This is a genomic window from Alteromonas salexigens (assembly GCF_025628895.1).
GTDB classification, from domain to species: Bacteria; Pseudomonadota; Gammaproteobacteria; order Enterobacterales; family Alteromonadaceae; genus Alteromonas; species Alteromonas salexigens.
Map to the genome: position 1 here is coordinate 115,344 of NZ_JAOTJC010000011.1, position 57,671 is coordinate 173,014.

Consider the following 57,671-nt stretch of genomic DNA (forward strand, 5'->3'; position numbering starts at 1 on the left):
CTCATAACCCGTTAGCCCATGAGCTGATGAATGCCTCAGAGCAAAGTTCAGACCGCGCGTGGCGTCTGCCAGTGTGGGATGAATATCAGGAACAACTGGAAAGCCCGTTTGCCGACATGACCAACCTGGGCGGCCGCCCGGCAGGAAGTATCACCGCCGCGTGCTTCCTGTCACGGTTTACCAAGAAGTACAACTGGGCGCATATGGATATTGCCGGTACCGCATGGCGCAGTGGCAAAAACAAAGGTGCCACCGGTCGTCCTGTACCTATGCTGTCACAGTTCCTGATGAACCGGGCCGGCACTAAACAAGAGGACTAGGCACGCATGCCTCAGGTCATGTTTTATCAGCTTTCTGCCGGCGCTCACAGCGCCGCGCAGCGGGCCTGTGAGCTGGTCGCCGATGCCTATGCAAGAAAGCAAAAGGTCACGGTTATGTGCGAGTCACAGACGCTGGCAGAAGATGTTGATGAGTTGCTCTGGCAGCTGCCTGCGGCGCGCTTTGTGCCTCATAACCTGCACGGTGAAGGGCCGCCAGCTGGTACGCCAGTAGAAATTTGCTGGCAGGTGTCACAGTTGTCGCGCCGACCGCTGATCGTCAATTTAGGCGATACTATGCTGCCGAATCCGCAGCAATACCAACGCATCATCGACTTTGTACCTGCCGACGACGCTGAGAAGCAAGCGGCACGGGTACGGTATAAGAAGTACCAACAAGCGGGCTGTAATATGCAATTTACCGCCGCTGAGAATTGAGAGAACGTATGGAAAAGACTTTTGAACCGCAATCCATTGAGAAGCAGTGTTACCAGCAATGGGAAGATGCGGGTCTGTTTAAAGCCTCCGGTGAAGGGCAGCCTTATAGTATTTTGCTGCCGCCTCCTAACGTCACCGGTAGCCTGCACATGGGGCATGGCTTTCAGCAAACCATTATGGATGCGCTGACGCGCTATCATCGCATGAAAGGTGACGATACGTTGTGGCAGGTGGGTACCGACCACGCCGGTATCGCTACCCAGATGGTGGTAGAGCGAAAACTGAATGCGGAAGGTAAAACCCGTCATGATCTTGGTCGTGAGACCTTTATCGACAAGATCTGGGAATGGAAAGAACAAAGTGGTGGCACCATCACCAGTCAGATGCGCCGGTTAGGCACCTCACCAGACTGGGATCGCGAAGTGTTCACCATGGACGACAACCTGTCCAATGCGGTCACCGAGGTCTTCGTAAAGTTACACGAAGATGGATTGATTTATCGTGGTAAGCGGTTGGTGAACTGGGATCCGGTACTGCATACGGCAGTATCTGACCTGGAAGTGCTGAACGAAGAAGAAGACGGCCACATGTGGCATATGCGCTATCCGCTGGCCGATGGTTCCGGCGAGTTGGTGGTGGCCACCACTCGCCCGGAGACCATGCTGGGCGATACTGCCGTGGCGGTCCATCCCGAAGATGAGCGTTATCAGCATGTAATCGGCAAAGAGATAAAACTGCCGGTTACCGGTCGTCTTATCCCTGTGATAGCCGATGACTATGTCGACCCTGAGTTTGGCACTGGCTGTGTAAAAATCACGCCGGCCCACGACTTCAATGACTACGAGATGGGCAAGCGTCATAACCTGCCGATGATTAACGTCTTGACGGCCGACGCCAGGCTGAATGACGAAGTGCCGGAGCAATATCGCGGCATGGACAGATTCGATGCCCGCAAACAAATTGTCGGCGACCTGGACGCCAGCGGCCACCTGGTTAAAGTGGATAAGCACAAGCTTAACGTGCCCCGTGGAGATCGCACCGGTGCCGTTATCGAACCTTATCTTACCGACCAGTGGTATGTCGCCGTAGAGTCACTGGCCAAGCCAGCGATTGAAGCAGTCGAAAGTGGTGAGATCCGTTTCATTCCTGAAAACTGGAATAAAACCTACTACCAGTGGATGCACAATATTCAGGACTGGTGCATCTCACGTCAGCTATGGTGGGGGCACCGCATCCCTGCATGGTACGACAACGACAATAATGTGTATGTTGGCCGTACGGAAGAGGAAGTGCGCAGTAAGCACGGGCTTGATGCGAGTGTTGCGCTGCGTCAGGACGAAGACGTACTGGATACGTGGTTCTCATCCGCGCTGTGGCCGTTTGCCACGATGGGCTGGCCTGAGCAAACCCCGGAACTGGATAAATTTGTACCCTCATCGGTATTGGTAACCGGTTTTGACATCATTTTCTTCTGGGTCGCCAGAATGATCATGATGACGAAAAAATTCACCGGAAAAATTCCTTTCAAAGACATTTACATCACCGGCCTTATTCGTGATGAGAGCGGCGATAAGATGTCGAAGTCGAAGGGTAACGTGCTTGACCCCATCGATTTGATCGACGGGATTGAGTTGGATGCGCTGGTTGCCAAGCGTACGTCAGGCATGATGCAGCCACAACTGGCAGAGAAAATCGCCAAGCGTACCCGTAAGCAATTCCCTGACGGTATTCAGGCTTACGGTACTGACGCATTACGTTTCACGTTTGTGTCGATGGCCTCGACCAGTCGCGATATCAACTTTGATATGGGGCGGGTAGAAGGTTACCGGAACTTCTGTAATAAGATTTGGAATGCATCACGCTTCGTGCTGATGAATACCGAAGAGCATGACACCGGACGGGACGGCGGTGAAATGACCCTGAGCCTGGCTGATCGCTGGATTTGGGCGAAGTTCCAGCAAACGCTGAAAGACTTTGAAAAAGCCTTAGGCGACTATCGCTTCGATCTTGCCGCGCAAACGGTGTATGAATTTACCTGGAATCAGCTGTGTGACTGGTATCTGGAGCTGACTAAGCCCGTACTGAATAATGACGCCAGCAGTGACGCTGAGAAGCGCGGAACCCGCCACACGCTCATCAATGTGCTTGAACACACATTGCGTCTGCTGCACCCGTTTATGCCGTTTATTACGGAAGAAATCTGGCAGCGCGTTATGCCATTGTCGGCAGTAAAAACCGACGCCAGCAGCATCATGGTGCAGCCATTCCCGCAACAGGATGCTGCCTTGCTGGACGAGAAGGTGCTGAATGACATTGAGTGGGTGAAAAAATTCATCGTTGGCATTCGTAACATCCGCGGTGAAATGGACATCTCGCCAAACAAGCCGCTGAATGCCCTGTTGAAAAATGTCAGTGACGAGGACAGCCACCGGCTGGATGCAGCCAAAGGTTTCCTCGATAAACTCTCGAAACTGGAGTCGGTGACAGTTCTCCAGGCCGACGAGAAGGCACCGCCCAGTGCTACCGCGCTGGTAGGGGAGATGGAAATTCTCATTCCTATGGCTGGTCTGATTGATAAAGATGCGGAACTGGCGCGTCTGACCAAGGCCATCGACAAGGTGCAGAAAGATCTGAGTCGTACTGAGGGTAAGCTGGCGAACGAGAAGTTTGTGAGCAATGCGCCTGACGCAGTCATTGAAAAAGAGCGGGCCAAACTGGAAGACGGCAGAAAGCAAATGGAAAAACTCAACGAACAGGTTGAAACTATCCGTTCGCTGTAACCCGGCGTCGTTAAACAGACTTAAAAACGGCCGCATTCGCGGCTGTTTTTTTATCCCTGTTATTTTATCCCTGCGCTGCCTACCCCTATTGCGGCGGTTAAAGACAGGCGGTACAGTTAGCTTACACTCTCACTATATTAGCACTTTGTGAATAAACCCGACCCACAACCGAACGAACCAACTTCCTCGGCCGAGCGCCGCTTTGAGTCTTTTCTATGGGGCTCACGTTACCTGGTACTGTTGGCCGTGGTGCCCAGTATCCTGGGGGCGCTGGTATTATTTGTCATGGGCACTGCAGATATTCTGGCGGTGATGCGCTCGACCCTGAATTACTACTGGCTGGGAGGCTCCCAGGAACTGTACGACGCTACCATCCCGAAAATCATCAAAGCCATTGATATCTACCTTATTGCTATCGTGTTACTGATATTTGCTGCGGGTGTTTACCGATTGTTTTTCTCAATTATTGAGCCTGCGGAAAACAGCCAGATAAGACACCCGTTTAATATCAATTCATTCGATCAATTAAAAGATAAAATAGCCCGCGTCGTGGTACTGGCGGTCATTATCGAGTTTTTCCGAGCGGTGGTAGACATTCAGTTTGTTACGCCCCTGGATGCTATTTATCTGGCTCTGTCGATCCTCGCACTGGCTGGCGGCTTATTTCTGATGAGCAAGGCGCAGCCAGACGATCACAAATAGAACCCCGCGCCTGTCGTCTCGCTTAATCCTGGTGCCGGCGCCGGGTTATTTCCCTGGCAGGTACTTTCGCAATATTTCTATAACATTGGCCCGTTTTACCGGCTTGGTAAGATAATCGTTCATCCCGGCCTCGTGCGCAGTTTGCCGGTCTTCCTTCATCGCATTGGCGGATAACCCGATAATAGGCAGCGCATTGTGGCCCTTGCGGCGGAGTGCGCGGGTACATTCATAACCGTCCATTTCAGGCATCTGCACATCCATCAGGATGAGATCATAGTGGGGGGAGTTTTCAATTTTACGCAGCGCCTGCACGCCATCTTCTGCCACGTCGTAAGAAAGTTCCAGATCCCTGAGCAATTCGCCGGTAACAATCTGATTGATGGTATTGTCCTCTACCAACAACACGTGCCCCTCCAGCTCTACAATATCGCTTTGGTGATCATACACCACGGGTTCTGAAGTGATCTGCTGTAGCTCTTTAACAAAGCGTTCAAATTGCAGCGGCGTGAAGGGGTGCACCAATATAGGCCCGGTCCAGTCAGAAAGCAGTTTGCCCTGAATTGAGCCAATCTGTGTATTCACCACTAACCCGACTTTACAGGAGGCGACTTGCAACCGCCTGAGTGAATTAGCATGCGCCCTTAATGTGCCCGGGTTGTCTATATCAACAAGCATGCATGGCGGAATAGTGTTAATGGTAGTGAGGTAGCTCAATGGCAGTGGCTCTCCCGTAAGTCCAGCCACGTCACGATAGGCTGCGCTGAGCAATGGTTGGTCGCTCACATACACGCTGTGCTCAGGTAAGGGCGGTACACCAGTCAGGATACCCTGCTGACCTTTGAATGCCCGCAGGGGAAGAGTTACCCTGAACAGGCTGCCTTTACCGGGTGCCGACTCCGCTTCCAGTTTGCCTTTCATCAATTCGGTGAGTTGTTTAACAATAGTTAGGCCGAGGCCGGTACCACCAAAGCGGCGGTTGGTTGAGCCATCCGCCTGCGTGAAAGGCTGGAAGATACGGGCCAGTTGGTGGTCAGACATGCCGATACCGGTGTCTTTCACCTCAATGACCAGTGATAATTCATTACCCTTATCGTTCAGGGTGCCAAAAAAGCTAATATTAATTTCGCCCTGCTCGGTAAACTTCACAGCGTTGGTTCCCAAATTCATGAGCACCTGAGCAATTCGTAGTGGGTCGCCCACTACCTGGGGCGGCAAATTCGGATCCACGGTTAGTATCACTGACAGGTTTTTCTCCTGAGCGCGCAGGGCAATAACAGCCACCAGGTTGTCAAAGATGGAGTGCAGGGAAAAGCTCACGTTTTCAATTTCAAGCTTTCCGGCTTCAATCTTAGAAAAGTCCAGAATGTCATTAATTACACTCATCAGGATCTGACTGGAGTAGGCCGCTTTGTCCAGGTAGCTTTTCATCGTTGGCGACATAGGTTGTTGCTGAGCAAGTTCAATCAACCCAATAACCCCATTCATCGGCGTACGAATTTCATGGCTCATGTTCGCTAAAAACAGGCTTTTAGACGCTGTCGCCTGCTCGGCACGTTGTTTTTGTGCAGCGAGTTCTTTATTGAGCGACTCCATCTGTGCGTTGGCTTCGCGGGCGGCTTTCAACAGCTGCTCAGTCTGACGGTTTTTGTCACTGAACACATGGGCCGCAGTGGCCAGCGCGCCAATTTCATCATTGCGTTTGATACCCGGAATGGTGGCCACATTTTCGCCCCCGGAGAGCCGTGTGAAAACCTCAGTGATGGACCGGATAGGCCCCAGAATGCGCAACCAGGTAAACACTGCTGCACTGAGCGCCAACAGGATGGCAAACAGCGAAAACAACTCGCCATTGATTTGCGCCCGGGCTGCCTGGCGCTGAGATTGCTGACGGACCTTATCTGTATAGCGGGTAACCTGTTCAGCCAGTTCACCACTTAGGAACAGAAACTCGTTAGCCGATCCCGCCATCACCACATTCACCAAAAACAAATTACCCTGAGTGATCTGAGTAAGCAGAAAGAACTCATCTTCAGCGCGTTTTATTAACGGCAGGAGGGAGCCAAAACGCGGTTCTGGCATGCTTGCCACTTGTTCGCGCATGGTTTGCAGGGCGGTATTAAAGGTTTCAATGCGTTGTATGCTGGGGGTGAGCAGATAATGTAACGATGCGTTTTCCGCGCTGTCCAGGGTCAGGTTTAATTCATTGAGAAACACCGAGGAGATGCCGGGCTCCTGTGAAAGCTCCTGCAACGCTTTGCGTAGTGCAATAATGTCGCGCACTGAACCCGCCGTCACCAGCTCATCCCGACGGGCCCGTGACTCCACTACCGCGGTGAAATTTTCCTGATAATCTTCCAGGTGTGAGCGCATCCGTTCCAGCACATTTTCGCTGGTTAACGCATTTTGTAACGAGACGGGAGATGCCTGCAGCTTATCCAGCTTGCGGGTGATGGCCTGCATCAGCCGTTCAAAGCGATTCACCGTTGACTCACTGGCGGTCTCTTTGAAAATGAGCACGTTCCGCTGCAAGTCCAGTACATCCCGCTCCAGCTCTTTCACCAGACTGAGATCGTCCATGGCCTGGCGTGTGGTGGCCAGCCCTTCGTTTAATACCTGTTGATTCTGCCGGGCCAGGATCCCCTGAATAAGCAATAGCGACACCAGCGCAATTAACACAACAATCAGCTGGGTTCGAATAGACGACATATCCACATCCCTGTTAGGAAGTTATAAATTCATACCACTTTTGCAAGCTGTATTCGTAGGTGGGCATAACGGTGTTCCACACCGCCACGTTACTGAAGCGGTCCTCGTAACTGCCGCCGCTGCGCTGCTCTCCCGGCTGCACCGAAACCTTACCGTCGGTGCCGGTTAATGGCTCACTGGCGGGCAATCCCTGATACCAATAGTCCCACTCGGCCTGGGTTAAGTACTGCGCAGACCGCTGAGGGTTAGAAATATAGTAGCCCTGGCGGGCAATAAACGCGCCCGGCCAGCCGGACAACCACCAGTTCATATACTCGTAGGCGGCGTCTTTATTGCGTCCCTGGGTTGCCGCCGACAAGCACATCACGCCATGCCAGCCGCGATAACCCTCTTTGGGGGCCGCGAATCGTACCGGAATATTTTGCCCGTTTAGTGCTGATACGGCAGGGGAGAACATACTTTCAATGGTCACCCGCTTACTGCGCATAAACTGCACAGACTCAGGCACGGAGGTCCAGAAACCACTGAAATGTTGCAACTGTTTAAGTTCAATTAATACCGTAAACAGGGCATCCAGTTCTTCACGGGTCATGGCGCCAATATCATTGAAAGACACAAAGCCTTTCGCCTGTGCCGCGAGCGCAAGGTCAAACAGACCAATGGTGGGATCGTTAACAATCCCTACCTGACCGGAGAAACGGCTGTCCAGCAGCCAGCCCCAGCTCTCGTCACCGGCTGTGAGGTCCTCAGCGACCCGGGAGGTATCGTAGCCGAAGGAGTCCACGTTATGCACATACGGCAAAAAGCTGATGGTATCGGTGTGGGTAGTCCCTAACGTTCCGTCATTCTGAATATGCAAAATTTTATGCGGGGCATCGCCGGCCCCCATATTTGCATTGGGGGTGACTTTTCCTGTTTTACTTAACGGATTAATTTCATCCCAGTATGTCAGCCGTTTCTTTTCAATAGGCTGAATGGCTTTTGAGCGCCACAGGATGTTGATGCTGTTGGACCACTGCTCATACAAGTCAAAACTGGCGGGGTTCATGGACGCCTTTTGCAGCACCGCGGCACTGCCTTTCGGCTCAAACCGTAAATCGATACCTAAATCTTCAATTGCCTGCTTGCGCAGTGATTCTTGCAGGGTGACATGGGTGCCCATTACCCGTATTAACGGTTTTGGTTTGCCAATAGCAAACGGTGTGACCCCGGCAGCGAGACAATATACACCGCCTTTTAGCAGAGTGCGGCGTGTCGGGTTTGGTGAAGAGTCTGACATTAAACGTAAACGACCAAAGCAAAAGACTTTTATCCATTTTGGCACCGTTTAAAGGTGCATGCCAAACAAAGTTAAAGAATATCGCTGTGTTAATAACACAGGGCCCGGATTCCACCTTGTAAAAATCAAAATATCAATTATATTGATATCATAATGATATCAAGGAATGAGTAAGATGAACGAAACCTCTGGTTTTTCAATCAACGGTTATGTAATGGCGTTACTGGTACTGCCCGCATTGCAGATTGCCACGGTGCTCTGGCTACTGACCTGGCAGGGCGGTTTAGTTGCGCTGGTGGCTATAATCCTGGTTGCTGTACTTTGGCCGGGGTTCTTTATGGTGCAACCTAATCAGGGGAAAGTGCTCACCCTGTTTGGCAGTTACGTGGGCACTGAGCGGCGCACCGGCTTGCGCTGGACTATACCACTATTTATGCGACGGACTATTTCACTACGTATCCGCAACTTTGAGAGCGCCAGGATCAAAGTGAATGACAATCAGGGAAACCCTATTGAAATTGCTGCGATCATTGTGTGGTCAGTGACAGACACAGCTGAAGCGGTGTTCGAAGTGGATAATTACGAAAGCTTTGTCACTATTCAGAGCGAGTCGGCAGTGCGTCATATGGCCAGCAGCTTTCCCTATGATCCCCGGGACGATGAACAATCTGAAGTCGCGCTTAGGAGTCATCCCGCTGAAATTTCTGCAAGCCTGCAAGAGGAAATTCAGGCGCGCCTGGCACGGGCAGGGATCACCGTGCATGAAGCCCGGATCAGCCACCTGGCCTACGCTCAGGAGATAGCCAGCGCCATGCTGCAACGTCAGCAGGCAGCAGCTATTATCGCGGCCAGGGCGCAGATTGTAGATGGTGCCGTGGGCATGGTTGAAATGGCCCTGCGGAAACTGGCCGACGACCAGATAGTGGAACTGGACGATGAGCGTAAGGCGCATATGGTTAGCAACTTGCTGGTGGTACTTTGCGGCGACAAAGCACCTCAGCCGGTGGTCAATTCAGGAAGTCTGTATTAAGTATTTCGGCTGAACAGGAGAATTATGGCAGACAAAAAAAAAGCCTATCCACTGCGCATTAACGAAAAGGTGCTGGCGGCTATGCAGCGTTGGGCAGATGATGAGTTGCGCAGTGTGAATGCACAGATTGAATACGTACTCAGAGATGCGCTGTTAAAAAACAAGCGCATCAAACTAACCGAAAAAGTCGTGACCGAAGTTGAGCTGCCGCCTGCAGACCCGCCGTCCCGTGAAGAATAACCCGGGGCGGCGAGACAAGGATGGAGCGGCTACGTTAATTTCTGCGGCGGTATACGGCGACACCTAATAGCGCCAGTAATGCAGGAATGAACAGCGCGCCGCCGTGTTCTTCCACTACCACGACGGTTTCTTCCACAACATCATAATTTTCACTTTCCAGACTGACATACGCTAAGTCTGCATCCCAGTAACCGTCACTGGCGGCCAGCAAAACATCACTGTGGGCATCATAAAGCTCAATTAAAATGTCGTACTCCCGGGGCGGGAAGCCTGATAGCAGGTCGCTTTCTACAATAAACGCATCATCGCTCGCTTCGCCATATACTGAGAATGTCGAGGTGACATGGATGGAGTCGTAAACATCATTGCGGCCCAAATAGATAACAGCATACACAGGCACTGACGCAAATACTGTGTCGGCATCAAACTCCACAGTAAGGGTGGTGTAATAGCCATCATAGTCGTAGTCATTTGCTACGCTCACCCAACTGTCATAAATCCAGAACTCGGTTTCATTCAGGCTCTGGGTAGACTCCCGGGACTTACTGGTAAGGGTTGCCAGCTTTTCCCGTTTGGCCGACTTAATCTTCTGAGATGCCTGCGACTCGGCGGTCACCGGCTTATCGAACTGAAACTCACGGGATTGGGTGGTGATCTGTTCGGCCTTTGAGTGTCCGGACTCAGCCTGCGCGTGCCCGGCCAGAGACAGCACCAGCATGGTTAATGTCAGCTGTAACAGAGTTGTCGTTTTCATGTCATGTTCCTTTCGCCAGTACACAGAATACTTAGTTGATAGGCTAAGTGTGGCCCTCTGAACATGAACGAAAACTGAAATGAAACTTAACTGGGTCTTAGGGAGTGTGTGAAAGAGGGGGAAACTATGCGGCTGCGTATTTAGTAGCCAGGCAGCGCAATCACTGCCTGGCTATATAGCTCACTCGAAGTCGTCATCGTCATCCATCGACTCATCACGAGGCATAAAGTATGTGCCCCAGCCGTCGTAATGGACGCCGTGCTTGTCGGCAATCTTCAATAAGGTATCGGTGTCGCTGTCCAGTTCTGGGCGGGATAGCTTACGTTCCACCACGGCATCGAAACAAAAGACGGTTCCGCCGTCATCCAGTACCAGCTCTTCGGCGTCGCTCACTTCAAAGCCGGCTTTAAAGGCATCAACGGCAGCTTTTTCAAGTACATCGAAATCATTGGAGGCCAGGTGATGCTCGATGGAATAATCGGCATCGGCCTGACTACCGTCTTCAAGCAGTGCTTCTATGGTTTCCTGATTAAAGGCGTACCATTCTTCTCGTTCGTCAAATTGGGTCATCATATTTTTCGTCAGCGAAATGTCTGCAGACAGTTTACCCGTTTTTTTCTATTTCAGCGACACGGGCATCCAGCTCAGTCTGACGCTGCTGCATGCGGGTATGAAAGAATTCCATCCATTCTTTAATCGACTTGTCATCCGTCATTGCTACCGGCTCATCAATGGCAATGAGCACAGTGCCATTGTTCCAGCGATTCCAATTGATTTTACCGTGCAGGTTACTGGCGGTCACCATAACCACACGCTCCTCGGTAGTTTTGGCCAGCCGGAAAGCCCCTTGTTTAAACGGCAGTAAGCCACGACCATTGCTGCGGGTACCTTCCGGGAACAGCCAGACGGAGGTGCGTTTCTGGCGGATTTTTCTGGCCGCAATATCCAGCGTGCTGCGGGCTTTTCCGGAGTTTTTGCGGTCGATCATAATATTGCCGGACAACCAGTAAATCTGGCCGAAGACCGGGATCCATTTCAGGCTTTTTTTACCAACCGTCACCACACCCGGTAACGCGGCCTTACTGATGGTGATGATGTCATAGCTATTCTGGTGATTAGCAATAAACACGTACGGCTCGTTATCCAGTACTTTGTCAGACTTTTCAATGACGACTTTAAGCCCCAGCACACGCGACATCTGCGCATAAGCCCGGCCAGCAAAGTTCACGTTGTTTTTGTGAAAGGGGCGGGCAATACACACAATCAACACCACCAGGTTGATTATCAGAAAAGCTACCAGCAAAACAGGAATACGAATTAGAGCGAGCACAGTGTCTCCTTTGATAAGTTTGCGGCGCAGTATAAGGTAAACGGCGCATTGCACATGTCCGATCAGTGACTATCTGATCACAAAAAAAGTTAAAGCCTGCATTCGCGGTTCCGATAGTTAAATGGTATAAATCGCAGCAGCGATCCTCTTTTATTACTTAGCGGCAACTATCCCATGCAGACATTTGTTCCGGACGAACTGGAAGACGATATCCTCACCGACCTGATGGAAGAAATTAATGAACTGTACGAGGCCAGTGAGCAAACCCTCATTGAGCTTGAGTTGCGGCCGGAGGACAACGAACTTCAACGCGCCTTGTTCCGGTCCATCCACACCATTAAAGGGGATCTGGGGCTGGTTAATTTTACGCCGCTGATTCCGCTGTTGCAGCATGTTGAAGATTTGCTCGACTTTCTGAGAAAAGGCCAGGTGGAATACACCAGTACCATGAGTGATCTGGTGCTGCTAACCATGGACAGAGTAAAAGCGTTTGTGGAAGCCATCATGGCGCAGGGCAAGGCCGATTATGATGCCCGCCTTCACGAGCAACTGGTGATGGCCATCGCCCGTATTAAGCCAGACAACCACAGTGAGCACGAAAGGCTGTTAACTGACGCAGTATTATTGCTGAACCCTGCGCTGGATGTCACCCACGGTGAAAACGGCGAGCCGGAGGTAATTAACCGCCCGCCCACACTGGCTACCACCGCACTACCTAAAGACATGAGCGCAGAAAAGAAGATGGATATTCTGTTCTTTCGCGATCTCATGCAAACCATCGAGCACCGCTCAAACTACTGGGCTGGCCGGGGCGACCGTATTGCCAAGCTGGCGCTGTATATTAACGAATTAGCGGGCCGGCCGGTGGAAGAGGACCAGTTGGCTGTGGCGTGCTATGTCCATGACTTTGGCATGGCGTTTATGCCACTGAAAATCTTGCACAAAGCCGAACCATATACAGACATCGAGTTTAACCTGATGCGCTCCCATGTGTATAAGAGCTCACGACTACTGGAGCACCTCGACCAATGGGATATGGCCCGTAAAATTGTCATGCAGCATCATGAGCGTATGGATGGTTCCGGCTATCCGCTGGGCATCAAGGAAGACGATATCTGTGACGGTGCCAAATTGCTGGCAATTCTGGATACCTATGATGCCATGACGCACTCCCGTGCTCACCACAAAGAAAACCACCTGTCTAAGAAGCAGGCGGTGATTAAAATAAATCGCTCAGCCAAAGGGCAGTTCAGCATGAAATGGGTACGGCATTTCAACCAGGCCATGACGGGCCTGCTGACCAAAGGGTGATTCGGGGGACAAGACACTGCAGGGACTGCTATAGCAGACTGTGCAGTGTGTTACTTAACGGGGTTGCTACTGGCTGTTGAAGTTCAGCTCTTTGAGTTTACGGGTTAAGGTGTTTCTGCCCCAGCCCAGCCGTTTAGCCGCGTCCTGTTTATGCCCATGGGTGAACTGCAATGCCCGCTCCAGCATCACTTTCTCAAACGTCACCATGGCGTCATTGAGCACGTTGAAATGCCCCTCCTGTAACTGCTTATCTGTCCATTTTGCCAATAGTTCCGGCCAGTCGGAGGCTTCCCCGTTGCCAGCTGGCGTATGCCCTTCGGCGTGAATTTCTGGCGGCAGATCGCTGGGCAAGACTTCCTGGCCACTGGCCATTACGGTCAGCCACCGGCACACGTTCTCAAGTTGCCGTACATTGCCCGGCCAGGGGAGCTGGGTCATCACTTTGTCGGCGGCTTTGCTCAGCGATTTGGTTTCCACATTAAGCTCTTTAGCAGCTCTGCGTAGAAAGTGACGGGCCAGCAGGGGAATGTCTTCCCGCCGTTCTGACAGTGACGGAATATGGATCCGAATGACATTTAAGCGGTGAAACAGGTCTTCCCGAAATTTGCCTTCGGCAACCCGTTGCTCAAGATTCTGGTGGGTAGCCGCGATAATACGCACATCCACAGACACTGACTGGTGCCCGCCCACCCGGTAAAACTGGCCATCGGCCAGCACCCGCAATAAACGGGTCTGAACGTCCAGCGGCATATCGCCAATTTCATCCAGAAATAAAGTGCCGCCGTTAGCCTGCTCGAACCGTCCCTGACGAGCCGCCTGTGCACCGGTAAAGGCCCCTTTTTCGTGACCAAATAATTCTGACTCGACCAGATCAGCCGGGATGGCCGCCATATTCAGAGCAATAAACGGGTTAGCGGCCCGGGGGCTGTGCCGGTGTAAAGCCTGTGCGACCAGCTCCTTGCCGGTCCCCGACTGACCATTAATGAGTACACTGATGGAGGAACGGGACAACCGCCCAATGGCTCTGAATACCTCCTGCATCGCCGGCGCCTCACCGATGATCTCGGTGACGATATCATCCTGGGGAGGCTGACTCTGACTCTGTTGCTCCCGGGCGTGGGCCAGAGCGCGCTGAGTTAATGTGACCGCTTCGTCGATATCAAACGGCTTGGGAAGATACTCAAACGCGCCGCTCTGGTAAGCGTTGACGGCACTGTCCAGGTCAGAGTGGGCCGTCATGATAATAACCGGGATTGCCGCGTGACTGGCGTGCACTTCCTGCAGTAAGGTCATCCCGTCCATTTGTGGCATGCGTATATCGGAGATAATCACCTCAGGGGCTTGTCCGCTCTGCAGCTGAAGTAACAAGTCCTGTGGGTTTTCAAAGCAATGACAGGCAATATCTGCACTTTGTAATGCCTTTTGGATCACCCAGCGGATAGAACTGTCGTCATCAACGATCCAAACGGCTTCATTCGTCATTAGCTGACTCCTTTCGGTTAATGGGGAGGTAAAGTACAAACTGGGTGTGGCCCGGGTAACTGTCGACATCAATTTTGCCGTCATGATAGTTGACCAGTGTCTGGGCTATGGAGAGACCCAGTCCGCTGCCGTGCGGTTTACTGCTGACCATGGGATAAAACAATGTATCGCGAATAGCCGGGGGGATGCCGGGCCCGTTATCAGTTATCTGGATTTTGGCGACTAACGGATGGCGTTTGCCGTGGATCGTCATCTGACGTTCAACGCGGGTCGTTACCGTGATTTGTGGATCCTCGGTTGCATGATCGCTTAACGCCTGAATACTGTTTCGCACAATGTTCAGTACCGCTTGCTGGATCATGTCCTGGTCCATATGCACGTCAGGAATACTGGGGTCGTAATCGCGTACAATGTCGATGGCGTGACCATCGTCTACCTGCATCAGGTTGCGCACTTTTTCCAGTGCTTCGTGCAGGTTACACCAGCTCATCTGGGGCAGGGCATTGGGGCCCAGTAAGCGATCGACTAAATTTCGTAACCGGTCAGACTGATCGATAATCATGGTGGTGAATTCACGATGCTCGGCGGTTAGCTCTTTCGCCAGCAACTGGGCCGCACCCCGTATGCCACCCAGCGGGTTTTTGATTTCATGGGCCAGTCCTCGCACCAGCTCGCGTGCGGCGTAATGTTGGGCATGCTGCATATTTTCCTGAGAAATGCGTTTCTGCTGGTCAATTTTCTTCACTTCAAACAGCAGACTGGATACGCCGTCATGGACAAGGTTGGTAACGGTCAGGTCCGCCAGTACAAAGCGGTTGTCCCGAAAGCATAATTTCACCTCGTTTTCGGTAAAATCTTCGCCATGACGAAAGGCCGCACGGAGTCTGGATGTGTCGATGCTCCCGGGCAGGAAAAACTCTGCCAGCGGGTGACCGTAGAGTTGCTTGTGGCCGGTCTCGAACAAGGCTTCGCCGGCGTGATTGACGTAAGTAATGTGCAGTTGCTTATCGACCATTACCAGCGCGGTATTCAGGCTGTTAAGCAAATGGGGGACCTCTAATCCGGTGGCCTGCATACTCAGCAAGACTCCTGTTGCACTATTGTGGTGCATTATAGCGCACTCCTCCTGTTTACGGGAAATTCGCAGGTAATCAGGAGATGCCTGTGGATCGCCGTGGTGCGGCGTGTGCGCTACAATAGACCGTTAGTTGTTATTGATTAACGCTGAAGCCTGATGCAGGTACAGCGTCTGTTCTTCTGTAGATGCAAGAGTCTTGCCCGTATTGTCGAGCCAGAGTACTGAGTAGGTGTGGGCGCCGCGGTTGACGCCGGTCAGGCGAAACATGCCGGTGGTATTTGACTGGACTATCTGGCCGTTAAACTTAAGCTGAAAGCGTCCTCCGGCACTGCCAGGCTGCGCCGCAGTGGTGATAGTGAGGTTGCCTTTGTTGTTGCGAATCGTCGCTTCGGGCGCAGGGGTGGCGATGGTAACCGTATAGTTGGTGCGTTTTTTTGAGGTGCCGGTAGAGAAGGGTTTGGGCTGGCCCATGGCGCCGGAAACATTGGCCGTGGATGCGGGCAGCGATACCGCTTCACCGCCTGCCACAGGTGCATCCGTATACAGTATGGTACCGTCTTCCTGCTCTACTTTGTAGACTTCCTGTGCCGTCAGAGCAGCAGGCAGAGTGAGCAGGATGGTAAACCAGAACGTCAGCGTTTTCATAAACCCTCGGTGTCAGGCGCCACATGCAAAATGCAGTTGGCCTATAAGTTTATAGTAGCCAAACCTAAGCCATAAAAAAAGCCCGCAGATGCGGGCTTTCGTATACTCAGGCGTTTGTGATTATACGCTGTAGTACATGTCGAATTCCACGGGATGCGTGGTCATCTGTAGTTTCGTCACTTCTTCCATTTTCAGCTCGATGTAAGCATCAATCATGTCGTCAGTGAATACGCCACCGGCTTTCAGGAAGTCGCGATCGTTATCGAGTGCTTCCAGCGCCATTTCCAGCGAGCTGGCTACGGTGGGAATTTCTGCAGCTTCTTCAGCTGGCAGGTCGTACAAGTCTTTATCCATGGCATCGCCAGGGTGGATCTTGTTCTTAATGCCGTCCAGGCCAGCCATCAGCATGGCCGAGAAGGCCAGATACGGGTTGGCTGTTGGGTCAGGGAAACGTACTTCAATACGACGGGCCTTATCACTGGTTACGTAGGGAATACGAATTGACGCTGACCGGTTACGGGCTGAGTAAGCCAGCATAACCGGGGCTTCGAAGCCAGGTACCAAACGCTTGTACGAGTTAGTTGATGCATTCGCGAAAGCATTGATAGCGCGAGCGTGTTTAATAATACCGCCAATATAGTACAGCGCCTCATCAGACATGCCTGCGTACTTATCACCGGCAAAGATGTTCTTACCTTCTTTTGAAATAGACTGGTGAACATGCATACCCGACCCGTTGTCACCTACCAGCGGCTTGGGCATGAAGGTCGCAGTATGGCCGTACGCATGGGCTACATTGTGCACGACATACTTGTAGATCTGGATCTCGTCGGCTTTTTTCGTCAGGGTATTAAATTCACATGCAATTTCATTCTGACCGGCGGTGGCCACTTCGTGGTGATGGGCTTCAATAACCAGCCCCATTTCTTCCATTACCATGCACATGGCTGAGCGAATGTCGTGAGAAGAGTCTACCGGAGGTACCGGAAAGTAACCGCCTTTTACACCGGGGCGGTGAGCCAGGTTGCCGCCTTCAAATTCAGCGCCGGAATTCCATTTTGCTTCAGAAGAGTCAATTTTATAGAAAGACCCGGCCATGTCAGTGTGGAATTTCACGTCATCAAACATGAAGAACTCTGGTTCCGGCCCAAAGTATGCGGTGTCACCGATGCCAGTAGATTTCAGGTATTCTTCTGCACGGCGCGCCACTGAGCGTGGGTCACGTTCGTAGCCTTCCATGGTGCTCGGCTCAAGAATGTCACATGTTACGTTAACCTGAACTTCTTCTGCGAATGGGTCTACCACTACCGAGTTGGCATCAGGCATCAGGATCATGTCTGACTCGTTAATGCCTTTCCATCCTGAAATAGAAGAGCCGTCAAACATCTTGCCTTCTTCAAAGAATTCTTCGTCTACTGCACTTGCTGGAATAGAAACGTGCTGCTCTTTTCCTTTAGTATCGGTAAAGCGCATATCCACAAATTTCGCTTCACTCTCTTTAATCAGCTCTAATGCCTTCTCTACTGACATGTGTCCTCCAGGTTTTATCGTAAAAATGTGACGTGTTACTTGCACGCATCATCAGTTGGTTAAAAGGAAGCGATTATCGTGCCATATGTCCCTGAACGGCGTAGCAAGGGATTGCTGGAAACCGGTTCGCTGTTTCACTTCAATATTGCACCAGTGTGGTGCAATAGCGCGCCAGGCTGGTGCGCTTAAGTGGTGCAACAGTACAGAGCACTCAAATGACTGTACGCCAAGTTCCGCAAATTTGCTAAATCGAACCAGTGAAAAAATTCTGCACACTGGCCCGTCAGCATCAGTAAATGGCATGAAGTAGTGAAAGCCTTGCAGTAACTATGAAAGGATTATGCAATGAGGAAGGTCATCGGGTTCTGCGCTCAACACCTTCACAGCGGTGCCTGCCGGTGTATTGGTAGTCGCTGCTCGATGTTTATAGTGTAAGGCATGGCGGACAGCCGCGGATTAAATTTGTACTTCAGCGCGATACTGCCTGTTATTTCCCCTCAATAGCCTATATAATCGCGCCCAATTTTTACCCCACCTATGCGGATCTTCGCAGCGCCTCGGAAGCCACTTCGGTCCCACAGGTCTTTGAAACGAGATTTTACATGACATCTAACCACAGCCTTAACGATATTACTAAGTTAAGGAACATCGCTATTATCGCTCACGTTGACCACGGTAAAACTACCCTGGTAGACAAGCTCCTGCAGCAATCCGGTACGCTGGAAAGCCGCGGTGAAGTTCAGGAGCGTGTCATGGACTCAAACGACATCGAAAAAGAGCGTGGCATTACGATCCTGGCGAAAAACACGGCCATTAACTGGAACGAGTACCGCATTAACATCGTAGACACCCCTGGACACGCCGATTTCGGTGGTGAAGTTGAGCGGGTTATGTCTATGGCCGACTCTGTACTGTTGCTGGTTGATGCGCAGGAAGGTCCCATGCCGCAAACCCGCTTTGTGACGCAGAAAGCATTTGCTCAGGGGCTCAAGCCCATTGTAGTGATCAACAAGATTGACAAGCCAGGTGCCCGTCCTGACTGGGTAATGGATCAGGTATTTGATCTGTTCGACAACCTGGGTGCGACTGACGAACAGCTGGACTTCCAGGTAGTTTATGCCTCGGCACTGAATGGCTGGGCGTCTAACGAATCAGACGTCACCGGCACAGACATGACGCCCTTGTTCAAGACTATCGTTGAGCAGGTCGATGCGCCTAACACCGACGTGAATGGTCCGTTCCAGATGCAAATATCGCAGCTGGATTACAACTCCTACGTTGGCGTAATTGGCGTTGGCCGCATCAAACGTGGCATGGTTAAAGTTAATCAGCAGGTTACTATTGCCACCGCAGACGGCAAAACCCGTAACGGTAAAGTTGGTCAGGTATTAGGTTACATGGGTCTGGATCGTCACGAAGTGGACGCAGCCAGCGCCGGCGACATTATTGCTGTGACCGGTCTGGGTGAGCTTAAGATCTCTGACACCATCTGTGACGTGAATGCCGTTGAGCCAATGCCGCCACTGACGGTAGATGAACCTACCGTTACCATGACATTCCAGGTGAATACGTCACCGTTCTCAGGGAAAGAAGGTAAGTACGTGACTTCGCGTAACATTCTGGACCGTTTGCATGACGAACTGATACACAACGTGGCATTACGCGTTGAAGAAATGCCAGATCCGGATAAGTTCCGGGTATCAGGCCGGGGTGAACTTCACTTAGGGATCCTGATTGAAAACATGCGTCGTGAAGGTTACGAGCTGGCAGTATCACGCCCTGAAGTAATCCTGAAAGAAGAAGACGGTCAGTTAATGGAACCGTTTGAAATGCTGACCATTGACTGTCAGGAAGAGCATCAGGGTTCTATCATGGAACAACTGGGTCTGCGTAAGGCGGAGCTGAAAGACATGTCTCCGGACGGCAAAGGCCGGGTGCGCATGGACTTTGAAATTCCAAGCCGTGGCCTGATTGGCTTCCAGACTGAGTTTTTAACCCTGACATCGGGTTCTGGTCTGCTGTATCACACGTTTGATCATTACGGTCCTCACAAAGGCGGTAAAATTGGTCAGCGTAAGAACGGCGTACTGATTGCCAATGCACCGGGTAAAGCGTTGACTAACGCACTGTTTAACCTGCAGGAGCGTGGTCGCCTGTTCATCGGTCATGGTGTGGAAGTTTACGAAGGTATGGTTATTGGTATTCACAGCCGTGACAATGACCTTACTGTGAACGCACTGAAAGGCAAGCAATTGACTAACGTGCGTGCCTCAGGCACCGATGAAGCGCAGAACCTGGTTCCGCCCATTGTTATGACACTGGAGCAGGCCCTGGAGTTTATCGATGATGACGAGCTGGTAGAGGTTACGCCGAAGAGCATTCGTATTCGTAAGAAGTTGTTGACCGAAAACGAGCGTAAACGCGCCTCGCGTGAAAAATCAAAAGAGTAAGTGTAACGGGTAGGTAACTACTCACAAGCTTACTTCTGAAAAGGGCGGTCAATAAGACTGCCCTTTTTTATTTCGGTTGGGCTGGAACCGGCTTAAAGATAGCGGGTAATACCCAATAGCGGGTGTTTATACTTGATAATTTTCCATATACAGATATTCTGAGGTTAGGAAGCCTATCAGGGGGTTGTATGACGCCGCTGTCCATAGTTGTTATTGAAGACGACGCCATTACACTCGAAATGATCACCGTTGCGCTTGAGTCGCGACTGGAAGCGAACGTGTTCCCTTTTTCGAAAAGCAAAACCGCCCGCGATTTTCTGTTAAAACAAACCAACAGTTCCATTGACCTGATAATCAGCGACCAGCAGATGCCCGATTACGAAGGACTCGAACTGTTGGAAGCCTGTAAATCCACCACGCTGGATGTTCCGTTTTTGTTGATAACTGCTGAAGCCAGCCGGGATATGGTGATATCGGCGAAGATGCTCGGCGTATCAGGGTTCCTTGCCAAACCCGTCGACATGGAAGAACTGGCTGATAAAGTGCTGCGAGTCACCGGCGCACAATCGGCGGTTTAACCCGCTGTACACACTGCACATTTCCCACACCTGCTAATGCCGTTTGGTACTAATACATAATAAACCCGGGTAAAAAACCACTTGGCGCCAGCTGTGTGCAACCTTTAGACTGAGTTCACTACAGACCAGACACAGGACGTATACGTGAGCCAGCTTTTTGACCATACGCCAGACCGAACCCAACAGCACTCGTTTAAGTGGGAGCGTTATAAGGGCAAAGATATTTTGCCCGCGTGGGTCGCCGACACCGAGTTTCGGTGTGCCCAGCCTATTCTTGATGCACTGCAGGCGAGGGTAGAGCACGGCAATATGGGCTATGTGCTGCCCGGCCAGTTCCAGCCCGGCATAGAAGCCATCCAGCGCTGGCTCAAAGACAAGCACGACTGGCAGGTAGAGAGCAACTGGATTGTGTGGATGCCAGGTGTGGTCCCGGCGTTTAATGCCGCGTGCAAAGCCTACAGTAAGCCTGGCGGTAAGGTCATGGTTCAGTCGCCTAACTATCCACCCTTGCTGGCGGCACCTGGGCTGAATGGACTGGAGCGGGTCGACATTGGCACCGTGACAGACAACGGGCGTCCCACTCTCGACTTTGAAGCCCTGGCGGAACATGCCAAAGATCCTGCATGCAGCTTGTTTATTCTCTGTAACCCCATGAACCCGGTTGGAAGCGTGTTAACGCAGACTGAGCTGGATCGGGTTGCGGACATTTGTGAACAAAATGACGTGACATTGTGTTCTGATGAAATTCACTGTGATCTGATACTGGAGCCGGGCTGCCGACATCTGCCAGCAGGGCGTGACAGCGCACTTAAAGATAGAAGTGTCACGCTGATGGCAGCCAGTAAAACCTTTAACATCGCTGGGCTGGGCGCGTCATTCGCAGTTATTCCTGATCCTAAACTGCGTCGTAAATTTACGCAGGCCGCAGCAGGCATTGTACCATGGGTAAACCTGCTGGGCCTGGTTGCCACACAGGCGGCATTCACCCAGTGTGACGACTGGCATCAGTCGCAACTGGCATACCTGAAGGAAAACCGTGACCTTGTGGTTTCCGCCATCAATGCCATAGACGGACTTTCCATGCACACCCCGGAAGCGACGTTTCTGGCCTGGGTGGATGCCAGCGGTCTGGGCGTCGACAATGTCCAGCGCTGGGCGGAAGAAAAGGGGGTGGGGCCGTCTCCCGGCGTAGATTTTAATGCCCCTCAGCATTTCCGGATCAATTTTGGGTGCAGTCGCGCGATGTTGCAGGATATTTTAGCCAGACTGGCTGCCTGATCGGCATAGAAATAAAAAGGGCGCCTGCTGGCGCCCCTGATGCGAATGAACCGCTTTAGCTCACCAGACTGGCAAGTTTATACATGCCCAGCCCGACTACCACACTGACTACCAGAATACCGGCAGCGTTACTCAGACGGGTATTTTTAAATTGTCCCAGCTCCTGGCTTCTGTTCATTACGACCAGCAAAAATATTGCGATAATGGGGAGCAACAAGCCGTTGGCAGCCTGTGCAAACAGAATGGCAGACAGGGGTTTAAGTCCCAGTCCCGCCACAATTACGCCACAGGCAATAACCAGCCCCCACACCAGACGGAATGCCCGACCCTGCATATTATCTGATAACGACAGTGCGCCGCAGACCGCATAAGCCGCTGCCAATGGCGCAGTGATGGCGCTGGTAAGGCCGGCAGAAAATAACCCTAACGCAAAGAAGCCCTGGGCCCAGTCGCCCAATACCGGTTGTAGCTGCTCACCAATATTACCCGCGTCCAGTGTGGCAGCCTGTTGGTAAAAGGCAGTCATTGCCGTGGCTACCACCACCAGGGTGATTAAACCGCCCATCGAAATGGCTTTGGCTGACTGTTTGCGACAGGCGTGTACGGCTTCTGCCTTACTCTGTCCGGCGGTGGAGCGGGCTACCAGACTGGCATGCAGAAACAGGTTATATGGCACAATGGTGGTGCCAATCAGTGCCAACACAGTGGTGATGGCGTCGATATTCAGGACCGGTTGAAACAGCTGGCTGGCCATGGCGCTCCAGTCTGGAGAGGCCACCAGTAACGTGATGAAAAATACGCTGGCCATAATAAATACCAGCGCCACCAATACTGACTCTATCCACTGGTGCTTGCCTGTCCATAGCAGCACTGCGGCCAGGAGCCCCAGGATCGCCGCCCAGCTGCCAGTACCAATGGCCAGAAATGCATCCAGACCAATCGCCGCACCGGTAAGGTTGCCTGACTCATAGGCGGCGTTGCCAACACCGATAGCGCTGACGATTAACGCAATACAGAGCCCCCGTAACACGGGCTGGGGGATCATATCTTTCATGCCGGCAGATAACCCTTTGCCGGTCGCTATGCCCAGTCGCGCCGCCATATCCTGCAAGACAATCGTGGCGAAAATAGAAAACAATAATGCCCACACCAAATGAAAGCCGAAATTGGCGCCCGCGAGGCTGGCGGTGGTTATGGTACCGGGGCCAATAAAGGCCGCAGCAATGACGAAGCCGGATTTATCTTTTGCCATAGAGAACTCGCAATGGTTGGTGAATTTCAGGTTGGCTTGCTACTATGCTTAACCCGCGCAGGATACCGGCTCGAAGGTAGGGTTCGCAAGTTACCTGTGCATTTGCTCCGGGTTGGTTAAGGATCCATGACTGTGGAAACATTACACACACTTTGCTCTCACCCCACCATTGGCCGCGTTTTGCCGCCGTTTCATCAGGCCGATGGCCTGATTTTCGCCGTGGCTGCCTCTCCGGATATTCCCATGCCGGAAATCTGGATGCCCTGGGTTATTTCACAGTCCGGCGACACCCTGGTCAGCGATGATGTAGACAGACTGGCGGATGCCTTGATGCACAGCTTACGTACTCACCTTGACGCCATGCGTCAGCAAGCTGCCTTGGTGCCTGATGCGTGCCAGTGGCAACAGGGTGCGGTCATCCCCACCGAACTGGAGTGCTGGCTAGGCGGCTTATTACAGGGGCATCAGTTACTTGAGCCCACCTGGCGGGCCGCGTGGGAACGCAAGGCGAAAACCGAGTCACTGGCCGCCGACGCAGAGGACCCGGCGGCGCGGCTCAGCCGTTGTCTCAAATTATTTTCTACCCTGGCCAATTCTGAACTGGCGTTGGCGCAGCGCTCACCGGCGAATGCAGAGGCGTTACGGCAGCACCTGCCTACGTTATGGCGACAATTGCCGGCAATGCTGCAGGAGTATGTCGATCTGGCTGGCGAGCTGGCGCAGGCATTGCCGAATCAGTTTGAAACCTTCCAGCAAGATCCGCAGACCTGATGAGCCCTGTTACACCTGCGGTTAACGGGTGGGGGAGCGCTGGTGCAGCACGCAGCGTATTTTTTTGACGTAGGCATTCAGCTCCGCCCGGGCATCTTCATAAGCTAAGGTCAGCTCAGCCGATTCAGGTTGCGCCCTGAGTGCGTTAAACGCCTCATCGGTCCGGCTAAGCAAGCGCTTCAGGTGCGCATTGGTCACATCCATGTTGTTGTCCTGTCAGAGCGACATACCACCTTGTATGCCGCGAAGTGGGTAAGAACTTAGGCCGGGCAAGACTTACCAGGGTTTCACTACGGCCAGCACGATAATAGCAAGTAACACCAGCACAGGGGCTTCGTTTAAAAAGCGATAGAAACGTGACGAGTGGCGATTCGCCCCGCTGGCAAACTGTTTGAGTAGTTTATACAGATAGAAGTGATACCCGTACATTGCAAGTATTAACAGCAATTTCGTATGCAGCCAGCCGGATGCCCGAAACCAGTCCATACCGTAAGCAGCTATTAACCACACGCCAAATACCAGTGTCAGCAGCGCAAAGGGCGTGACAAAAAACCACAACCGTCGCTCCATAATGACAAATTGTTCATGCACGGCCTGCGACTGACTGCTGGCGTGGTATACAAACAGCCGGGGTAAGTAGAAAATCCCGGCCATCCAGGCCACCATAAAGAATAAGTGCAGTGCTTTGATCCACAATACAGACATAACGTGTTCTCGCAGGTTGTAATGCGCCTGAGCGCTAATTTAGTACTGAGCTTTCTGCAAAAAGCTCTGCAGGGTGTTCCAGGTAATGACACCCACAATCTCAGTGGGCTCCGTATCATAAATAAAAACTGCACCACTACGGGCATTTTTCAGCTGTTCATACACTTCATGCAGGGTAGCCTGCCCGCTTAATCCTTCCATATGATGGTAGCTCAGTGCCTGGGCGTCGTGCTCAAGACTAACATTGTACTGAACCAGCTGATAATGCACGTCAATTTCAAAGCGGGATTGTTGTACCACTACCGCCCGCGGGTGGTCGCCCAGATAGTCGGCAATGGCTTTCTCCGGGGCATCAATAAACAGTTTGTAGTCCGTGGTCATGGCCGCCAGCACCCCAGTTTTTTCCAGCGCCTCGCGAATCGAGGAAATGGCGTAGGGCAGATTCTGGTAATCGAGCTGGCGGATAAAAATAGACCGGTTGCCAAAAAATTGGGTGGAGGTGACGTAGGCCGGCACAATAACCAGCATGGCCGGCAGAATAATTTGCGGTGAATAGGAAAGCTCCATGACCGCTGACAGCGCGGCCAGCGGGGCGTGCAGCACAGCCGTGAGCATGCCGGCGACGCCCAGTAAAGCAAAACTGCTGGTGTACTCCTGCACATTCAGTAACGAGGATAACGGTAGCAGCAGTACCGCCCCGGCCAGCATACCAATCACCATCACCGGCCCGATAATACCGCCAGGTACACCCAATCCGATGGCACACACTGCAAGTACGGTTTTGGCAACTAATACTGCAATAAGCAACCAGGTGCCAGGCCCGGCGGCAAACAGGTTCTCCACGTCAATAAAACTTGCGCCCCGCGCTTCGGGTAACAGCATGCCTACCACGCCGGTGATCACCGCCGCCAGCACCAGCCGCCACATCATATTGACCGGCCGGAATAACGTCATAATATGCATCAGCAGGTTGTTAAACAGGGTAGCCAGCATGCCCAGCAAAATGCCCAGTAAAATCAGATAGAAGTACATCCATTCGCTGAATACGGCGAACGATAAGAACGAGAGTTCGTTGATTTCACCGAATACCATGCGGGTGAGCACCGAGCCACACGCGGCAGCCAGCATAACAGGCACAAAAATGTGAATTTTATATTCACGCAGCACCACCTCCATCACGAAAATGACTGCTGCAAACGGGGTATTGAACGAGGCAGAAATGCCGGCGGCTATGCCACACCCAGCCAGGATCCGGATACTGTTGTAAGGAAGCCGGAACCACTGACCGAGAAAGCTGCTACCGGCGGCGCCTAAATGCACCGACGGTCCCTCGCGGCCTACTACAAAGCCGCCGGCAAGGGCCAGCATGCCACCAAAAAACTGATTAATGGTGGTACGAAAGGGCACATGCCCGTAGTAATACTTTACCCGGTGAATGATGAAGGGGATCCCCATCCGGTAATGCTTGAAGCCCGTTACAAAGGCAATGGCCAGAATGATAAGGGCGGCCATGAGCGGCATGAGCAGGTAAACTGGCCAGTCACTGTCAAACCATGAGCGCAACATGGAAAAGCCATTGTGCTGCAGCCACTCCACGCACAGTCTGAACAGAATGATCAGCAGTGCCGCACACACACCACCCACAATGCCCAGCAGGCAAAGCTGCACGGTGGTTCTGGGATGAGCCAGTTCTTGTCTCAGGGCCGACAAACGCATGGTGTGATACAGTGTGTGTTCGAGAATATAAATTCATGGTATCACAACTGCTTGCTAATCATCATCTTATGGCATACTAAAGCCATTGAACTCACAGGGATCTGGTATGACACCTGAAGCACTGAAAGCCAGACTGGGTACGTATCGCTTGTCGTTACTGGTAATGGTAGCGCTGATTGCCATGGCAGTCTTCGGTTATCAGCTGGCTGACTTCCAGAAGCAGGGCACTCAGTCACGGGTGCCTGCAATGAAACGCACCATTACTTTATTAAAAGATGAAAACGCTGCACTGCAGACCCGGGTAAATCAGCTGGAGGTTGCACTGAACCTGGCCGAGCAGGAAGCACAAAGTGGCCGTCAGTTGCAGCAGGAGCACTTGCAAACTATTGCCGAACTACAAACCCAATTGGGCTTTTATCAGAACGTAATGGCGCCGGAAACTACCCAGGATGGTTTTTTTATAGACGGTATACAGGCCATTGCTAATGCCAGTGACGATCAATTCACGCTGCGTTTCGTGCTACTGCAGCAGCGGGATAACCGGGCCATCGTAAAAGGAAACCTTGAAGTGGCGATTGTTGGTAGCCAGGATGGCGAGCCCGTTACGTTAACTGCGGGAAGTGAGCAGTTTCTGCCAGAAGGACCGATAAAGTACCGGTTTAAGTATTTTCAGACGGTCAATGTGAAATTTACGCTGCCGACTGGCTTTGTGCCGGAGTCGGTGCGCTTCGACACGTATGTGTATCAGTACACCACTTTACGGGGGCGCTATCAGCGCACAGTGCCATGGGAGAAGGTGGTGGCCGGGGAATCGCCTGCGGAGGACACCCCCTGACGCAGGATTACGCTCAGGCGGTCCTGCGGGGTAGGGAGGTAGCAACGCTAGGCGTTACTACCAGCGTCAAACCAGTGCCGGGTGCGGTTGGCAAACCAAACCAGCGACAGCATCACCGGTACTTCCACCAGCACACCCACCACGGTTGCGAGTGCGGCACCCGAGTGTAGCCCGAATACTGAAATAGCCACGGCCACCGCCAGTTCAAAAAAGTTGGAGGTGCCAATCATGCAGGCCGGCGCGGCCACGTTGTGTGGCAGTTTTAGTCGTTTCGCCAGCCAGTATGCCAGTGCAAAAATGCCGTAAGTCTGAATTAACAGCGGGATAGCAATGAGCACGATGGCTTCGGGTTTGTCTAAAATGGTCTCCGACTGAAAGCCGAATAGCAGTACCACGGTGGCAATCAGCCCCACGATAGACCAGGGCTTCATGGTATCCAGAAACCGGTTCAGGCGCGTGTGGTCATCTTTTTTATCCAATCGCTTGCGGGTATACGCCCCCGCCAGAAGCGGTACCAGTACATACAGTAGTACCGACAACAACAGGGTATCCCACGGCACGGTGATATCTGTCACCCCAAGCAGTAAGCCGGCCAGGGGGGCGAAAGCAAAGATCATAATCACATCGTTGATTGAGACCTGCACCAGGGTGTAGTTGGCATCGCCTCGTGTGAGCTGACTCCATACAAATACCATAGCCGTACAGGGAGCCACACCCAACAGGATCATACCGGCAATGTACTCACTGGCGGTTTGTGGGTCGACCCAGTCTGCAAAGATGCCTTTGAAAAATAACCAGCCTAATAAGGCCATTGTAAAAGGCTTAACCAGCCAGTTTACAATGAGGGTGAGAATAAGCCCTCTGGGCTTCTTACCCACATCTTTGATAGACGAGAAGTCGATTTGTACCATCATGGGGTAAATCATCAGCCAGATGAGTACCGCGATGACGAGATTGACGTGTGCATATTCAAACTGCGCGACGGTTTCGAAAATACCGGGTACCAGTGTGCCGGCGGTTATCCCCACCAGAATAGCCAGCCCTACCCAGACACTTAAGAAACGTTCAAAAAATCCCATGCTATTCTCCTATATGGCCCGTTGGTTTACGCGCTGACTGACCTGGTCGGCAGACTCCACCCGTTCTGAATAACGATCGACCAGATGCGCCTGATTATCACGCAACAACAATGTGAACTTCATTAGCTCTTCCATCACGTCCACGATGCGATTGTAGAAGGGGGACGGCTTCATGCGACCATCTTCTTCAAACTCCATGAAGGCTTTGGGTACCGAAGACTGATTGGGTATGGTCACCATGCGCATCCAGCGGCCCAGTACACGGAGCTGATTGACGGTATTAAACGATTGTGAGCCACCACACACCTGCATTACTGCCAGGGTTTTACCTTGGGTAGGGCGCACACCGCCGAGGTTCAGCGGCACCCAGTCTATCTGGCTCTTAAAAATACTGGTCATTGAACCGTGACGCTCGGGGGAACACCATACCTGACCTTCAGACCATATCATTAACTCGCGCAACTCCTGCACCTTGGGGTGGGTATCTTCGCAGGAGTTTGTCTGCGGCAGGCCTTCAGGGTTAAATATGCGCGTTTCCGCGCCCATAGCTGTAAGTAGCCGTGCGCTCTCTTCCACCACCAGGCGACTGAACGACCGCGTACGCAGCGAGCCATACAGCAGTAATATTTTAGGCTTATGGCTGGATGGCGTTGCGGCAAAATGACGGTGGTCCGGCGCCTGGAATTGCTCTGGATCGATATTCGGTAATGTGTGATCGATATCGCTCATTAGCGTGCTCCTGACTGTTTAAGTGCTGTGGCCACTTGATTGATGTCAGAGGTGGTATCGAGAATGCCCAGAAGGGTATCTACCCGCTGCTCAATCTCATGAATACACGCAGCAAATGCCTGAGCTTTTTGTTCTTCACTGCCGGTAGATTTTGACGGATCGGCCAGTCCCCAGTGCACTTTAACGCTCTTTGTGAAGTAGAGAGGGCAGGCTTCGCCAGCAGCAGCGTCACACACAGTAATTACTAAGTCTGGTGCAAAGTCTTCAAACGCATCCCACGACTGACTTTCCAGACCGTCGGTGACGTAACCGTGCTCCTCAAGGTAGCGGAGGCTCAGCGGATGCACTTCGCCAGCAGGCTGGCTGCCAGCACTGCGCGCTTCGATGCGCCCGGCTGCCCGCTGGTTGCTGATTGCCTCGCAGAGGATGCTGCGGCACCGGTTATGGGTACAAATATACAGAATTTTCATAGTGGACCTTTTGAGTTAGCAGCAGTTACGGCTGGCCAGACTGGATTTAACACGGGCCAGTGCATCGGCAAAGTAACCCGGATTGTCTGCGGCAGTGCGGTGGATGACCTCTTTCGCCCACACCGGTAATTGCGGACTTAACTGGTAATACACCCATTTGCCGCGACGCTCATCGTGCAGAATTCCGCACTTACGTAACGACGCAAGGTGTCGGGATATTTTTGGCTGATCCTGATCTAACGCAGCCACCAGATCGCACACGCAGGCTTCGCCGACTTCACGGATAAGTAAGACTGATAGCAGTCGCGTTTCGTCAGCCAGACATTTGAAAAATTGGCAGGGGTTCATCATTCACATGTGTTTATAAACATATGTGAAAAATGACATGTTTTGTAGCAGCCGTCAATGTAAACCATCAAGATAATGGTTAACCGGCGTTAGGCGTTCACGAAAAAGATGAGTTGCAACTATTAAGTTTTACTTAAATGAGGTCGCTGGGTGGTCAGTGGTTTGAATTGCAGGTGAAAAAGGGGTTATTCAACGTATAAAAATATTATGAAACGTTGAGCAACCAATTTATAAATAATTTTTTCTGACCACGATCTTTTAATTCAACATAACTTTTGTTGTTTTTATCGGAATACGAAATAGCGTATTTACTGACAGAAATATTTTGTATGGGTGGGTTAGCCTGAATTTGCTTGCCCTGAATGATGATACTTTGAATGAGATGTCTCTTTGGAGTAGAGCCGCTTTTACTGAGAGGATGTAGAAGTGGAAAAATGAAAAAACGGGACAGGCGAGCGCCTGTCCCGGTTACGTATAATCGGACAGTTAGCCGACTACTACGTTAGTAGCCTGCAGGCCTTTTTGACCGTTTTCAACGTTGAACGTTACTGCCTGGCCTTCAGACAGAGTCTTGAAGCCGTCAGAAACGATTGAACGGAAATGTACGAATACGTCTTTGCCGCCGTTATCCTGAGTAAGGAAGCCAAAACCTTTGTCTTCGTTAAACCACTTAACAACGCCATTTACTGAATTAGACATAATATATAACCTTTTTTAAATAATTGTTGGTGAAAATCACCGGTGTAGCGATAGATATGACTTTGCTAGTAGCGCATGTGTATATCTAAAATCGACTTTAAAAAAGGAGAATGAAGAATGAAACAGTGCAGTAGTAGAAAAAGCTTTAATTATCTAAAGCCCGTGCATAGTACATTTAATGCAGGGGGCTGTCTAACTATTTAGTGAATTATTTTTAGTATGGAGAAGTGAATGTCACGCATATAGGTTCAGGTTGTTGTTTCTGCTGTTAATTTTTAGTTTTTCTTAAATGGGAGGGCCCTGGTTTCAATATTGCTCGAACCTGCAGAGTGTCGTTCAGGGGAGCAAATGGAGGAATTGTTGCCAACGCGCTCGCAATAGTTGATAGAACTACTCAAGTATTAGATAATTGACCCGGTAATGGGTGCATCTGCACGCATATTGAATTGAGGTACTTATGTCTGTAGAAACCGCGCTGCCTATTGAGTTTTCCGATGCAGCGGCACGCAAAGTCAAAGCTCTGGTCACTGAAGAAGAAAACCCTGAGTTAAAACTGCGGGTGTACGTAACCGGCGGCGGCTGTTCCGGATTTCAGTATGGCTTCACGTTCGATGAAAAAGTGAATGAAGGGGATATGACCATCGAAAAAGACGATGTCACCCTGGTAGTAGATCCTATGAGCCTGCAATATCTGGTAGGCGGTGTGGTCGACTATGTGGAAGGCCTGGAAGGTGCCCGCTTTCTGGTTGAGAACCCTAACGCCACCACCACCTGTGGTTGCGGTGCCAGCTTCAGCGTTTAATTTTTCGTTCGAACATAACGGAGTGGACTGCCACTCCGTGCTTGCCCTTTTCCGGTTTTTTCGTTTATTGTTTTAGCCAGGTTGTGCCATTAATTAACGGTTCAGGCTTTTGTGCTAAGCAGCTATTACAGGGGAACGGCAATGAAACTTTATGGTTCGACAACGTCACCTTACGTACGGCGTATTCGCGTCGTCCTCTCGCAAACCCCGCACGAGTTTATCAATCTGCAGATATTTTCCGGTGATGACAGAGAATTGCTGGCCTCACGCAATCCCGCTCTGAAAGTACCGTGTCTGGAAGATGACGGACGCGTCATTCTCGACTCCCGCATTATTTACAGCTACCTGTCCGAGAAGTTTGATTACAAGCCACTGTCCTGGGACGAAGAGAACATGCTGACGCTGATCGATGCCGCTAACGACTCCTTTGTGCAGTTACTGTTACTGGGCCGCTCAGATATCGATACCAGCGATGACAAACTGCATTTCCGCCTACAGAAGGAGCGAATTGAAGCCACTCTGACCTCTCTTGAAAAGCAGCTCGAGTCCGGTTTATTTGCGGCATGGCGTTATCCTGAGATTTGCCTTTATAGCCTGGTAGACTGGGTGGAATTCAGAGAGCTGCACAGCCTTGCGGATTACCCACAGCTAAAGGCGTTCCGGGAAAAGCATCAGGATCGCATTGAACTGACAGCCACCGACCCCCGTCAGTAACCTTTATTGAAATCCAGTACGTACTGCAGCGGCTGCCTCTGGTAGTAGCGCTGCGCGTTATCCAGAAAAATGTCAGCCACGTCGGAAGGATGGGAGATAGCAGCGGTATGTTGGGTCACCAGCACTTTAGGGTGTGCCCAGTACGGATGCTCGGCGGGTAGCGGCTCGGTACGAAAGACATCCAGTACCGCTCCTCGTAGGCGGTCTTTATCCAGCGCGTCCAACAATGCTTCATCATCAATCGCGGCGCCCCGGCCTGCATTAATCAGCACCGCGTGGCTGGGCAGCGCCCGCAAGAAGCTTTCCTCTATCACATTGCGAGTAGCCGGCGTGTCCGGAAGCAGGTTAACTACCGCATCAGCCTGCGCCGCCAGCTCACATTTTTGTGCCAGTGAGTACGTACGCTGGTAGCCCTCCACAGGTGTGCCATTGCGGTTAAGGCCGATGACAGTCATTCCCAGCGCCTGCGCCACCGGCACCAATGCGGCCGCAATCGAGCCTGCCCCCAGAATCGCCAGCGTCTGCCCCGCCAGTGACGCCGTGGGTGGCTGCATCCAGCGCTCCGGTCCCGGCGCCCGTTGCAATGCCTGGAAACGGGCTATCTCGCGGCTGTAGTAAAGCAGATGAGCAAACACGTATTCGCGCATCTGTTCGCCAAAAATATTCTTCACGCCGGTGAGCACATAATCCTGTTTGGGTTGGGCCAGCAGCGGTGCATTCCCGGCCCAGGTCGACTGACACCATTGCAGGTGCGGGCAGTGCGGCACTATTTCGGCCGCCAGATCCGGGTCTGCCAGCAGTACGGAAATACGTTTAGGATCTATGTCGGCCACCTGATCACTGTGCTGATCCACGATGAGGAGACCCGGTGAGTGTTGCGTGAGTAAGGCACAGAACTCACTGGCATCGCGACTAAGAATGGTGACTGAAAGGGGGCTGGCTGGCATAGAGTAACTCACAGTAAAGATTTCTTTCCTCTTAATAACGGGCTGCCATCAGCCCGTGTGTTTATAAATTGTTAGTAACAAATTACATTCCCGTAACACATTACAATAAGAGAATGCAGTTATGACTACTACCCTGGATCATGCGAAATGCCTGTCGCCGCGTCGCAATACCACTACCGCCGATTCGGTGGAGGCGCTTGTCGCCGAACAATTGACTCATTTTGGTATCGATAGCGACTCTGAGTACGGGCAGGCGCTGAGTAGCACCGCCACGCACCTGTATCAGGCACAGTCTGATGTCATGTCACTTTGGGACATTACCAGTTCGTCACTGAAATCGCTAAATAAAGAAGACCGGCTGGCTTACTTTAATGCCAAAAAGTTTCTGTCTTTTCAGATTGCTAAAATTCTCGATACCTTACAAAACCCGTTCAGAGCCACCTACCAGAGCCTGTCTGGTGGCAACGGCTCGCAAGGGCATTATCCGTTGTTCGACAATGTGACCGCATTGTTTTCGGCTACACCGGTCATTGTGCGCACGGCCACCTATGTGTATGCCTGTACAGAATGGGTAGATGATGCCTTTCAGGGCAAGGAATTTACCCACCAGATATATTCCCGCTTACTGAACCCCACCAATATTTCGCTGGCCAATGCCATTGTTGATATGGAAGCGGGTCCCTATTCGGCCGATTATCTGGCGTGGAATTTTAATTCCGGTATGGCGGCTATAGATGGCATGCTCTCTAATGTGCTGTCACACGGTGACATCCTGATTGTTTCGCGCAACGTGTACGGTGGTGTGTACCAGCTGCTGCACGACTATTTTGCCCGGGAAAACCGTATGAATATCCGGTTAGCCTGGTTCGACGGTTATACCCGTGAGGAATTTGCGTCTTTTTATGCACAAACCCGCGCAGAATACGAAAACGAACTGAATGACGGCGCGAACCTGCATGTGTACCTCGAGTCACCCTGTAACCCCCATGGCTATGTACTCGATGTGCCCGGTATTTGTGAGGAAGCTCATGGCCATGACTCACTGGTTATGCTGGACTCCACCCTGGCCACACCTGTGTTGCATCAGCCTCTGCAACATGCAGATAAAGCGGCGCGGCCCGACTATATCGTACACAGTTATACTAAGGACATTTGCGGCAGTGGGGCCACCACCGCCGGGGTAGTCATTGCCGAGAGTTACCGGATGTTTCAGCCGAAAGGCGCGTGCGTAAACGGTTACGACTGGTCACGCACCCTGTTTTGGGACGTGTATTACATCAAAGGGGCGTTCTTAGACTCTGAAAAGGCCTTTGATGTATTAAATGGTATGAAAACGCTGGAGCAGCGCATGATGACGAAAGTCATCAACACCAAGGTGTTTACGGCGTTTCTGGATGCACATCCACAATTACGGGTTAACAGCCATGCAGTGGTTACCCATAGAAACGCTGGCCTATGTGAAAAGCAGCACAAACACGGTTGGCCGTGTGCGTTGTTTACTGTCGACATGGCGCGGGCCGGTCTGGATCGCCACGCCTTTACCCGCTTTTTTGATGCGTTGGAGCCTGCCTTCAGTCATCAGGTCAGTATTGGCCAGACCAACACCATTATTCTGTGCCCGGCCCTGACCTCGCATTCAGAGCTTAGTCCAGAGGAACAAAAGAAAGCCGGTATTGAACTCACCACCATGCGCATCGCCATGGGCACCGATAACGTGAAACAGCTGATAGCGCACTTCATTCTGGCTGCCCGCCACTTTATCGATCCGCAGGTAGCAGGATTTACCAATGATTTTATGTCGCCTGAGCAGGTAGATGAGCTATATCAGCGGATCAGCATGGAAGTGTGTGAGCAGCACTTCAGCAACGTGCCGAAAACCGCGGAACTGTTGCAGGAATAGCGCTGATTGCCGATACCTAGTACACTTCTCTAAAGGATTAGTTTGCAGGTATCGGCATGTATCATCTTACCCTCAATGCGACGTTTCATACGTCGGTTACCCACCTGTTTGACGCGTTTCACCGCCCCGAATTACTTATTCAGTGGTTTGCGCCCGGAAGTGCGCAGGTATCGCAGATTATGGCGAACTTCACGGAAGGGGGGCGCTATCGGATCACCATGCAGGAACCTAACGGTGACAAGTATACCCTGACCGGGATTTACAGTTATATCCGCCGAAATGAGAAGATTGTGATGTCATGGGCGTGGGAAGATGACCGGGAAGAGTCAGTGATCACCACGGTAGAAGTGGAGCTGGAATCGGTAGATGACGCCACCACCGCGTTAACGCTGATCCACTCAGGCTTTGCCAATGAGCAGGAACGGAATCAGCATCAACAGGGCTGGATGGCGTGTTTTGAAAAACTGTCAGGTGTGCAGTACTAGTCTTAGCTTATCTTTTCCAGCTCTTGCTTACCGCTTTCTTCACGATACATATCGTAATCGCTGTAGCCCTCTGCGCCACCACCATACCACTGCGACGGATCGTCAAAGTCGGTTAGCGGGACATTGTGCTGGTAGCGGTAGGGCAGATCCGGGTTCGTGATCCACGGACGACCAAACGCGATCATATCCCCGTCCCCCTCGGCAATGCGGGTTTCTGCCTGCGCCTTATCATAGCCACAATTGCCCATCAGCATACCGTCATAAAATGACCGGAATTCGGCCAGTGTCATGGGCTCGCCCCGCTCATGAAAGCCAAAGCCCAGGCCATCCATGACGTGCAGGTAGCCTACCTGTAACTGGTTAAGCTGTTGTGCAACATAGCGATACAGTTCGCGGAAATCATCACAGCCCATGTCATTAAACACCCCATTGGGTGATAACCGAACGCCCACCTGAGAAGCCGGCCATACCTCCAAAACGGCATCCATCACTTCGCCCAGAAAGCGATAACGGTTTTCAATACTGCCGCCATATTCGTCTTCACGCTGATTACTGCGACCATCAAGAAACTGATTGATCAGGTACCCATTCGCAGCATGCACTTCGATGCCGTCAAAACCGGCGGCCTTGGCGTTGATGGCTGCCTGTCGGAAGTCCGCCACCGTCCGGCGAATATCATCGTGGGTCATTGGCTCAGGGACTTCGTAGGCTTTCTTGCCTTCAGGTGTATGGATTTCGTCTCCTTCCAGCTTCACGGCAGAGGCCGAAAGCGGCAGTTCGCCCTCATGAAAATCGCTGTGCGACGCCCGGCCACAGTGCCAGAGCTGCAGCACCATACGGCCGTTCGCTTCATGAACACGAGATGTAACAGAGCGCCACCCTGCGACCATGGCATCGGTGTAAATGCCGGGTGAATCTACCCAGCCTAACCCTTCTTCGGAAATTGACGTTGCCTCTGAAATAATCAGTCCGGCGGTGGCCCGCTTCACGTAGTAGTCGCCCATAATCTTATTGGGGATACGATCAGCGCCGGCGCGACCGCGGGTCAAGGGGGCCAGAGCCATACGGTTGGTCAGCGTGAAGCCCGCCCACTGTATGGGTGTAAATAATGGTGAATCTGACATGCTTACTCCTAGTCATTGCTTGACCGACGAGGGGCCTGGTTCGTACCAGACAACACATCATGCTCGTCAGTATTAATACATGTAACCGATTAATACTGCGCCTATGATACGAAAGATTGATTCTAAATTAGTATAAATTATTCACCCGGGGGCATTGACGCCAACAGCCGGGCAATCATCAGACAGGACAATATGTGCCGAGAACCGCGGCGCGGGAAGCGCCTGTGACAGAGGGGATGTTGCCGGGAATACGGTTTAGAAATGCATACGCCAGCCAGGCAAATGCCGCCCCTTCCACTTGCTGGGGGTGTATCCCTGCCTGGTCGCTGGTGGTCAGACTATAGTGAGGTAATCGTTCCTTCAGTGCCCGCATAAGCGTACTGTTAAATGCACCGCCGCCGCACACCAATACATCCTTCGCCTGGCTGTTTTGCGTGATTGCGTCACTCAGCGTGTGGGTAGTGAGGGCCAGCAGGGTGGCCTGGACATCTTCAGGCGCCAGGTTTAACGGGGCGAGCAGATGGTTCAGCCAGTTAAGATTAAAATGTTCACGGCCGGTTGACTTAGGTGCCGTTCGAGTAAAGTAAGGATCTTTCAGGAGTCGGCCTAGCAGGCGGGCGTTCACGGTGCCTGCAGCTGCCCACTGGCCGTCGTGATCATAAGCCTTGCCAGTGTGTTGCAAACACCATGCGTCCATCAGGGTGTTACCGGGGCCGGTGTCGAAACCCTCAACCGGTTCGGGACTGCCCGCCGGGGGGAGGATGCTGATATTGGCGATACCACCGATATTGGCCACTACCCGGGAGGCCAGAGGCCGGGAAAATACCGCCTGGTGAAAAGCCGGCACCAAGGGGGCGCCTTCGCCACCAAGGGCAATATCTTTACGTCTGAAGTCGGCGATGACGTCGATACCGGTGAGTACCGCCAGGGAGTTGGGGTCGCCGAGTTGGAGCGTGAAACCGAAAGGAACCGCGCCCTGATGAACGGGCACTCCCTTGGGGTGATGGCGAACCGTCTGGCCATGAGAACCGATGGCTTTAATGGCGTCGGGCTGCAGGCCGGTTTGTGCCAGTAATTTATTCACTGCTTTGGCAAAGGTGTCGGCGACAGCGCGGTCGGCACTGCCCATCAGGTTAATTTCTTCTGTACCTGGCCTGCACAGTGAATGTAACGCGGTTAATAATGTAACGGGGTAGGGCAGCGACACACTGTCGCAGGTAATGACCTCATTACCGGTGATGTCGCAGAGGACGGCGTCCACGCCGTCCATACTGGTGCCTGACATCAGGCCGATATAATAGGCCATGATTACTGCATTGCGAGCATAATACGTTTAGTGGTTTGCAACTGAGCCAGCCGGTTTTCGGCAATCTGCATAAACTCTGCACGCTCAGATTCGGCGATGGGTCGTGCTTTGGGCAATTCTACCGTGCGCGGATTGCGGTGCACACCGTCGACCAGGAACTCGTAATGTACATGCGGGCCCGAAGCCAGGCCAGTACTGCCCAGGTAGCCAATGGTCTGGCCCTGCTTTACCGTTTCGCCCACTTTTACCGCACGCTTGCGAAAGTGCAGGTATTTAGTGGTGTATTTCTCACCATGCTGAATAAACACGTGGTGGCCGTTGTACTTATCGTAGGATGACTTAACGACTTTACCGTCACCGGTAGCCAGAACCGGCGTGCCGACCCGTGCTACATAATCGGTACCACGGTGGGCTTTCCAGCGCTTCTGAACCGGGTGAAAACGCGCCTTGGAAAAGTTTGAGCTCACGTACTTGAAGTTCACCGGGGCTTTCAGAAAGCTCTTACGCATACTACGGCCTTCCGGCGTGTAGTAATTACCGTCGCTATGCTGAATAGCCGCAAATTGCTCTCCATGATTGACAAATTCAGCCGCTACAATATCGCCGAAACCGACAAACTCGCCATCGATGTAGTGTTCTTCGTAAACCACATTGAAGGTATCTCCACGGCGGATTTCCATGGCGAAATCGATGTCCCAGCCGAAAATACCGGCCAGGTGCATAATCTGGTTATCGGTCAGTCCGGCCACTACGCCGGCATTCCAGAAGCTGGACTCTATCTCGCCCTGCGCAAAGTTATAGCGGATGTCTACGTCTTTAGTTTCCACCTCTGACGCCAGGGTGCCGGTGTCATCAGCGCGTACAAACAGAGTTTCGGTGGCAGATAACTGATACTTCAGTTCACCAAATCCGCCTTCAGCATTGCTGCGCAGATATAGCTCATCACCGGGCAACAGGGTAACCAGCGTTTTTGCCAGCTCACCAGCCTGGGTAACATTATAGACATCACGACCAGTCAGTCCGGCGCGCTTGAAAATTTTCGCCAGGGTGTCACCGCTGCGCACTTCATAACGGTGCCACTCGGCATCATCGTCCTGCAACAGTACTTCCGGAGAGTCGTTAAGAGATAATTCTAAGGGGTAACGTACGCCGGCATCGAGCACCAGACCTTCCTGGTGTCGGCTTGCTTCTACCGGGTCGGATGGAAACAGCACCAACGCACATAACAAGGCGCTGGCAGCGGCCAGTCCGGTGCGGTGGGGTTTGGGTAACGTTTTCAGGGTTTTAACAACCGCCGATTTTTTCAATATGATTCTCATAAAACTACCTAACTTGAGAATATCGCGTAAAACCGCGCCTTTCTATATTATTGCATAAAAAAGCAACGTTTTATTCATTCTTATCAGAAATCCGTTTTTTGACAGTCAATCCTTTCAATGGTTCATTCGGATGCGTAAAATGCCCAGCCTGGAAATTAACGCAACACTAGTGAGTGCAGAATATAACCATGAGTGACTGGCAAGCCGCTTTGGCTGAAATTAAACGGGGCACGGACGAAATCCTGCCTGAAGACGAGCTGATAGAAAAACTCAAATCAGGTAAACCACTGACCGTTAAGGCCGGGTTTGACCCCACAGCGCCTGACCTGCACCTTGGTCACACTGTACTAATCAATAAGTTGCGGGCGTTCCAGCAACTTGGCCATAAGGTTGTTTTTCTTATCGGTGACTTTACCGGCCTTATTGGCGATCCTACAGGGAAAAACGTGACACGCAAGCCCCTGAGCAAAGAACAGGTATTGGAAAACGCGAAAACGTATCAGGAACAGGTGTTCAAAATACTGGATCCCGCCAAGACAGAAATCCGCTTTAACTCAGAGTGGATGGACAAGCTGGGTGCCGATGGCATGATCAAGCTGGCGGCCAGCCAGACCGTTGCGCGTATGCTGGAACGGGATGATTTTAAAAAGCGTTATACCAGCGGCCAGCCCATCGCTATCCATGAATTCTTATACCCGCTGGTTCAGGGGTGGGACTCAGTAGCCCTGGATGCCGATGTTGAGCTGGGAGGCACCGACCAGCGCTTTAACCTGTTAATGGGTCGCGAACTGCAAAAAGAGCAGGGACAAAGCCCGCAGGCAATTTTGATGGTGCCGCTGCTGGAAGGTCTGGACGGCGTGCAGAAAATGTCGAAGTCGCTGAACAACTACATTGGCATTACGGATACGCCCAATGAGATGTTCGGCAAGGTCATGTCTATCTCCGACGACCTGATGTGGCGCTACTACGACCTGGTCAGCTTTTTACCGCTGGATGACATTGCCGCGCTCAAAGCTCGTGTGGAAGCCGGTGAGAATCCCAGAGATATTAAAATACTGCTGGCGAAAGAGATTATCGCGCGCTTCCATGACGATGACGCGGCTGAAAGAGCCCATCAGGACTTTATTCAGCGCTTCCAGAAAAATGCGATACCTGACGAGATGCCTGAGCATGCTTTCTCACTGGACGGCGAAGGTATGACAATTGGTCATTTACTGAAGTCCGCTGGTCTGGTGGCTTCTACCTCAGATGCCATGCGTATGATCAAGCAGGGCGCAGTGAAGATTGACGGCGAAAAAGTCACTGACACCCGTCTCACCCTGACTGAGCCAGGCGAAAACGTTTACCAGGTAGGCAAGCGCAAGTTTGCCCGGGTGACGCTGAAGTAATCTCTGCTGGCTGACTCAGCCAGGTACAAAAAGAATGCCGCTACCAGATATTGGAGCGGCTTTTTTGTTGTGCTTAAAAGGTTTTATTCGGCCAGGGCTGCCCAGGCATACAGGGTATGCAGCGCTACCCGGCGCAGACCGGCAAAAGGATAGCGGGGAAGTTCGCTATTATATACCGGCAAAGAGGTGTCCAGCGATTCGCCTAGCATTTTCTGTGCTAGCCGGGTGCCGGCCAGGGCGGCAAATGACACCCCGGAGCCACAGTAGCCCATGGCGTACCCCAGGGTATTGCTGCTGTCCGTTACAACCCGGGGCAAACTGTCCAGCGCTACGCTGACCCAGCCGTTCCAAAAATAATCTACTGAGGCGCTGGCCAGCGCCGGGAAGCTTTCAAGCATGGCTTTGCGCAGGCGCGCCTGGGACGCCGGATCGCCTTTGCCACTGCCGTTCACTGCGCCGCGCCCGCCAAATAGCAGGCGACCGTCTGGTAATACCCGGTAATAGTATTTCATCATCCGGGTGTCCATCATCGTCATGGGCTGGGTCAGGCGGGTCGCCACCCGCTGCTCGGCGGTAAGGGGGGAGGTAACCAGAATGCTCGACTGTACCGGGAACTGCTTATTATCGACCAGCGGATGCAGCTTTTTGGGGGAATAAGCGTTCGAGGCAATAATCACCCGCTCAGCGTGGACCTCAGCCTGTGGCGTATGCAGCACATAGCCGGACGGCTGACTGGTGATACCGGTCACCGGACTGTGGCTGAAAATCTTTGCCCCTTGTTGCTCGCAGGCGGCGGCATAACCGTTCACTAGCTTTAGCGGGTGCAGAGCAAGACCGTCCTGCTTTACGGCGCCGTGAGCCTTTTTGATATCCAGAATTTCTGCCAGCGCCGGCGGGGCTAAATAGGTTTCTTTGCTGTCGAACTCAAACTGATTGATGCGCTGCGTCCGCTTGAGATTAGCAGCCTGTTTTACATTATGGGCAATTTTCAGATAGGGCCCATACTGCATGTCACAATCGATTTTATAATTTTGAACCCGCGACTCAAGCAGCGAGACTGCACGCGCAAACTCGTCGCGCATGCCCACAGCCACCGGGTGACTCCACTTACTGGCGATGGCGCTCAGGGAATAACGCCCCGTTCCTTTAAGGACGAACCCGCCATTACGTCCCGCACACCCGAAGCCCACCTGGTTTGCATCTAACACCGTGACCTGCTTGCCGGCTTCGGCCAGAGTCAGGGCTGCCGACAGGCCGGTATACCCGGCACCGATCACGGCATACTCGGTTTGCAGCTTATCCTGCAAGGGGCGGGCAGGGTAGGCAGGCGCTGTAGCCTGCCAGTAACTGTCAGGTACTGCGGTATCTGCCGCTACGTGAGGCTGAATTAGGGGGTCGTAGCTCACGAAAAGACCAGCATCATCTCTGCGCCTTCACATTCGCAATACTGGGGGCAGACCGGGCAGTTATAACCTTCATGCACCGACTCGTAGTGCCATTTACGCGGATGCTTTTTGATAAGTTTGCCACCGTTTTTACTAAAGTAGCGATAGGCGCTGTTGCCCGGGCTATTCAGCCAGATATGGGCAAGACCGGCCTCTGCGCCCTGCTGTTTCGCTGAGTTGACTGACAGCGTCAGCATCTTACTGCCAATGCCACAACCCTGCATGGCGGGATCCACGGTGTTGCACTTAAAGTAACACACCCGGTCCGAGTTAACTGGCCACAGCTCAGGTGAGCACCATTTATCTTGCTGCCATTGTGAATGCGCCCAGGTAAGACGAAAGCCCACCACTTTATTCTGATACAGGGCAACCCAGCTGGCATTAATATCATTGTGAAAACTTCGTCGGTGCATTTCGGCGAGACTTCCCATTGACAGATAACCGTCACCTTGTACCGCATTGCCGAGCTCTACCACGCCGGCAAAATGCGAGGTGTCGAGTTCTGTATAGGTAATTGCTGCTTTATCTATTTTTGCTGTCATCTTTTTTCAACCCATCCAGGTGAACATCCAGCGCTTCAACGGAAATCAGAATTTCTCTGACTGACATCCATAAAGAATACAACAGAGCCACCAGACTGGCGGCAAACACCCAGTTACCTACTTGCTGATAGGTAAGATAGATAGCCAGCATGGAAACCACGCACAGAAAAAAGCTGGAGACGCCGGCTATTTGCATACGTTTAATTAATTGGATGCGCAGACGCAGATTCTTAATTTGTGCCTGCGTGTTTTCGTCCCAGTTCTGGTCGGCGAAGTTCCTGATAATGGTAGCCAGAGTCAGAAACCGGTTGGTATAAGCCAATAGCAATAACGAAATCGCCGGAAACAGCATTGCTGGTGTGGCAATGTCTATCTTCATGTTGTTATCTCAACGCGTGAAGCGGAAAACCCGCAGTTTAACAAAGAACAAGCGGAAATGTCGCGCTGTGAACGGACGACTCTCACATACGGGTGACCGGCAGGTTTGCTTCATTCCAGCCCAGCATATCGCCTTCCAGACCCCGTAATGCGCTGAAATTGTATTGTTCCAGCACCTGCATGGCCATGCTTGCCCGTCTGCCGGAGCGGCAGTATACGATGACGGGTTTGTCCTGCCACGCTGCCAGCTCACTGAGGTAATCGGTAATTTGCTCATGTGGCATATTGATCGCGCCGGGTATGTGACCTTCCGCAAACTCTTGTGGGGAGCGTACATCAATTAACAGCCAGTCGTTATTTTTCACTCGCTCCAGCACAAAGGGGGACGCGGTTACCGTCTCCGGTGCGCGTGCCGTCGCCGAATAATGCCAGCCCGCCAGGGTAATAAATAGCAGGCCAATCAAACCCAGAAATACGACTAAACGCATGATGAACTCACTGTTAACGAATAAAAAAGCGGGTTGCGGAAACCTCTTTGCACTCTTTGTTAGTGTAGAGGAATAAAGGGGTCAAGCAATTTTTATTCAGGGGCAGGTGGCTCCGCGCTGGCAGACCCTATGGCCTGGCATACACGCTCAAGTTCCGGCAGTAACCGTAAAGTAAAACGGGACAGGACATCCGGATCGGCCTGAATTAGGGGCGCGTTTAATACTCCATTGTGGGGTTCCCAGAATGCCGCCGCACTCGCCGGGGGGATCGCTTGTGCGGCTATCAATACTGCGGGCTGACGCTTTAACACTTCCTGCAGAGACACTTGTGGATAATCGGTGGGGGCATCAGCAAACAGCGTTTGCGCACCACACACGTTTAACAACTGATTTGCCCATGCACCTGGGCCCACGGTCATCAGCGGAGAGGTCCATGAATAATAGAATACCGGTGTTAATGGACGACGGGTGTACTGTTCTTTAAGGGTGTTCAGGCGAGCAAGAAACTGTTCCGCCAAACGCTTGCCGCGGTGTGCGACGCCCAGCGTCTCTGCCAGTGCCTGCAGTTCACGGGCAATGTCAGCGGGCCGTGCGGGGGAGGAGACAAATACCGGGTAACCTAATGCACGTAGACGGGATATATCCTGCGGCTTATTGCCACCCTGCCACGCCAGCACCAGGTCTGGCTGCAATGCCATTAATGCTTTAAAATTGATGCCCTGGTAGTCAGCTACCTCAGGCAGCGTCCCGGCTTGGGCAGGAAAATCAGAATACGCACTCACCCCCACCAGATTCGCCTGCATATCCAGCGAATATACCCACTCAGTAAGGTGAGGGGCAAGGGTAACAATGCGTGCAGGGGCGGTGGCCGCATGGCTGCCAACGCATACCAGACATACCCAGCAAGCCAGCATCATGCGCTTCATGGCACTGACACCTGACCGGTGATGGCCGCCAGAACGGTGAGGGTAAGTAATGCCAGGCTGGCTACCAGGATCCCGGCACGGGTAATCGCCCGCCGGCAATACACCATATCTGAATATTTCACGTCACGGGCGCCACCTACCCGGGGGGGAGTGGTTTTGCGGCCTGCGTAAAAAGCCGGCCCACCCAGCCTGATATGATTGCCGCCTGCAAATGCCGCCAGCAACAATGATGTGCGATCCCGGGCGGGTGCGTTTTTTAATGCTTTGAGGGCGCTGCCACCTGCGGTTACCACTAACATACACAACGCACCAATTAGTGACGGCAGCAGGTGCATTAGCCGCACTAACTTGCGTACCGGCATGCCAAAATGCTGATATCCGGCCCGACGCGGGTGCCACTGCCAGGAGAGTAGCAACAGTAGCCGGTAAGTCAGTGCGGCAATGGGGCCGGCCAGTAAGAACCAGAATATTACCGCCACATAATGATAATAAAACTTCAGTAACAGGGCTTCGATAGCCGCTTTAGCAATACCGATATCGGTTAGCCGGTCACAGTCCCGTAACACCATGTAACCCACCGATTCCCGGCTCAGTGTTTTTTTGTTTTTCCCTACGCTATTGAGCACCTGACGGAAGCGGTAGCGTTCGTGGTTATAGTCCAGCACAGCCACCAGGATCACGGCTTCAAAAAATACCGGATATTCGGCCAGGTATACCAGTAGCCCCAGCAAGCTGACTAATGGTACCACTACCACCACCGCGGCCAGGGTGCCAGAAATGTAATGTTGCATGGGGGCGTGGTTGGCCCCGGGTAACACCTTGTCACCCATGCGGGCAGCCAGTAGCTGCATCAGGGTTAACGGGTGATAGGCGGCCGGCCAGCGCCACACCGCGTCAGCCACGATGGCCATCAGCAAAATGACCAGTGACGAAAGTACCGAGTGGGTTAACAGCGCTTCCATTCGTGGCAGGCTCAGCGCAGGCGGGTAGCCAGCTGGTTAATCATTTCCATCACCAGTTGCGCAGAATGTTTAGCTGCGGTTTCCAGATATTCGGTAAACGATACCGTTGAGGTTTTACCGGCGATATCTGACAACGAGCGGATCACCAGGAAGGGTACCTGCAGCATATGGCAGGTTTGCGCGATAGCGGCACCTTCCATTTCCACCGCACTCATGGCCGGAAACTTTTCACGCAATACGGCGACCGCCTCGTCCGAGCCGATAAAGGCATCGCCGGTACAGATAAGTCCACGCACGTGTTGCAGGTCGGGCAGGGTTTCAGCCGCCGCTTCGGCGGCTTCCACCAGGACGGGCGCAGCAGTGAACGACGCGGGCAGGCCACCCGCAGGTTGTCCCAGCTCGTAGCCAAAGTGGGTCAGGTCAACATCATGATGTTTGATTTCGCTGCCAATCACTAAATCGCCAATGGTCAGGCTGGTGTCAAAGCCGCCGGCGGAACCGGTGTTTACCACAAAGTCGGGGTTAAAGCGCTCGATCAGTGCGGTGGTCGCTAAGGCGGCGGCAACTTTACCGATCCCGCACTTCACCAGCACCACATTCATGCCGTGCAGGGTGCCCCGATAAAAGGTGAGGTGGGCCCATTGCGATTCTTCGAGGTTATCCAGAGATGCTTTAAGCAGCGCAACTTCTTCGTCCATTGCGCCCAGGATGCCAATTGTCGTCATGCCAGTGTTCCTGTGGGTATGTGCTGTCCGCCTGAGGCTGTCAGGCTAAGCCTTTGTCTGATAAAGAAAGGCGCTATTGTACTGGCAAATGCCGGAAACTGACAGGTGCAGCTAGAGTAGGAAAGGAAAAAGGTGCACAGGACAGGGGGCGTCGCTGTGCACCAGAAAAATCAGGCCGCTGCTTTGCTCGAGCGCAGTGGGCGGGTAGGACGCGACGGGCGCGGTGGATTATGAGTTGGCGTCTGCGCGACACGCTGTTGCATGCGCCGATAAGGCAACAGCTTGGTTTCGATGCATTCGCGAATGTCTTCTACGCTGTAGCCGGATTTAACTTTGATACGGGCATGAGGGACGCCGGCAGCATCGAGGGCGCCGGACACAAACCAGTCACGCTGGCTTTTATAACCGTCTTTACCCTGACTGTGGACCAGGTCGATGGCCATGATCGGGCTCATATCCTGCTTATCGCACAATACGAAATCCAGTTGTCGTGAGGCCGCCCGGGACAACGCCGCGTTCGCCTGTTTACGGTTTTTCTGGTGGCGGACCTGCAGAACATCACTCAGACGCACCCGACACACTATCCTGAACTCGTGGCCCACGGCCTGTTCAATCAACTTTAAAAATGTCTGTTCAGCAGGAGTAAACAGGGTGGTCTTGCGTTTAAACGGGAACGCCATTCCCTGATCAACCAGTTTCATGGCGCCAATTGCCACAACAATTAATAACATCAACAGAATCAATGCCAATTCCATAATGAGCCTCACATTCACCATTGAAAGCCCACCGGGTGTCATAAAAATGACGCTTGCCAGTGGGGATGTTTATTTCAATAGGATGTTTGCAAAGGCAGTGCCAGATTCACGCGAAGATATATTGTCGGTTTGCCGGCACAACGAATGAGCCGTGGGGCAATGGCATATTGCAGTGTTAGCTTTCGGCGGCCACCAGAATATCGATTTGTGCACCGTCGCCGTCAGGTGATACGACGACACGGATTGCATTATTGCTGGAGACCAGCAGCGTGCGCTGGTTAAAGGTGCTGTGAACCGCGAGAGCCGGCATGGTCTGCTGTAATTGCCGGACTACATCGGTGTGACCCTGAGCCATGAAAAACACCATGCTGGCGGGTAACGTACGGCTCTCGGTCTGCGTGTCGAAAAGCTGACATTGTTTGGCTGCCTGCGGTATGCGCAGACTGAAAAACTCCACCGGACAAGGGACGTCAGCCGGGCGCTCTAATGTATTGGCAACTGACACTGTGTCGGCAACCGCCCATTGCGAAAACAGCATAGCGATGGCTGTCAGTCCGCCTTGAAGAAATCCAGTCCGGTTGATTTTCATAACCTGTTACCTTGAAGTCAGCTCAGTTCAGGCAGTAGCACGCCTGTCAGTCAATAAATCAATAGTAGTGCGAGGGAAGGAGAAAGACAATGGCACCAGGGCCGGGAAAGGTATTGCCTATACCGGGTAGGTATATTGCCGGTTATTCAACGGTGTGCCGGCATAGAAAAACGGGAGGCGTGAGCCTCCCGTTATGTCTGGTTGCTAAAGAGGACTGTTACACGCCGATATAATCCATAATACCATCAGCGGCTTTGCGGCCTTCATCGATTGCGGTTACCACCAGATCACTGCCACGCACCATGTCACCGCCCGCGAAAATTTTCGGGTTGGTAGTTTGGTAAGCAAACTTCCCTTTTGAGGGGGCGACCACCCGGCCTTTTTCATCCAGAATGATGCCATAATCGGCAAACCAGGGCGCCGGACTGGGCTGAAAACCAAACGCGATAATCACCGCGTCGGCCTCAAGTACGTGTTCAGAGCCTTCAACTTCCACCGGGCGTCGGCGACCGTTGGCATCTGGTGGACCCATTTCCGTGCGCACCAGTTTGACGCCGGCCGCCCGGCCATTGTCATCAACGGCAATATCCAGCGGTTGCAGGTTAAACTTAAATTCCACACCCTCTTCCCGGGCATTGACCACTTCCCGGCGAGAACCGGGCATGCTTTCTTCATCCCGTCGATAGGCACAGGTCACACTGGCTGCGCCCTGACGAATTGAGGTGCGCACACAGTCCATGGTGGTGTCGCCGCCACCCAGGACCACCACATGCTTACCCTTCATATCAATGAAGTCGGCAGGATCTTTTTCCAGGCCCATGGTGCGGTTGGTGTTGGCAATCAAAAACGGCAGGGCTTCATATACCCCTTCCACATGCTCGTTATCGAACCCGCCCTGCATGGATCTGTAGGTGCCCATGCCCAGGAATACGGCATCGTGTTTGTCGATTAGCTCTTCAAACGGGATGTCCTTACCAATTTCTGTATTCAATACAAACTCAACGCCCATCTCGGTGAAAATTTCCCGGCGCAGCTTAATGACGTCCTTTTCCAGCTTGAAGGACGGAATGCCAAAGGTCAGCAGACCGCCAATTTCCTCGTATTTGTCGTACACCACGGGCGTCACGCCGTTGCGTATCAGTACGTCTGCACAGGCGAGGCCAGCCGGACCGGCGCCGACAATCGCTACCTTTTTATCGGTTTTGATAACATCGGATAAATCCGGTCGCCAGCCCATTTTAAATGCTGTGTCAGTAATATATTTTTCAATACTCCCGATGGTGACCGCACCGAAATCGTCATTCAGCGTACATGCGCCTTCACACAGGCGGTCCTGCGGGCAGACCCGGCCACAGACTTCCGGCAGGCTATTGGTTTTATGGGACAGCTCGGCCGCTTCTATAATGCGGCCTTCGTTCGCCAGATCCAGCCACTGCGGAATGTAGTTATGTACCGGACATTTCCATTCGCAATAGGGGTTGCCGCAGTCAAGACAGCGGTCGGCCTGACCTTCGGTCTGGGACTGTGATAACGGCTGATAGATTTCCGCAAATTCAGATTTGCGTACCACAATCGGCTTTTTCGGTGGATCAATGCGTTCAACATCGACAAACTGATAGACATTCTTTGCCATAAACTTTTCCCCCTCTATTGCGCCTGAACGCGCAATTCTGCGCTGGAACGGCTAATGTGACCCAGCAGGTTTTTAACATCGCTGGTTTTGGGTTTTATGAGTTTGAAACGCTCTACTGACACAGCAAAATCGGTCAGTAGCGAGAGCGAGTGCTCACTACCAGTTTCCTCATAATGCTGGTTTATCAGGCCGCGTAAATGCTCGGCCAGAATCACCTTGTCAGTGATACCCATTACCTCCACCAGCTCGCCGTTCACCCGGTTCGCCAGATCCCCTTTGTCGTCCAACAGGTACGCAAAGCCACCGGTCATGCCGGCGCCGAAGTTAACTCCGACTTCACCGAGCACCGCAACAATCCCGCCGGTCATGTATTCACAGCCGTTGTCGCCAATACCTTCGACCACCGCTATTGCGCCAGAATTGCGCACGGCAAACCGTTCTCCGGCCCGTCCAGCGGCAAATAACTTGCCGCCGGTGGCTCCATACAGACAGGTGTTGCCCATGATGGCACTCTGGTGAGCATCGTAGCTGATATTTTGCGGTGGGTGGATGACCAGTTTGCCGCCGGTCATGCCTTTCCCTACGTAGTCATTGGCGTCACCAATCAGGCGCATATGCAAACCGCCGGCATTCCACACGCCAAAACTTTGACCGGCAGTACCAGTAAGTTCAACCTCCACCGGGGCATCTTCCATATCGTGATTGCCATGATGCTTGGCAATTTCGCCAGACAACAACGCGCCCACAGAACGATCTGTATTGCGGATGGGGTAGGCCAGTCTGATCCCAGAGCTGTGTTTCACAGCGTCCCGCGCATCGTCCAGCATTTTTGCATTAAGCACGCCTTTATCGACCGGTGCATTCGTGGTTTGTGAACAGAATAAACGGGTATGCTCACCGGGCTTAGGTGCCACCAGCAGCGGCGAGAGGTCCAGCCGGCTCTGTTTCGCCGTAATGCCCTCCAGGGGCTTCAGCAACTCAGTGCGCCCCACCAGCTCGTCAAATTTGCGCACGCCCAGCGCGGCCATGATTTCCCGTACTTCCTGAGCAATGAACTTAAAGTAATTCATCACCATTTCCGGCAGGCCGATGAAATAATCATCCCGCAGTTTTTGATCCTGAGTGGCAACCCCGGTCGCGCAATTGTTGAGGTGACAGATACGCAGATATTTACAGCCCAGTGCCACCATGGGACCAGTGCCAAAACCAAAGCTTTCGGCGCCCAGGATACCGGCCTTAACCACATCCAGTCCGGTCTTCAGGCCACCATCGGTTTGCACCCGCACTTTGTGCCGCAAGCCATTTTCAATCAGCGCCTGCTGGGTTTCGGCCAGGCCAAGCTCAAACGGACTGCCCGCATATTTTACTGAAGTGAGCGGACTGGCACCGGTGCCGCCGTCATAGCCTGACACCGTGATAAGGTCAGCATACGCTTTTGCTACGCCTGTCGCGATGGTGCCCACACCGGGCTCCGATACCAGCTTCACTGAAATCAGCGCGGTGGGATTTACCTGTTTCAGGTCGAAGATCAGCTGAGCCAAATCCTCAATGGAATAGATATCGTGGTGAGGCGGTGGCGAAATCAGGGTAACCCCGGGCACGGAGAATCGTAGCTGGGCAATGTATTTATTGACCTTATCCCCGGGCAGCTGACCACCCTCGCCGGGCTTAGCGCCCTGTGCCACCTTAATCTGGATGACAGTGGCGTTAACCAGATAATGCGGCGTAACACCAAAGCGGCCAGACGCCACCTGCTTAATTTTAGAGTTTTTCTCGGTACCGAAACGGGAGGGATGCTCACCGCCCTCGCCGGAGTTCGATTTTCCGCCCAGCCGGTTCATGGCAATAGCCAGCGCTTCGTGGGCTTCCGGACTCAGAGCCCCAATCGACATCGCAGCAGTGTCGAAGCGGGGAAACAGGTTCTCTTCCCCTTCAACTTCGCTAACATCAATGGCATCCTGCTGCGGCGTCAGGGTAAGCAGATCCCGTAGATGCGCCGGGTCGCGCTCGTTCACCAGATTTGCAAAAACCTGATAGTCCTCGTACTTGCCAGAGACCACCGCTTTTTGCAGTGAAGTCACCACATCCGGATTGTACGCATGGTATTCGCCGTCGTGGACATACTTAAGCAGCCCCCCGTGCTGAAGCTTTTTGCGCTTCAGCCAGGCGATACGATTGAGGTTGATGATATCCTGCTCGAAATCATCGAACCCCGCGCCCTGAATGCGCGACGGGATCCCCTTAAAGCACAGCTCAGTAACGTTCTGGTTAATGCCTACTGCCTCAAACAGCTTGGCGCTGCGGTAACTGGCAACGGTGCTGATACCCATTTTCGACATGATCTTATACAGGCCTTTGTTAATCCCCTTGCGGTAGTTCAGGGTGGCCTGCATGGCGGAGATATCCAGCTCGCCTTTTTCGCATAGCTGTTCAATGGTTTCATAAGCCAGGAATGGATAAATGGCTGTCGCTCCCAGGCCAATCAATACCGCAAAATGATGCGGGTCCCGGGCACTGGCGGTTTCTACCACAATATTGGCGTCGCAGCGCAGGGCTTTATCTACCAGCCGGCGCTGTACGGCGCCCACTGCCATAGCGGCAGGTACCGTCAGGCGGTTGGGTTTAATATTCCGGTCGGACAACACCACAAAGGCCGCACGCTTCTGTTTCACCAGGTATTCCACCTCGTTACAGATCCGTTCTATAGCCTTTTTCAGTCCTTCTTCCTGTGCGTATTGCAGCTCTACCACTTCGGAGTAGTAGTTGTCAGGATTGAATTCCCGCAACTGCTTAAGATCCGTGTACATCAGGACCGGGCTTTCAAACAGTACCCGATCTGCGTAACCCGAGGTCTCACTGAACACGTTTTGCTCACGCCCAATACAGGTGGCCAGTGACATCACGTGGTTTTCCCGTAGTGGATCGATAGGTGGGTTGGTTACCTGGGCAAATTGCTGGCGGAAATAGTCGTAAATTGTGCGCTGGCGGGATGACATGACTGCCATAGGGGTGTCGTCACCCATCGAGCCCACCGCTTCCTGGCCGTCTTTGGCCAGCACTTTAATGATTTGCTGTATTTCCTCATAGCTGTAATTAAACAGTTTATGGTACACAGCCATGGTGTCGTCATTAAACACCCGCTGGCCAATCAGCGAGGCGTCCATTTTTTCAATCGGCGTGAGTCGACGAATATGTTTATCCAGCCACTCCTGATAAGGATGGCGATCTTTCAGTTCGTCATCAATTTCGGTAGAGCGCCAGATTTTGCCCGTGTAGGTATCCACGGCCAGCATCTCACCGGGGCCCACCCGGCCTTTTTCAACCACATCTTCGGGTTTGTAATCCCAAATCCCCACTTCCGAGGCCAGTGTGATGAAATTGTTTTTGGTGATCACATAGCGGGCCGGACGCAGGCCGTTGCGGTCCAGGTTACAGGCCACGTGACGGCCATTGGTTAATACAATACCGGCCGGGCCATCCCAGGGTTCCATATGCATGGAGTTAAATTCGTAGAACGCCCGCAGGCTGTCATCCATGGTTTTGTTATTCTGATACGCCGGCGGCACCAGCAAACGCATAGCGCGAAACAAGTCCATGCCACCGGCAAGGAACAGCTCAAGCATGTTATCCAGTGACGATGAGTCAGACCCGTGGGTGTTTACAAAGGGCGCTGCATCTTTCAGATCGGGAATAAGCGGTGTGGCAAACTTGGATATACGCGCCAGCGACCAGTCACGGTTGCCTTTGATCGTATTGATTTCACCATTGTGGGCAAGGAAACGGAATGGTTGTGCCAGCTCCCACCGTGGCAGGGTGTTGGTAGAGAAACGCTGGTGGAATACACAGATAGCACTTTGCATGCGCTCATCTGCCAGATCAGCATAAAAGGCCGGCAGATCTTTGGGCATGACCAGCCCTTTATAGATGGTCACCAGACCAGATAAACAGGCAACATAGAAATCGGGATCGTCTTCCAGTCGCTTTTCGGCGCGACGACGGACCATATAAAGGCGCCGCTCAAGATCCCGCTTACGCCAACCGGCAGGAGCATTCACAAATACCTGTTCAATTTGTGGCACGCCTGTCAGTGCAAGCTCACCGAGCACGCTATTGTCCACCGGCACTTTGCGCCAGCCAACCACAGCCAGCGTCTCTTTTTCCAGTTCTTCGTTAAGCACATCCCGTGCTTTCTGAGCCAGCGTGTCCTCCTGACTCAGGAAAATCATACCTACGCCATATTTTTTACTTAGCTTCCAGCCATTCTCTGCGGCAATGGCGTGAAAAAAGGCATCTGGTTTTTGTAACAGCAACCCACAGCCGTCGCCGGTTTTACCATCGGCGGCAATACCGCCCCGGTGTTCCATGCGATCGAGCCCATGAATGGCGGTCTTCACCAATTGATGACTGGCTTCCCCGTGAGTGTGGGCAATCAGGCCAAACCCACAGTTATCCCGGGAATCGTTGGGATTGTATAAACTCATCTCTTAACTCCTTCAACCTTTGACTGGGCAAGGTACGTGTTGCGTGTAGATGCGTCCTGGGGGCACATCACAACATTGTCAGACGTCTTCTTAAGGCAGGGTATTCCGGCATCCCGCGTCTTTGTTGTCGTTAATTATTCTTAGAGGATTCCAGTCGTGTACCGCATTTTTATGCATTATTGCGTTGCGGGTTGTACAAAATAACCAGATTGGAAAATAAAATCAAACGGTAATCTAGCTACAGAATGTTGCAATCATGTTAAACCACTAAAAATGCTAACAAAGTAGGCGGTTGCGAAAAGGTGTGAGTGGTAATCATTTTGAGTTGATTTAATTTTCTACAGCAGTTTTAGTGGATTTATCCTAATTTCTGAAATTAAGTTACAGTTTTTATTTGAATAAGTATTCATCTGGTTTGCGCGCTTATGCTGTCGGTGCCGGTGTGGGGCAGGCTGATATCCGGCCAGGAGTCATCGTGGCTGACGTAGCAAGTCGTTTGCCTGGTGGGCAAACCCTGCTAGGATAATCGCCACGTTTATTTGTTGTTATACCTATGCATTCAGATACCCCCAACGATTCATGGGCCATTCGCTTTGCCCAGTTTGTACAGCGTTTCGGCACGATTAAGCTAAGCGTTTTGTTTGTTGTCCTGACGCTGTTTTTCACGCTGGGCGGTTCCTACGTCATTCGTGTTTCGATGGGCAGTCAGGTGGACCCGGATGACTTTATCAGCGCGGTGGTGCTGACCATGTTAAGTGCACCCTGGGTGTTATATTTCTTTAGTGAGCTGGTAAAGCAACTGGAAAACTCCCGGACGAACCTGAAAGAGGTGGTGAGTCAGCTTGAGCGCCTGCGCGAAGAGGATGTTTTTCTTAACCGGGAGCTGCAAAGCAATATTCGTCAGCTCAATCACGAAATAGAGCAACGAAAGCATGCTCAGGAGGAGCGCGAAGCTGTATTTAAAGATCTGGAAAAGGAAATTCAGGACAAATCGGAACAGGAAGAACAGGCCAGACGCTTATCCACTTTGTTGCGGTCTATTATTGATGCCTCGCCAGATTTGATTTACTACCGCAATGAAGAAGGGCGCTTCGCCGGGTGTAACCGGGTAGCCGAAATGATGACCGGTAAAACCGAAGAAGAGTTACTGGGTCTCACGCCACATGACGTTTATGAAGAGGATCTCGCCCGTCAGGTTGTCGAAAGCGACCAGGAAGTGCTGGAAACCAATGCCAGTATTACCGATGAATTGTGGTTACGGTTTGCCGATGGCCGCCGTCGCTACTTCGAAATGCGGCGGGTGCCGTTTTTCGATAAAAACGGTAATCGCCTGGGGCTGCTTGCTTTTGGCCGGGATATGACGGAACGCAAACAGGCAGAAAGTGCGGCCGAAAAAGCCAATACTGACAAGACCCGCTTTATTGCCACCATCAGTCATGAACTGCGTACCCCACTGAACGGTATCGTCGGGTTAAGCCGGATGTTGCGCGATACCGAGTTGTCAGAGGAACAATTCAACTGGGTAAGTACAATTTACGCCAGTGCCATCACGCTGGGCAACATATTTAACGACATTATTGACTTAGACAAGCTCGACCGCGATAAGCTGGAACTGAGCCTGAAGGTGGTTTCGCTGAAAGACTTCACCGAAGAACTGAGCAGCATCATACGTTTGCTGGCACAGGATAAAGCGCTGGAACTGCGCACCACCATCAACGAGCCGTTGCCACAGCTGGTGGAGGTGGACGGCACACGTCTACGGCAAATTTTATGGAATATCCTGTTCAACGCCGTGAAGTTCACGCAAAAGGGCCATGTGAGTCTCAGCGTGTCAGCCACCCGCCCCAATAACGACATCAGTCTGGTGACCTTTGTGGTGGAAGACACCGGCGTGGGTATCCCGGAAGAGGAAGTGGATAAAATCTTCGCCATGTATTACCAGGTGGATCATCCCGACCATCAGTCAGCCACGGGAACCGGCATTGGGTTGGCTATCTGTAAGCAGATGGTTGATTTGATGCACGGTGATATCCGGGTTACCAGCAGAGTAGGCCGGGGCACACGGTTTGAAATCGAGCTGCCGTTACAAATTTCTACTAAACCCATGCAGTCGGCGAAACTGCAGGTGTCGGGTCTGAAAATCCTGTTGGTCGAAGACATTGAGCTTAACGTCATGGTCGCCAAGGCACTGTTAGAAAAACTCGGCCAACAGGTTGATGTAGCAATGACCGGGCAGGACGCCATCGATAAGGCCAGGGCTACCCAGTACGACCTCATCCTGCTGGATATTCAGTTACCCGATATGACCGGTTTCGATGTGGCGTCTACACTGCATGAAGAAGATCTGGTGATGCAGACCCCCATTGTGGCGCTCACCGCGAATGTGATTAAGAAGCGCGAAGAGTATCTGCAAAATGGCATGGATGATGTCATCGCCAAACCCATCAAAAAAAGCCGGGTAATTGAAGTATTTAACGAGCTTTTCAGTGAGCCTGACGCTGCGCCTGGTAGCGACGAGGAGGAACAGAAGCCCGACACAACGAAAGCGCTGACCACCATACTTGATATGGATTTACTGCAAATGCTGGTGGATACGATTGGTGAGGATATGGTGCGTGCCAGCGTAAAAGTATTCCAGGATAAAGCGCCGGAATACCTGGAAATCCTGGTGCTGAGCCTGAGTGCCGACGAAAAGGACGATGTGTGCGCAGAAGCGCACAAAATCAAAGGCGCGGCGGGCTCGGTGGGGTTATCCCGGGTACAGCGAATTGCCAATCAAATTCAGCAGGGCGATCACCCCGCCTGGTGGCAAAATGTCCATGACTGGGTAGAAGAGCTGCAGATGGCCATGCAGCACGATCTGAAAGCGTTGCATGACTGGCTTAACGAGCAAAATATTGACGACTGATAAGGAAACGAGGCAAGTGGATCCCACAACCTATACCAACCAGCCAGTGGCCCTTGCCGCACTGCCTGACATCCGTGAACTTGAGACTGTGCCCATTTCACCCCGTTACCGGATCCTCAATCTGTTAACCTGGGCGGCGATTATGTTAGGACTATGTCTGATCCTCAGTGCGCTGCGTTTTCAGCCCTGGTTTACGCCGCCTGAGCCGTTTATATTGGCCTACCCGGTTGCCATAGGCATTATTATCAGCGTGGGGCTGGTGAATCTTGTTTATCACTGGCTGGCAGATCCGTTGATACGCTACGCGGTTCGCGAACAGGATCTGGTGTTACAGCGTGGGCTGTTCTTTCGCGTGTTGGTTTGCCAGCCTATTCTGCGCGTACAGCATATTGAGCTAAAACGCGGCCCGCTGGAGCGCCTCGCCGGCCTTGCCCGGCTGCAAGTGTTTTCAGCGGGGGGCAGCGCTCATACCTTCGAGGTCCCCGGGCTCACCCCTCGTCGTGCTGCGCAACTGCGCCAGTTTATACTGGATCATAAAGAGCTGGACGCACGGTGAGCACAGTCAATACAGAAACCCGGCCCGCCGAGGGCGCTAATACCAGTCAGGTGGATAACGGTGATAGCTGGCGTCGTTTGTCCCCGGTTTCCATCGTTTACTTCACCACCAGTAACCTGAAAAAGCTGGCCCAGTTCCTTATCTATGTAGTACCTGCGCTGGCGGTGAGTGCCAACGTGCTCGATTTACAAAATTCGCCTTATACGGTGCCGGTTTTGATCCTGGTGTTAACGGGGCTGTCACTGAGTGGGGTGGTGAGCTATCTTTTCTACCGTTTTCGCGTCCACGATCAGCATGTGGAAATTCGTGATGGGGTATTTCATCGCCGGCACGTAAACCTGCCCTTCTGGCGCATACAGAACGTTAAGATTGAGCAGCCGCTGTACTACCGGCCGATGCAGTTTGCGCTGGTGGTTCTGGATACGGCGGGCAGTGCCGAAGAAGAAGCCAGAATTGTGGCTGTTCCTCACGCTTACGCCCAACAGCTGCGTAAGCAGGTATTAGCCTGGCATCAAAGCCCGGCGACCCCGGCGCAGCACGAGACTGCCGTGACCAGTAGCACGCCGGTCAGTGAGCCCGGGGAAGAAGTGCTCAACCGGCGCTCTATTGGTGATCTGGTTATTCACGGTATTACCAACAACCGCGTGTGGATATTGCTCGGTGCCGCCGCGCCCTTCTATGACACCATCTCCACCCGGGCGGCCGAATGGCTGGGCGCGCGGGGCTTGCAGCTCGGCCAACTGGCAGGGGAGCAGACCTTCGCCTG

At 52.5% G+C, this 57,671-nt stretch carries 53 protein-coding genes (2 of these 53 cut by a window edge); 20 read left to right on the plus strand and 33 right to left on the minus strand.

Going from position 1 to position 57,671, the window contains the following annotated elements; all coding sequences use genetic code 11:
- The 4 genes from pepA to OCL06_RS12540 all read left to right on the plus strand — a co-directional run.
- Positions 1-320, plus strand: partial view of a leucyl aminopeptidase gene (gene pepA / locus OCL06_RS12525; RefSeq protein ID WP_262995059.1) — the end only. Its footprint begins 1,186 nt before the window's first position; 320 of the gene's 1,506 nt are visible here — the last part of the coding sequence; the start codon falls outside the window, past its left edge; it ends in the stop codon at positions 318-320.
- 6 nt (positions 321-326) lie between these two features.
- Entirely contained in the window at positions 327-755 is a 429-nt protein-coding gene (locus OCL06_RS12530) for a DNA polymerase III subunit chi (protein ID WP_262995061.1), read from the plus strand.
- 8 nt (positions 756-763) lie between these two features.
- Positions 764-3,535 (plus strand): valine--tRNA ligase, encoded by a 2,772-nt coding sequence (locus tag OCL06_RS12535; protein WP_262995062.1) that lies wholly within the window; start codon positions 764-766, stop codon positions 3,533-3,535.
- 147 nt (positions 3,536-3,682) lie between these two features.
- Positions 3,683-4,237, plus strand: a complete 555-nt coding sequence (locus OCL06_RS12540) for a YqhA family protein (protein ID WP_262995063.1) — start codon at positions 3,683-3,685, stop codon at positions 4,235-4,237.
- A 45-nt stretch (positions 4,238-4,282) separates the two neighbouring features.
- On the opposite strand, the gene OCL06_RS12545 is transcribed toward OCL06_RS12540, so the two are convergent.
- Positions 4,283-6,943, minus strand: coding sequence for a hybrid sensor histidine kinase/response regulator (locus OCL06_RS12545; protein ID WP_262995065.1), 2,661 nt, complete (start codon positions 6,941-6,943; stop codon positions 4,283-4,285).
- 13 nt (positions 6,944-6,956) lie between these two features.
- Positions 6,957-8,222, minus strand: coding sequence for an ABC transporter substrate-binding protein (locus OCL06_RS12550; protein ID WP_262995066.1), 1,266 nt, complete (start codon positions 8,220-8,222; stop codon positions 6,957-6,959).
- Positions 8,223-8,397: 175 nt separating this feature from the next.
- On the opposite strand from OCL06_RS12550, the gene OCL06_RS12555 reads away from it, so the two are divergent.
- Positions 8,398-9,252 (plus strand): SPFH domain-containing protein, encoded by an 855-nt coding sequence (locus OCL06_RS12555; protein ID WP_262995069.1) that lies wholly within the window; start codon positions 8,398-8,400, stop codon positions 9,250-9,252.
- 24 nt (positions 9,253-9,276) lie between these two features.
- A complete protein-coding gene (locus OCL06_RS12560; protein ID WP_262995070.1) occupies positions 9,277-9,492 on the plus strand; it encodes a type II toxin-antitoxin system antitoxin in 216 nt (71 codons plus the stop codon).
- A gap of 34 nt (positions 9,493-9,526) precedes the next feature.
- Here the strand turns inward: OCL06_RS12560 and OCL06_RS12565 are convergent, their stop codons facing one another.
- The 3 genes from OCL06_RS12565 to OCL06_RS12575 all read right to left on the minus strand — a co-directional run bounded on the left by OCL06_RS12565 (position 9,527) and on the right by OCL06_RS12575 (position 11,576).
- Positions 9,527-10,246 carry a choice-of-anchor H family protein gene (locus OCL06_RS12565; RefSeq protein ID WP_262995072.1) on the minus strand — a complete coding sequence of 240 codons (720 nt, stop codon included), beginning with the start codon at positions 10,244-10,246 and terminating at the stop codon, positions 9,527-9,529.
- 180 nt (positions 10,247-10,426) lie between these two features.
- Positions 10,427-10,816 carry a ribonuclease E inhibitor RraB gene (gene rraB, locus OCL06_RS12570; protein WP_262995162.1) on the minus strand — a complete coding sequence of 130 codons (390 nt, stop codon included), beginning with the start codon at positions 10,814-10,816 and terminating at the stop codon, positions 10,427-10,429.
- Positions 10,817-10,850: 34 nt separating this feature from the next.
- On the minus strand, positions 10,851-11,576 hold the full coding sequence (locus OCL06_RS12575; RefSeq protein ID WP_262995074.1) for a 1-acylglycerol-3-phosphate O-acyltransferase: 726 nt from the start codon (positions 11,574-11,576) through the stop codon (positions 10,851-10,853).
- A gap of 174 nt (positions 11,577-11,750) precedes the next feature.
- Between OCL06_RS12575 and OCL06_RS12580 the strand changes: the two genes are divergently transcribed.
- Positions 11,751-12,887, plus strand: coding sequence for an HD domain-containing phosphohydrolase (locus OCL06_RS12580; RefSeq protein WP_262995076.1), 1,137 nt, complete (start codon positions 11,751-11,753; stop codon positions 12,885-12,887).
- Positions 12,888-12,953: 66 nt separating this feature from the next.
- Here the strand turns inward: OCL06_RS12580 and glnG are convergent, their stop codons facing one another.
- From glnG to glnA, 4 genes are all read right to left on the minus strand, one after another.
- Positions 12,954-14,369, minus strand: coding sequence for a nitrogen regulation protein NR(I) (gene glnG, locus OCL06_RS12585; protein ID WP_262995077.1), 1,416 nt, complete (start codon positions 14,367-14,369; stop codon positions 12,954-12,956).
- The gene (gene glnL, locus OCL06_RS12590) at positions 14,359-15,444 is read right to left on the minus strand and encodes a nitrogen regulation protein NR(II) (RefSeq protein ID WP_262995164.1); all 1,086 of its coding nucleotides are present in this window, start codon (positions 15,442-15,444) and stop codon (positions 14,359-14,361) included. Before glnL ends, glnG begins: the two co-directional genes overlap by 11 nt.
- Before the next feature lie 129 nt (positions 15,445-15,573).
- Positions 15,574-16,092, minus strand: coding sequence for a DUF4124 domain-containing protein (locus OCL06_RS12595; RefSeq protein WP_262995078.1), 519 nt, complete (start codon positions 16,090-16,092; stop codon positions 15,574-15,576).
- A 120-nt stretch (positions 16,093-16,212) separates the two neighbouring features.
- The gene (gene glnA / locus OCL06_RS12600; RefSeq protein ID WP_262995079.1) at positions 16,213-17,622 is read right to left on the minus strand and encodes a glutamate--ammonia ligase; all 1,410 of its coding nucleotides are present in this window, start codon (positions 17,620-17,622) and stop codon (positions 16,213-16,215) included.
- 602 nt (positions 17,623-18,224) lie between these two features.
- Here glnA and typA point away from each other — a divergent pair.
- The 3 genes from typA to OCL06_RS12615 all read left to right on the plus strand — a co-directional run bounded on the left by typA (position 18,225) and on the right by OCL06_RS12615 (position 21,928).
- A complete protein-coding gene (typA, locus tag OCL06_RS12605) occupies positions 18,225-20,072 on the plus strand; it encodes a translational GTPase TypA (protein ID WP_262995081.1) in 1,848 nt (615 codons plus the stop codon).
- Between the two features lie 188 nt (positions 20,073-20,260).
- The gene (locus OCL06_RS12610; protein ID WP_262995083.1) at positions 20,261-20,650 is read left to right on the plus strand and encodes a response regulator; all 390 of its coding nucleotides are present in this window, start codon (positions 20,261-20,263) and stop codon (positions 20,648-20,650) included.
- 144 nt (positions 20,651-20,794) lie between these two features.
- Entirely contained in the window at positions 20,795-21,928 is a 1,134-nt protein-coding gene (locus tag OCL06_RS12615; protein ID WP_262995085.1) for a MalY/PatB family protein, read from the plus strand.
- A gap of 55 nt (positions 21,929-21,983) precedes the next feature.
- On the opposite strand, the gene OCL06_RS12620 is transcribed toward OCL06_RS12615, so the two are convergent.
- Positions 21,984-23,180: an Nramp family divalent metal transporter gene (locus OCL06_RS12620; RefSeq protein ID WP_262995087.1), complete on the minus strand. Its 1,197-nt coding sequence runs from the start codon at positions 23,178-23,180 to the stop codon at positions 21,984-21,986.
- 132 nt (positions 23,181-23,312) lie between these two features.
- Here OCL06_RS12620 and OCL06_RS12625 point away from each other — a divergent pair, with 132 nt between their 5' ends.
- Positions 23,313-23,951, plus strand: a complete 639-nt coding sequence (locus OCL06_RS12625; RefSeq protein WP_262995088.1) for a UPF0149 family protein — start codon at positions 23,313-23,315, stop codon at positions 23,949-23,951.
- Positions 23,952-23,972: 21 nt separating this feature from the next.
- Here the strand turns inward: OCL06_RS12625 and OCL06_RS12630 are convergent, their stop codons facing one another.
- From OCL06_RS12630 to OCL06_RS12640, 3 genes are all read right to left on the minus strand, one after another.
- Complete coding sequence (locus OCL06_RS12630) at positions 23,973-24,155, minus strand: hypothetical protein (RefSeq protein ID WP_262995089.1); 183 nt, start codon at positions 24,153-24,155, stop codon at positions 23,973-23,975.
- Between the two features lie 72 nt (positions 24,156-24,227).
- Entirely contained in the window at positions 24,228-24,656 is a 429-nt protein-coding gene (locus tag OCL06_RS12635) for a CopD family protein (protein ID WP_262995090.1), read from the minus strand.
- A gap of 39 nt (positions 24,657-24,695) precedes the next feature.
- Complete coding sequence (locus tag OCL06_RS12640) at positions 24,696-26,372, minus strand: chloride channel protein (RefSeq protein WP_262995091.1); 1,677 nt, start codon at positions 26,370-26,372, stop codon at positions 24,696-24,698.
- A 106-nt stretch (positions 26,373-26,478) separates the two neighbouring features.
- On the opposite strand from OCL06_RS12640, the gene OCL06_RS12645 reads away from it, so the two are divergent.
- On the plus strand, positions 26,479-27,207 hold the full coding sequence (locus OCL06_RS12645; protein ID WP_262995092.1) for a cell division protein ZapB: 729 nt from the start codon (positions 26,479-26,481) through the stop codon (positions 27,205-27,207).
- 47 nt (positions 27,208-27,254) lie between these two features.
- On the opposite strand, the gene arsB is transcribed toward OCL06_RS12645, so the two are convergent.
- The 5 genes from arsB to OCL06_RS12670 all read right to left on the minus strand — a co-directional run bounded on the left by arsB (position 27,255) and on the right by OCL06_RS12670 (position 30,532).
- Positions 27,255-28,286 carry an ACR3 family arsenite efflux transporter gene (arsB, locus tag OCL06_RS12650; protein WP_262995093.1) on the minus strand — a complete coding sequence of 344 codons (1,032 nt, stop codon included), beginning with the start codon at positions 28,284-28,286 and terminating at the stop codon, positions 27,255-27,257.
- Positions 28,287-28,295: 9 nt separating this feature from the next.
- The gene (gene arsH / locus OCL06_RS12655; protein ID WP_262995095.1) at positions 28,296-29,015 is read right to left on the minus strand and encodes an arsenical resistance protein ArsH; all 720 of its coding nucleotides are present in this window, start codon (positions 29,013-29,015) and stop codon (positions 28,296-28,298) included.
- Positions 29,015-29,485, minus strand: coding sequence for an arsenate reductase ArsC (locus OCL06_RS12660; RefSeq protein ID WP_262995097.1), 471 nt, complete (start codon positions 29,483-29,485; stop codon positions 29,015-29,017). The genes arsH and OCL06_RS12660 overlap by 1 nt, the downstream gene beginning before the upstream one ends.
- Positions 29,486-29,500: 15 nt before the next feature.
- On the minus strand, positions 29,501-29,836 hold the full coding sequence (locus tag OCL06_RS12665) for a metalloregulator ArsR/SmtB family transcription factor (RefSeq protein ID WP_373318486.1): 336 nt from the start codon (positions 29,834-29,836) through the stop codon (positions 29,501-29,503).
- Between the two features lie 483 nt (positions 29,837-30,319).
- Positions 30,320-30,532, minus strand: a complete 213-nt coding sequence (locus OCL06_RS12670) for a cold-shock protein (RefSeq protein ID WP_262995099.1) — start codon at positions 30,530-30,532, stop codon at positions 30,320-30,322.
- Positions 30,533-30,989: 457 nt separating this feature from the next.
- On the opposite strand from OCL06_RS12670, the gene erpA reads away from it, so the two are divergent.
- Complete coding sequence (gene erpA, locus OCL06_RS12675; RefSeq protein ID WP_262995101.1) at positions 30,990-31,334, plus strand: iron-sulfur cluster insertion protein ErpA; 345 nt, start codon at positions 30,990-30,992, stop codon at positions 31,332-31,334.
- A gap of 141 nt (positions 31,335-31,475) precedes the next feature.
- On the plus strand, positions 31,476-32,048 hold the full coding sequence (locus OCL06_RS12680; RefSeq protein ID WP_262995103.1) for a glutathione S-transferase family protein: 573 nt from the start codon (positions 31,476-31,478) through the stop codon (positions 32,046-32,048).
- On the opposite strand, the gene OCL06_RS12685 is transcribed toward OCL06_RS12680, so the two are convergent.
- Positions 32,042-33,007 carry a D-2-hydroxyacid dehydrogenase gene (locus OCL06_RS12685; protein ID WP_262995105.1) on the minus strand — a complete coding sequence of 322 codons (966 nt, stop codon included), beginning with the start codon at positions 33,005-33,007 and terminating at the stop codon, positions 32,042-32,044. The genes OCL06_RS12680 and OCL06_RS12685 overlap by 7 nt on opposite strands.
- Positions 33,008-33,116: 109 nt before the next feature.
- Between OCL06_RS12685 and OCL06_RS12690 the strand changes: the two genes are divergently transcribed.
- Together OCL06_RS12690 and OCL06_RS12695 are read left to right on the plus strand one after the other, a co-directional pair.
- The gene (locus tag OCL06_RS12690) at positions 33,117-34,895 is read left to right on the plus strand and encodes a trans-sulfuration enzyme family protein (RefSeq protein WP_262995107.1); all 1,779 of its coding nucleotides are present in this window, start codon (positions 33,117-33,119) and stop codon (positions 34,893-34,895) included.
- Between the two features lie 56 nt (positions 34,896-34,951).
- Positions 34,952-35,380: an SRPBCC family protein gene (locus OCL06_RS12695; RefSeq protein WP_262995110.1), complete on the plus strand. Its 429-nt coding sequence runs from the start codon at positions 34,952-34,954 to the stop codon at positions 35,378-35,380.
- A gap of 2 nt (positions 35,381-35,382) precedes the next feature.
- Here OCL06_RS12695 and OCL06_RS12700 read toward each other — a convergent pair whose 3' ends face one another.
- From OCL06_RS12700 to OCL06_RS12710, 3 genes are all read right to left on the minus strand, one after another.
- Positions 35,383-36,504: an alkene reductase gene (locus OCL06_RS12700; protein ID WP_262995112.1), complete on the minus strand. Its 1,122-nt coding sequence runs from the start codon at positions 36,502-36,504 to the stop codon at positions 35,383-35,385.
- 178 nt (positions 36,505-36,682) lie between these two features.
- Entirely contained in the window at positions 36,683-37,810 is a 1,128-nt protein-coding gene (locus OCL06_RS12705) for an anhydro-N-acetylmuramic acid kinase (protein ID WP_262995114.1), read from the minus strand.
- 2 nt (positions 37,811-37,812) lie between these two features.
- Positions 37,813-39,129: a peptidoglycan DD-metalloendopeptidase family protein gene (locus OCL06_RS12710; RefSeq protein ID WP_262995116.1), complete on the minus strand. Its 1,317-nt coding sequence runs from the start codon at positions 39,127-39,129 to the stop codon at positions 37,813-37,815.
- A 188-nt stretch (positions 39,130-39,317) separates the two neighbouring features.
- Between OCL06_RS12710 and tyrS the strand changes: the two genes are divergently transcribed.
- Positions 39,318-40,517: a tyrosine--tRNA ligase gene (gene tyrS / locus OCL06_RS12715; protein WP_262995118.1), complete on the plus strand. Its 1,200-nt coding sequence runs from the start codon at positions 39,318-39,320 to the stop codon at positions 40,515-40,517.
- Positions 40,518-40,600: 83 nt separating this feature from the next.
- Here tyrS and OCL06_RS12720 read toward each other — a convergent pair whose 3' ends face one another.
- The 11 genes from OCL06_RS12720 to gltB all read right to left on the minus strand — a co-directional run bounded on the left by OCL06_RS12720 (position 40,601) and on the right by gltB (position 53,441).
- On the minus strand, positions 40,601-41,923 hold the full coding sequence (locus OCL06_RS12720; RefSeq protein WP_262995121.1) for an NAD(P)/FAD-dependent oxidoreductase: 1,323 nt from the start codon (positions 41,921-41,923) through the stop codon (positions 40,601-40,603).
- Positions 41,920-42,504, minus strand: coding sequence for a GNAT family N-acetyltransferase (locus OCL06_RS12725; RefSeq protein ID WP_262995123.1), 585 nt, complete (start codon positions 42,502-42,504; stop codon positions 41,920-41,922). The genes OCL06_RS12720 and OCL06_RS12725 overlap by 4 nt, the downstream gene beginning before the upstream one ends.
- Positions 42,485-42,883: a DUF2721 domain-containing protein gene (locus tag OCL06_RS12730; RefSeq protein ID WP_262995125.1), complete on the minus strand. Its 399-nt coding sequence runs from the start codon at positions 42,881-42,883 to the stop codon at positions 42,485-42,487. The genes OCL06_RS12725 and OCL06_RS12730 overlap by 20 nt, the downstream gene beginning before the upstream one ends.
- 82 nt (positions 42,884-42,965) lie before the next feature.
- Positions 42,966-43,370, minus strand: coding sequence for a rhodanese-like domain-containing protein (locus tag OCL06_RS12735; protein WP_262995127.1), 405 nt, complete (start codon positions 43,368-43,370; stop codon positions 42,966-42,968).
- 92 nt (positions 43,371-43,462) lie between these two features.
- Positions 43,463-44,296: a helical backbone metal receptor gene (locus tag OCL06_RS12740; RefSeq protein WP_262995130.1), complete on the minus strand. Its 834-nt coding sequence runs from the start codon at positions 44,294-44,296 to the stop codon at positions 43,463-43,465.
- Entirely contained in the window at positions 44,293-45,258 is a 966-nt protein-coding gene (locus OCL06_RS12745; protein ID WP_262995132.1) for a cobalamin biosynthesis protein CobD/CbiB, read from the minus strand. Before OCL06_RS12745 ends, OCL06_RS12740 begins: the two co-directional genes overlap by 4 nt.
- Positions 45,259-45,269: 11 nt before the next feature.
- On the minus strand, positions 45,270-45,983 hold the full coding sequence (locus OCL06_RS12750; protein ID WP_262995134.1) for a 5'-methylthioadenosine/adenosylhomocysteine nucleosidase: 714 nt from the start codon (positions 45,981-45,983) through the stop codon (positions 45,270-45,272).
- Between the two features lie 170 nt (positions 45,984-46,153).
- The gene (locus OCL06_RS12755) at positions 46,154-46,738 is read right to left on the minus strand and encodes a DUF2726 domain-containing protein (protein ID WP_262995136.1); all 585 of its coding nucleotides are present in this window, start codon (positions 46,736-46,738) and stop codon (positions 46,154-46,156) included.
- Between the two features lie 175 nt (positions 46,739-46,913).
- Entirely contained in the window at positions 46,914-47,327 is a 414-nt protein-coding gene (locus OCL06_RS12760) for a hypothetical protein (protein WP_262995137.1), read from the minus strand.
- 217 nt (positions 47,328-47,544) lie between these two features.
- Positions 47,545-48,960 (minus strand): glutamate synthase small subunit GltD family protein, encoded by a 1,416-nt coding sequence (locus tag OCL06_RS12765; RefSeq protein ID WP_262995138.1) that lies wholly within the window; start codon positions 48,958-48,960, stop codon positions 47,545-47,547.
- Positions 48,961-48,974: 14 nt separating this feature from the next.
- Positions 48,975-53,441, minus strand: a complete 4,467-nt coding sequence (gene gltB, locus OCL06_RS12770; protein ID WP_262995139.1) for a glutamate synthase large subunit — start codon at positions 53,439-53,441, stop codon at positions 48,975-48,977.
- A 553-nt stretch (positions 53,442-53,994) separates the two neighbouring features.
- Here gltB and arcB point away from each other — a divergent pair.
- The 3 genes in view from arcB to OCL06_RS12785 are tightly spaced (at most 16 nt apart) and all read left to right on the plus strand, a layout consistent with a single transcriptional unit that may run on beyond the window.
- Complete coding sequence (gene arcB, locus OCL06_RS12775) at positions 53,995-56,349, plus strand: aerobic respiration two-component sensor histidine kinase ArcB (protein ID WP_262995140.1); 2,355 nt, start codon at positions 53,995-53,997, stop codon at positions 56,347-56,349.
- Positions 56,350-56,365: 16 nt separating this feature from the next.
- A complete protein-coding gene (locus OCL06_RS12780; protein ID WP_262995142.1) occupies positions 56,366-56,905 on the plus strand; it encodes a PH domain-containing protein in 540 nt (179 codons plus the stop codon).
- On the plus strand, positions 56,902-57,671 hold the 5' end (the start) of the coding sequence (locus tag OCL06_RS12785) for a PH domain-containing protein (protein ID WP_262995144.1). 817 nt of this gene lie beyond the right edge of the window; only the first 770 of its 1,587 coding nucleotides appear in the window; it begins with the start codon at positions 56,902-56,904; its stop codon lies beyond the right edge, outside the window. Before OCL06_RS12780 ends, OCL06_RS12785 begins: the two co-directional genes overlap by 4 nt.

Excerpts from the sequence above, each read along its gene's own strand:
- OCL06_RS12690 (WP_262995107.1), top strand. The coding sequence starts at position 33,117 with ATGACTACTACCCTGGATCATGCGAAATGCCTGTCGCCGCGTCGCAAT.
- OCL06_RS12680 (WP_262995103.1), top strand. The coding sequence starts at position 31,476 with ATGAAACTTTATGGTTCGACAACGTCACCTTACGTACGGCGTATTCGC.
- OCL06_RS12745 (WP_262995132.1), bottom strand. The coding sequence starts at position 45,258 with ATGGAAGCGCTGTTAACCCACTCGGTACTTTCGTCACTGGTCATTTTG.
- typA (WP_262995081.1), top strand. The coding sequence starts at position 18,225 with ATGACATCTAACCACAGCCTTAACGATATTACTAAGTTAAGGAACATC.
- erpA (WP_262995101.1), top strand. The coding sequence starts at position 30,990 with ATGTCTGTAGAAACCGCGCTGCCTATTGAGTTTTCCGATGCAGCGGCA.
- tyrS (WP_262995118.1), top strand. The coding sequence starts at position 39,318 with ATGAGTGACTGGCAAGCCGCTTTGGCTGAAATTAAACGGGGCACGGAC.
- OCL06_RS12735 (WP_262995127.1), bottom strand. The coding sequence starts at position 43,370 with ATGCGTTTAGTCGTATTTCTGGGTTTGATTGGCCTGCTATTTATTACC.
- OCL06_RS12665 (WP_373318486.1), bottom strand. The coding sequence starts at position 29,836 with ATGATGAACCCCTGCCAATTTTTCAAATGTCTGGCTGACGAAACGCGA.
- OCL06_RS12740 (WP_262995130.1), bottom strand. The coding sequence starts at position 44,296 with ATGAAGCGCATGATGCTGGCTTGCTGGGTATGTCTGGTATGCGTTGGC.
- OCL06_RS12580 (WP_262995076.1), top strand. The coding sequence starts at position 11,751 with ATGCAGACATTTGTTCCGGACGAACTGGAAGACGATATCCTCACCGAC.
- OCL06_RS12730 (WP_262995125.1), bottom strand. The coding sequence starts at position 42,883 with ATGAAGATAGACATTGCCACACCAGCAATGCTGTTTCCGGCGATTTCG.
- OCL06_RS12565 (WP_262995072.1), bottom strand. The coding sequence starts at position 10,246 with ATGAAAACGACAACTCTGTTACAGCTGACATTAACCATGCTGGTGCTG.
- OCL06_RS12755 (WP_262995136.1), bottom strand. The coding sequence starts at position 46,738 with ATGGAATTGGCATTGATTCTGTTGATGTTATTAATTGTTGTGGCAATT.
- OCL06_RS12695 (WP_262995110.1), top strand. The coding sequence starts at position 34,952 with ATGTATCATCTTACCCTCAATGCGACGTTTCATACGTCGGTTACCCAC.
- OCL06_RS12725 (WP_262995123.1), bottom strand. The coding sequence starts at position 42,504 with ATGACAGCAAAAATAGATAAAGCAGCAATTACCTATACAGAACTCGAC.
- arsH (WP_262995095.1), bottom strand. The coding sequence starts at position 29,015 with ATGAGCGATATCGATCACACATTACCGAATATCGATCCAGAGCAATTC.
- OCL06_RS12595 (WP_262995078.1), bottom strand. The coding sequence starts at position 16,092 with ATGAAAACGCTGACGTTCTGGTTTACCATCCTGCTCACTCTGCCTGCT.
- OCL06_RS12610 (WP_262995083.1), top strand. The coding sequence starts at position 20,261 with ATGACGCCGCTGTCCATAGTTGTTATTGAAGACGACGCCATTACACTC.
- glnA (WP_262995079.1), bottom strand. The coding sequence starts at position 17,622 with ATGTCAGTAGAGAAGGCATTAGAGCTGATTAAAGAGAGTGAAGCGAAA.
- arcB (WP_262995140.1), top strand. The coding sequence starts at position 53,995 with ATGCATTCAGATACCCCCAACGATTCATGGGCCATTCGCTTTGCCCAG.
- OCL06_RS12710 (WP_262995116.1), bottom strand. The coding sequence starts at position 39,129 with ATGAGAATCATATTGAAAAAATCGGCGGTTGTTAAAACCCTGAAAACG.
- OCL06_RS12560 (WP_262995070.1), top strand. The coding sequence starts at position 9,277 with ATGGCAGACAAAAAAAAAGCCTATCCACTGCGCATTAACGAAAAGGTG.
- OCL06_RS12630 (WP_262995089.1), bottom strand. The coding sequence starts at position 24,155 with ATGGATGTGACCAATGCGCACCTGAAGCGCTTGCTTAGCCGGACCGAT.
- OCL06_RS12530 (WP_262995061.1), top strand. The coding sequence starts at position 327 with ATGCCTCAGGTCATGTTTTATCAGCTTTCTGCCGGCGCTCACAGCGCC.
- OCL06_RS12760 (WP_262995137.1), bottom strand. The coding sequence starts at position 47,327 with ATGAAAATCAACCGGACTGGATTTCTTCAAGGCGGACTGACAGCCATC.
- OCL06_RS12765 (WP_262995138.1), bottom strand. The coding sequence starts at position 48,960 with ATGGCAAAGAATGTCTATCAGTTTGTCGATGTTGAACGCATTGATCCA.
- glnL (WP_262995164.1), bottom strand. The coding sequence starts at position 15,444 with ATGCAGGCCACCGGATTAGAGGTCCCCCATTTGCTTAACAGCCTGAAT.
- OCL06_RS12550 (WP_262995066.1), bottom strand. The coding sequence starts at position 8,222 with ATGTCAGACTCTTCACCAAACCCGACACGCCGCACTCTGCTAAAAGGC.
- rraB (WP_262995162.1), bottom strand. The coding sequence starts at position 10,816 with ATGACCCAATTTGACGAACGAGAAGAATGGTACGCCTTTAATCAGGAA.
- OCL06_RS12640 (WP_262995091.1), bottom strand. The coding sequence starts at position 26,372 with ATGCGTTTGTCGGCCCTGAGACAAGAACTGGCTCATCCCAGAACCACC.
- OCL06_RS12750 (WP_262995134.1), bottom strand. The coding sequence starts at position 45,983 with ATGACGACAATTGGCATCCTGGGCGCAATGGACGAAGAAGTTGCGCTG.
- gltB (WP_262995139.1), bottom strand. The coding sequence starts at position 53,441 with ATGAGTTTATACAATCCCAACGATTCCCGGGATAACTGTGGGTTTGGC.
- OCL06_RS12645 (WP_262995092.1), top strand. The coding sequence starts at position 26,479 with ATGACACCTGAAGCACTGAAAGCCAGACTGGGTACGTATCGCTTGTCG.
- OCL06_RS12620 (WP_262995087.1), bottom strand. The coding sequence starts at position 23,180 with ATGGCAAAAGATAAATCCGGCTTCGTCATTGCTGCGGCCTTTATTGGC.
- glnG (WP_262995077.1), bottom strand. The coding sequence starts at position 14,369 with ATGACGAATGAAGCCGTTTGGATCGTTGATGACGACAGTTCTATCCGC.
- OCL06_RS12660 (WP_262995097.1), bottom strand. The coding sequence starts at position 29,485 with ATGAAAATTCTGTATATTTGTACCCATAACCGGTGCCGCAGCATCCTC.
- OCL06_RS12705 (WP_262995114.1), bottom strand. The coding sequence starts at position 37,810 with ATGGCCTATTATATCGGCCTGATGTCAGGCACCAGTATGGACGGCGTG.
- OCL06_RS12535 (WP_262995062.1), top strand. The coding sequence starts at position 764 with ATGGAAAAGACTTTTGAACCGCAATCCATTGAGAAGCAGTGTTACCAG.
- OCL06_RS12670 (WP_262995099.1), bottom strand. The coding sequence starts at position 30,532 with ATGTCTAATTCAGTAAATGGCGTTGTTAAGTGGTTTAACGAAGACAAA.
- OCL06_RS12555 (WP_262995069.1), top strand. The coding sequence starts at position 8,398 with ATGAACGAAACCTCTGGTTTTTCAATCAACGGTTATGTAATGGCGTTA.
- OCL06_RS12545 (WP_262995065.1), bottom strand. The coding sequence starts at position 6,943 with ATGTCGTCTATTCGAACCCAGCTGATTGTTGTGTTAATTGCGCTGGTG.
- OCL06_RS12635 (WP_262995090.1), bottom strand. The coding sequence starts at position 24,656 with ATGTCTGTATTGTGGATCAAAGCACTGCACTTATTCTTTATGGTGGCC.
- arsB (WP_262995093.1), bottom strand. The coding sequence starts at position 28,286 with ATGGGATTTTTTGAACGTTTCTTAAGTGTCTGGGTAGGGCTGGCTATT.
- OCL06_RS12700 (WP_262995112.1), bottom strand. The coding sequence starts at position 36,504 with ATGTCAGATTCACCATTATTTACACCCATACAGTGGGCGGGCTTCACG.